Source organism: uncultured Clostridium sp. (assembly GCF_963515715.1).
Taxonomy (GTDB): Bacteria; Bacillota; Clostridia; order Clostridiales; family Clostridiaceae; genus Clostridium_AW.
Genome location: NZ_CAUPZS010000001.1, coordinates 114999 through 172669 on the forward strand (window position 1 = coordinate 114999; position 57671 = coordinate 172669).

Sequence of the window (57671 nt, forward strand, 5' to 3'; positions counted from 1 at the left end):
GTATCTCTTTTAAATTTAGTTAGAAAAGGAATTATTCCTAATAAATTATTAAGTGCTGCCGAAGAATTATTTTATGGTAAACAAGCTAGTAAAGGGAATGTAGATTTAGCACAACTAACTAATGTTATGTTTATAATGGCAGAAAATGCTTTAGTTGAGCCTTCTATTAAAGAATTAGAGAGTGTAGGATTAGAATTAACAGATGAACAGATAGTAGCTTTATTTAATTACACACAACAGGGGGTACAAGAATTAGAATCCTTTCGTAAAAAGCCAGAGGATACTAAGTGTGATAGTGATGGGGAAACAGTATAAGATAAGACCGAGTGAGGTTATAGGGCTAACAAATGATTATGAAGCATTTTGCTTTGATGAAGCATGTACTTACATACTAAATGAAATGTTGAAAGAGAATGCTAGAGAACCTAAGTTTATGGATAACGAAAAGATAAATAAAACAAATAATAGTGATGTAATAGAGTGGTTGAATACTAATAACAAAAATTAGTGTTCAACCATTTTTTATTCCCTAAAATGGGGAGGTGAGAATATATGGCAATTGCAGTAGGAACGGCTATTGCTTATTTAACATTAGATAAAAGTGGATTTAAGAACGGGATAAAGAGTGCAGGGGAAGATTTAAAGGCATTTGCTACTGGCACAGGTGGAGCAGAGGATAGAGTTAAAAGTTTAGGCAATGCACTAACAAATACGGGTAAAGCTATGACTAAACCGAGTATTGCAGCAGGTGGATTTTTAACTATGGCAACTAATACTGCCATGGGATTTGAAGAACAGATGTCTAAAGTACAAGCCATTTCTAACGCTAATGGAGAAGAGATGGTTAAACTAAGCGATTTATCTAGGAAGATGGGAGCTGCTACTAAATTTTCTGCAAAAGAAGCAGGAGAAGGCTTAGAGTATATGGCTATGCAAAAATGGTCGGTTACTAAGAAATTGGTAGCATAAAACAGAACGTGAATTCGGGGAAGGCTAAGGTTTAATTTGATTGTTTTAGATGTAAATAATATAATAAATACGTATGGAGGGGTATTGGTTATGCAAAAAACTTGTAAAATATGTGGCGAAACAACAGATATCTCTAATTTCAATAGAGATAAAAGCTATAAAGATGGTTATGAAAGTAAGTGTAAAAAATGTAGAAAGAATGCTAGAAAAAAGCATAAAAATATATGTAAATTATGTGGAAAAGAGTTTGAAAATATAAAAAAAAGCACCAAGTATTGTAGTAAAGAATGTCAAAGTATAGCACATAAAAATAGAGTAGTAACCAAATGTTCTTATTGTGATAAAAAAATTGAAATTGTTAGAAGTAAAGAAGGAAAACAAGACAAGTATTATTGTAATCAGAAATGTAGAACAGAGCATTTAAAAGAGTTAATGAAGGAAAAAAACAATCCAAATTACAATAGAATTAAACATAATTGTAATGGTTGTGGCAAACTGATATTTGTAATACCATATCGATTAAAAACTCAAAAATATATATTTTGCAGTAATGAGTGTTATAAAGAAAACATAGGCGAATATTTTACAGGTGAAAATAATTCCTTTTATAATCATAAAACTTATATATGTGAATGGTGTAGTAAATTATTTAAAAGGACTCCTGGACAAAATAGAGGGAAACATGTATTTTGTTCGCAAGAATGTTATTTGGAGTATAATAGAATAAAAGAAAGAACACAGGAAGTAGAAGTTAAATGTGCTTATTGTGATAAAAAGTTTAAAATATGGAAATCAAGACTAAATAAATCAGAAAGGATATATTGTTCTATAGAATGTAAAAACAAAGGTTGGGGGAAATATTATTCTGGAGAAAATAGTCCAGCATGGAATCCTAGTTTAACTGATAAGGACAGAATATTACAAAGACATTACCCGGAGTATTATAAATGGCGTGATTTAGTATATTCTAGAGACGAGTACATTTGTAAATGCTGTGGAGATAATAGAGGGCATAACCTTAATGCACATCATATATATAATTATATGGAACATGAAGAATTAAGACTCGAAGTAAATAATGGAATAACTCTATGTGATAAATGTCATAAAGAATTCCATGATACTTATGGATATACAAATAACAATAAAGAACAATTAGAAAAATTCTTAAATAAACATTAAGCACCTTAATTAATGGGGTGCTTTTATTATGTATAAAACAATCAAAGTAAACTATGCTAATCCCGAGCCAAGCTTAGAAGGAAACTTCTTTGAAGGTGTAGAGACTAGATAGAATAACCTAATTCATAAGAAATGGTGAAATATCCACGAGTGCGTTCTACCTTAACACATAATGGTGAAGGTAAAGAGATAGTCCGATACTCCGTTGGAAACTCGGAGAGTATAGGATAAAGAGCCTATGCATAACAATTGATGGCTGGTTGGAAAACTAACGATATGTTAGATGGGTTACCGGGGATACTTGATCTTGCGGCAGCTTCGGGAGAGGAGCTTGGAACTACAAGTGATATTGTAACAGATGCACTTACTGCTTTTGGATTAAAAGCTAAAGATAGTGCATACTTCGCAGACCTATTAGCAAGTGCTTCAAGTAACAGTAATACTAATGTTAGTATGCTTGGTGAATCATTTAAATATGTAGCACCAGTAGCAGGTGCTCTTGGTATTTCTGCTAAGGATACAAGTTTTGCTTTAGGTTTGATGGCTAATGCTGGGATTAAGGGAAGTGCCGCCGGTACTGCCTTAAGAAGTTCTTTAACAAACTTAGCTAATCCTTCTAAAAATATGAAAGATGAAATGGAAAGGTTAGGCATTTCTTTAATTGATTCCAATGGAAAGGTTAAAGAAGGAAAGGTATTGTATGATGAACTTAGAGAGAGATTTAGCAAATTAACTGATGCCGAAAAAGCACAATCAGCAGCTATAATATTTGGTAAAGAAGCTATGAGTGGAATGTTATCTGTTATAAATGCTTCTGATGCTGATTATAGTAAGCTTTATGATAACTTAAATAAGAGTGAAGGTGCAGCTAAAAAGATGGCTGATACTATGCAGAATAACTTAAAAGGACAACTAACTACTCTTAAATCAGCATTTGAAGAATTGCAAATATCTTTGGCACAATCTGTATTACCAATTTTAAATGAAGTAGTCCAGTTTGTAACTAATTTAGTAAATGCTTTTAACAATTTACCACAGCCAGTTAAGAGTGCTATAGGAATAATAATAGGTAGCATTGCATTGCTGAGTCCAGTATTTTTAGTTTTAGGTAAGTTGGTTAAAACTGTAGGAAGTGTGATAGGGGTATTTAGTAAACTTGGAAGTGCAGTTAAAATATTTGCTAAATTACCTGGATTAATAACACCACATACTTTGTTAATAGTAGGAGCTATAGCAGGAATAGGATTAATAGTATTCCAAGTTATAAAACATTGGGAAAAATTTAAGGAAAGTGCAGATAAGATTTGGGGTGGAATAAAGACTATAATAGAATACTGGGTTAAAGGAACAATAGAGTTTTTAAGAACAGTATTTATAAGTATTCCCAAAAAATTCTTTGAGTTTGGTAAAAACATAGTAGGCGGACTTATAGGTGGACTTAAATCCATGATAGGTTCTGTAACAGATACAATAGGAAATATAGCAGGTAGTGTAAAAAATGGCTTTAAAAAGTTACTTGGAATAAATTCGCCATCAAGAGTTTTTTTAGAATACGGTGCATTTATAGGAGAAGGACTTATAGAAGGTATAGATGGACAAGAAGGTGCTATAGATAACAAATTTAAAGGTTTAGCAAGTAAAATTAAAGGATTAGGCAATGTTAGACCAGAGTTACAAGGACTTAATAATTTTGCTCTAAGTGGTGCTTATGGTGGCAGTTATGGGTTAAGCAATATAAGCAATAGCAGTAATAAACAATTAAACTTCAATCCTAACATAACTATGCACGTAAGTATAGCCGATACAGGAGCAAAGGGAACAGAACAATTAACACAAGAATTAAAAGGAATGTCTGAAGTAGCATTAAAGAATAGTATGGTGGATTTATTCATGCAAGATGCAATAAGAAATTAGGGGGTGGCTTAGTTGAATTTTAATTTACAACTTAAATATGATAATAATGTTAATACAGGGGCTATGATAACTAATTATAAGCCACCTGTTCCTACTCAAAAAAGAAAAGGAAACAAAAGTTTAACAGGGTATACAGTATTCCAGAAACCTATAAAAAGCGATACCTTGATTAGATTTAGTGTAGCCTTTGAAACTCATACACCAGAACAGATTAATAAATTTAAAGAGTTTAGAAGGAAATATAATGAAAGATTTATATTTATTGATGAATTTGGAACAGAATATAGAGGATATTTTCAAAATAATTTTGATATAGACACACCTATTGAGGGAGATATTTATTATATGAGTTGCGAATTGCTATGTCCATGTGACATTACTGGTTGGAAAGCAGGTAATGATAATGGATTATAGAGTTGAAATATATAAAAAGAATACAGGAGAAAAAACAGAATTTAAAAGAACTGTATTATCTTTATCTATAGATAGAAGATTAAGTATGCAGACCGCAACTGCCAATGTGGCTATAGATAATGGTAATAATATAGATTTATTCAATTTTGGTAGTAGTGGAGGTATTATAGATAACTATAATACCGTTAAAATCTATATAGATAATAAGATACAATTTACAGGAATAATTAAAAATTACAGCATTAATGAAGATAATAAAACTATTGAAATATCTTGCAGTGATATGAATGTAAAGCTACTTAAAGCTATTGATGATGGACAACCTTATATAATTTATAAGAATATAAAGGCAAGTAATATGATAATAGATTTAGCACATAGAGCAGGAATTGATGATGTTGTAATAGATATAGATGCAACTAAAGATTATATAGTTAAAAATCTAAAAATACAGTATGATACACAAATAAGTGATGTAATAGATGAAGCATTAGCAACTTTAGAAGCTAGAGCAAGAATATTAAAAGACGGAACTTTCAAAGTTGAAAAGCTCTACCCATCATATAAGGCAAGTGATGTAGAAAATAATATAAACTATAATTGGTATTATGATAACTTTATAAAAATAAGTAGCGCAAGTGGTAAAAGAAATACAGAGACTTTGTATAATAGGGTATTAGTAAGATATGATGTGAAAAATTACACAATATTTGAAGAGCCGAAAATGATTGAATATTTAGGTGGAGAAAAGAGATTTAAAGAAGTGGATAGCCCTTTAAGTGATACTTTAGATAAAAGACAAATAGTAGCTAATAGATTTTTATTAGATAGTTGGAGAGAGAATACTAATTTAGACGTAGTAGGGACTAAAGGAAATGCAGATTTGGATTTAGGACAAATAGTAAGATTAAAATTAGATAATATTCTAGGACACTATATGGTAACAGGGATAAGAACAGAACTAACAAGTGATGGGAACTACATAGACCAAATAGTCTTAGATGGGATGAGAGAGAATACTAATATAGCACAACTTTCTACAGGGAATTACACTATAAAAGAAGGTGAATAATGTGAGGCAGAATGATTTTAGAAAACCTGTTAGGTATATTATTGACCAAGAATTAAGAAAACGTGATTTAAGAAACAAAATATATATGGATGGGGATGAAGAATATAAAGGTGAATTACCTGAATACCCTTGCCGACTTGTTAGAAATGAAAATAAAAAAGTAATTAAATGTATATATGCAGAAAACACAGAACTACAATGGGAAGAAGAATTGATAAGAAATAGAGAAGGTAAGGTATATAGAATAAAAACAACTTACCCAGATGGAAGTTTTAAGATATTAGAATTATTTAAGAATATAGATAACAAAGTAGAAACAATAGAATATGTATAAAGGTAGGTGATACTATGGGCTTGCCTAGTTATGTAGTAAATTTTGATGAGCTTTCCGATTTAATTAAGGATTACTTACAGAATGGTATAAGTGTAGATATAGGTGATATAACTTTCTCTACTAAAGATATGGAAAAGCTATTAAATGAAATAAAGGATAAGATACAAGACGTTGATTATAATGATTTAATTAATGCACTCAACGCTTTAGGTATTAAATTAGATGGGTTAGCTGGTAATTTAGGTATAAGTGGTACACAGAAAATATATGGTGAAATGTTAGAGATTCCAGCAGTATTAGGACAACATATTATAAAGTTTACAGCACCTAAAAAAGCCAGAGTTACAGGAATAACTTATTCTTTAAGCACATGGAATTTACAGGATTCATGGGATTTAGTTATTGGAGGAGAAAAGCTATTTGATAAAGTGAGGACAAAAGAATATGGAGAACATAAATATTTTAATGTGTTTTATCCTATAGATGCAGGACAGATAATTAAATTTGTATTTAATAATGACAGTGGCTCTAGCAAAGTATTATGGGTAGATTTTAATATATTGGAGGATTCCTAAAATGAGTTTGCCTAAATATATTGTAAACTTTGAAGAGCTTACAGATGAATTAAAAAAGAGATTGCTTGAATTAATAGATGATGAGTTAAGAGATAAATACCCGCAGTTAGATACAAACAATATAGAAGCACTATTAGAGGATATAAAAGAATTACTACCTAGCGTAAAATATGAAGGATTAAAAAATAAGATAGAAAATCTTGTGTTATACAAACATGAGGGGAAGCCAAAAATAGAAGGTAGATTATTAGATATTCCACCGATAACTAAAGAAAACAAGGCAGAATTTAAATTTGATAAGGATGTATTTTTAACAGGGATACATTTTAATCAGACGGGTTGGAAAAAAGAAGATAGATGGGACTTAATAATAGATAAAAATAAAATAATAAATAAAAGCACTATTAAAGAAATAGGAGAGCATAAATACTTTAGTACATTTTTAGAAGTAAATGCTAATACACCTGTTTCTTTTATTTTGCACAATAATAGTGGTAACAGTAGGCAAACTATGCTGGATTTAGAGTATATAGAAGGTACAAAGGGTACAGAGGTCATAGAGCCACCAAAGAACCCAGATATAGAAGATATCCCTAATTTATGGGATATTGCAATAAGAATGCAATGGGAAAACAATTCTCCAGCAGACATAGATTTACATGCTGTTATGGGGAAGATACATGTTTACTTTGGAAATAAAGAAAAAAACAATTTATATCTTAATTTTGACTATGTGGAGCATATAACAAACAATAATCCAGAGATTATTTCTGTAAAGGGTAATAAAAATAAAAGGCTGAAAATATATGTAAACAATTATAACGGCGTTATGTTGAATGAAACTGTAGAAATTAAAATATACCAAAAGAAAAACTATGGAAATAAACTTCTTAAAACATATAATCTTAGTGTAGGAGTAGACAGATTAAAGGCTCATGGAGTATGTGAAATAGATTTAAAAACACTAGAAATAATTGAGATAGATGATGAAGATATTAGATTACTAGGAGGTAGATAATATGGCAACAACAGAGAGTTTTTATTATGTTGAAGGTAATACAAGTGTAAAAGACATAATAAAAAGTATAAGTAAAGAAATAACACAAAATGCAGACATTTATAAATGGAACTTAATTTATCCTATAAAAATTGAGGATATTAAGAATTTTAGCTTATTAAAGGCTACAACATCTTATGGTAAAGAGTTTTATGCCAGATTTGAAAGAACTGCGGCATTGACACCTACGAGCGAAGAACAAAAGCTATTAGATAAAGAAAGGTATTCTAAACCATTTACAGAAGATGAAATAGTTTTACTAAATAGATATGTTGAGAGTATGCCTTTTACAAATGCTGAAAAAAATCTTATAAAGAAAAATCCAGATGCATTGACAGTAGATGAACAAGCACAAATGCAAGAGTTGAGAATTAAAAAGAAGATAAACGATGATAGAGAATTATTTTTACTTAGAAAGTATCACAATGGTGAAAGCTTAACTACAGGAGAACAAAATGAATTAGATACATTTAGAAATGTTCACAACCTTACAGGAGATGAATTAAAAAAGTGGAATGATTTGAAAGCTAATAGAAAGTTGTTTACAGATACTATAGTTCTAATAATGTATAAGCAATACGCTGGTTCGGAACTAAGTGCAAGTGAACAAAATAGTTTGGCGAGTTACAGAAGTAGTATGGAATTAACACAAGCTGAAAAAGAAAAATTAGCTTTACTTAAAGGGCAAATGGATAATAGAAATCATTTATACATCACTATAGGTAAAGAAGTACACGATACAAAAAGAATTGAAGAAATAGATGGAAAGCAAACTGAAATAGACGTTAAGGATTTAGCAGAAGAAACTTGTAGTGTTCCAGCTAGATTAGCATGGTATAAACAGTTACCAAAAGAAATAGGAGAATGGTTGCCTGTGCAATATTGGTTAAATGTAACAAAGGATGCAGTAAATATTGTACTACGTGGAGACCCAAGTGCAGATAATTACCCTTACTCTAACTATTTAACAAGTTATGCTTATATAGGAGCAGTAAAACCAGTAGAAGATAGTGCTTATACAGATGATGATTATAATTTTGGGATAACAACAAGTTCTGATATGAAACCATTTTTTACGAAGAAATTTGGAGAAAGAACTGCAACTGGAATAACAGATGTTTGTATGGTAGGTAATAAAATAGGTATGCCAATGCAACCACATTATCCAGGATTTTATACGACTCATTCATTTATGGATAAATGTAATACAGAGGGTTCGAGATGGAATCATAAAAAGCATCAATTCTCCGATATAACTTTAGTCCATCCAATAGATATGGAAAGAGGAAAAATGGTTAATGTACTTGCAGGAGATGGTTCAGCTATTTACGATATGGATAAATTAGTTTATAAAAAGGGTACTGATGAAGAAGAAAATTATAAGAAGTTTAAGATAACAGCACCGTATAGCTTTTTAAATAATAGTGCTAACAATCTTTATGTATTAGCTATTAAATGTTATAAAATAACTGAATAGAGGTGATTTTAATGCCCCTACATACAATTCCCCTATGTAGTTTTAGTTATGTAGGGGATGCTCTTTCTGGAGCTACTCTTAAATATGATACAAGAAATAAGGTCGAGAAGGAAAAGCTTAAACTAGCGTATAGAAAAAACCATTTTGAAATTGAAAAAAGTGATAGCCAACTACTTTATAAGAATTCGATTAATAACTTTGAAGGTTTTATAGGCGAAAAATTATTATATGAAGATAGCATAAACTTTTATAAAAATACTGAAATTAAAAATATAGAAAAAGAAGATAAGAATATTGATTTAAATACTTGTAAAGAGGTAAACAAAGAATATAAAAGTATTGAATTAGCAAAATATAAAGATTTGAATAGGGAAGAAGTTAATGTTAATAAGAACTTATCATTAGATTTAGCAAAACAAAATAGGGACTTTTATAAAACTAATGATATTCAACTCAAAACTATCTCTAAGGACAAAAATATTATAATTAGCTCTAATAAGGAATTGGATAGAAATAAAAATATGGTTGGCATAAATAAACATAGCAATCTGAGTTTTGATATAGATAATATTTTAAATCTGAATATAGCAGATGCGTCTATATATTTGAATAGGCAGATTGAACAGGGAATATATATAAATACACTATTAGAATTAGAAAGACTAAACTTAGAAAAAGAAATTATAAAAGAAAATGTAGCATATGTAGATAGATGGAATAGCAAAAACTTAGATATAATCGAAGATAAGATTTTGGATAGGTTAAAAGTTAGAAATTTACATGTAGCAAATGGTCTATTATATTTATTTAAATTCCAAGAATATAGCATTTTTAATTTAAATACTATTTATGCTGAGAGAATTGATATTAAAGGTATAGATAATTATTCTACAATATTAACGTATAAAGACAGTATTAAAGATATTCACAAAATGGAACAATTCAATTTATTATATAAACACTTATTAAAAGATATGTATAAAGCTAAAAATGGACAACTTTTATATAAGGATTATAAAAAATCAATATTTAAAGATAGTGTTGAGTTTTTACATAAAGACATAATTAAAAGATTATTAAGACCTGAAGCAGCCTACTTAAATAAAATAAATTTTATGAGCATTTTTAAAAGTGTTGCTAACTACTTAGAATATAGTAAAGAAAAGACTATATTTAAAAATATAGAGAAAGAATTAAAAGACGCAGAAGTTACAGATATATCTAAGGAAAAACTATATAGCTTATTAAAATATAAAACGGATATTTATAGACCATCTAATATAATAGGACTTGATGAAGGATTTATAGATATATCTAAGAACATCTATAGCACTACAGATTTAGAAGTTATAAAAAGATGGTGGATTTTAGGAGCTACTAAACCAACAGACCTAAAAATGCTACCGTTTGATTACGGATATAGAAACAATCCTTTACAAGTAAATAGAAGAGATAGAGAATATGGTTGGTCAATAGAGCAGGACAAGCATCCTATTTCATATATGCCTTACTTAGAGGATTTACAAGGAATAGATTTAAATTATGGTTTAGATGAAATGAACCTATCCATTGAAATAATGCTTGATATGGTAAATATTGTAGGGATGGTAGTACAACATAGTGCTAGTCAGTTTGCTAATGCTTCAGGACAAGAAGCTATAGAATTTATAATGGAAGTGTTGTTGGATTGGCTAAACGTAGACACTACAATACAAGAAATGCAATCTAAAGGTTCAAGAGGGCATTATTTAAGAACTTATAGATGGATAAGATGGGAAGCTGAAAAGGTATGGTTTATGGCGGACAAAGACCATAGCATAGATAGAATGAAGGGAATCAAGTATGCAGTTATGTTATTTAGCAATTTACTTGATTACATGAAATATCATCATTTTAATATTGTACCATTATGGAGAAATTTAAAGGCTATGGATATAGAAAGGCAGTTTAATAGACAAGCTGTGAATGGAGATATAATGAAAGATTTAGATAAAAACAAAGGCAAAAGACATTATTTATTAGAAACACAAAATTTCAAAAGAAAAAACTTTTTAGGAGGTAATTAATTATGGCAGGTTATTATAACGGGGTATCAAATGCGAATCAAGGAATATTTAATAATCCAAGACAGAAGATGTGGGCGGTATTTATATACAACAGGGCAGTTTATGGAACGTCCTCTCTAAAACTAGAGTACACAACCAATAGTTTTGATGAAGCTAAAACTTATGCCAGAGGTAAGCTTAATAACGGTGTAAAAATAGATGATATTATAGTTACAGAAATAGTTCCAATAGACACAGTTATTACACCTTAGGAGTGTGATTAGATATGAAACTTATAAAAGTAAAAGATGGATTAATAGAGGTTGAGAATTTTTTCTTAACCTCCTCTTTTAATGATTTTGCTCGTAGTACAAATATTACAAGAGATATTAAAACAGGAAAGTTAAAACTAATTTCTAACAATAAAATTGAAAGAAAATTTAATTATGATGAGTTTGTGATTGAACTAGAAAAAGAGAATTTTAAGAGCATGAATGATTATGATTACTCTATGTTGTATTTAGGAAACAATGATTATACTTTTGGTATTAAAGATAAAAAAATAGATAAACAAAATAAATATTGGAAGATATTAAAAAAAGATAATTATATTCAAGCCTATAGTAGTTCAGATGGATTTAATTATGAAAACATAGGGGGCATGAAGTTTGATGAACCCATTACAAAGCAAGGATTTATGAAGTATAGTGAAGAGGATTTTATATTAAATAAATATATTGTGTATGATAATCCTTATGTTACAATTCAGAATTTGCCTAAAAATACAGTAGCAGAATTACATGATTTAGAAGGTAATTTATTAAAAACTAGAGTCTTTAATGCAGATTTAGAATGTAGAGTATTTATAGATGGCAATGTACAGGGATATTTTATATTTAAAGACCAAGAAGGTAATGAGATTTATAAATCAGTATATTTACAACTACAATATGGTGATGTCTATGTTTTAAGTCCTTATAATTTTGAAATTATATACCATGGTAATGTTATAACTAATGTAAATCCAGCACTATTACAAGATTTAGAAGAACTTATCACTATTAAGAATATAGGAGATAAGGACTATAAAAATATTAAAATAGGTACTGAAACATCTAGTAATGACTTAATACAACTTAGTTTTGACGGTGAAAATTATGAAGATTATTTAACAATAGATAGCATAAATAAGAATGAGAGTAAAGATATATTTGTAAAAATAACTAAAAACGCAGATAATCATGGTTTTAATGTTAGAGATTTTAAACTTATAATAAATGAATAGGGGTGGAGAGTAATGAGTGATTTTTTTAATGTTACTTTAGATAAGGATATAGTTTTAGATGACAGCACAATATCAAATAAAACAGGTTGGTCTAGTGAAAAAATACATAGAGAAATTGTAGATAAAAGAATTACTAAGTTTGAAGAATTAGAAGATGTAGATGTAGTGAATAGAAAGGATAAACAATTAGTAGCCTATTCCGAGGATACAGGCAAGTTTACGACGATTGATGGAATAGATGCGGGAGAAATAGTTGGAGCAGGGATGAAACAGATAAATAAGATGGGCATAGTTGGAAGTCCTTCAAAACCACGAGTAATAAACATTCCTATTAATACCATAGATTTTAAAGTACCTAGAGTTAATTTACTTAAATATGATGTTGGTGACCAAAATATTATAGTAACTAAAAATGAATTCACTAATAGCGAAGCAAATGATTTTATTGAAGATGATATGATGGTTTTTGATGGTAAGGCACATTTAAAAAAAGAACATCTGCTTAAATTTGAAGTTAAAAGAGAATTAGGAAATAAAATAGAATATGGTGTTACATTCAATAAAAATGACTTTAAAAAAGTTGAGAGATTCGATGTAGAAGAAGATGGAGTAATAAAGAATTTAAAAGTTACTGCAATTCCGCATGATAGAATATTAATTCCTAAAGGTGATATGAATCTAAGTAATGTAGAGAATATGAATCATTTTAAACTAGTAGCAACGGGCAAAAACATGAAAATTGTTTGTAGTGTAGATAGTGGAAAGACATGGAAGACATTTAGAGGCGAAAAATGGGTAGATATCAATTTAGAATTAGAAGAAGTAAGAGAAAAAGGAATGACTATAGATATCTTTAATAAAATTAATGATGTATTTTGGAATGAATTACTTTCAACTAAGAAGATAAGATTTGCTTATTTATTTAGTGAAGATAGTTTTGCAGATAAAGAAGAACTAGATAATTTAGATTTGCAATATGACGGACAAGGAAAGTGGGTACAAGCTAAAGAAGATACATTCGATGTAGTGTATGCTAGTAATACGTTATTGCAGATATATGTAAAATTTGATGGAGATATAAAAATAAATTATTAATGCAAGAGGGAAGGTATTACGCCTTCTCTTTTATTTTTATAGAAATGATTGAGGTGAGAAAGGTGGTTTAATATGATATGGAAAATATGTTCATAGAAGTTTTAAAAATAAGTCCTGCATTAGCACTGTTTGGATTCTTTTGTTGGCAAGTAATGAAGAATTATAACTCTCTTGTTGAGTCTGTAAGAAATGAAAGCGTTCAAAGAGAAGAAAGGCTTCAAGTTGAAAGTGGGAAAAGAGAAGAAAGATATCAAAATACAATAGATAAAAACCAAGAGATAATCAAAGAGTTAGCTAATAAATTCAATGTTGTAGAGGAAGTTAAAAAAGATGTTCAAGAAATAAAGGTAATATTAAATAAATAAAAGAGGTGAGGAATTATGTTGCCTATTCAAAAGATGTTAATAAATTATAATTACTCTAAAAGAAATGAAAAGATTAGATATATTTGCATACATGATGTAGGTGAGGTTTCAACTGCTAAAAACAATAGAGATTATTTCGCAGGAGGTAATCGTGGAGCAAGTGCAGACTTCTTTATAGATTCAAATAATATAATACAGGTAATAGATTATCACAATAATTATAGTTGGGCAGTTGGAGATGGTGGAGGAAAATACGGAATTACTAACGCAAATAGTGTATCTATAGAAATGTGTTTAGAAAGTAATTATCAGCCTTCTGATGAAACAATACAAAATACGATGGAGCTAACTAGATATTTAATGAAAGAATTAAATATTCCTATTGATAGGGTTGTAAGACATCATGATGCTAGTGGAAAGAATTGTCCTCAATCTTTTAGCTCTAACAATTGGACTAAATGGAACTGGTTTAAAAGTCAATTAATAGAGAAATACCTATATAAAAAAGGTGATTCCGGAAATGGAATTAAAGAGCTTCAACAAAGTTTAATTGAAATAGGATATAAACTTAATGGTGAAGCAGATGGAATGTTTGGAGAAAGCACATATAAAGCAATATTAAATTGGCAACAACTACATACCTTATTAAGACAAGATGGAATTGCTGATGAAAATACATTAAAGTCTATAAATGCAAAAGTTGAAGAATTAAAAAATAAAAAAGAAGCACCTGATAATAAATTACATAAGGTTCAAGTGGGCGCTTTTAAGAATAAACAATATGCTGAAAATCTTTTGGAAGAACTAAAAACAAAAGGATTTGAAGGATATATAAGGGAGAAATAAAGATGTTTGACTTTACAGATTTAGCATTTATGACAGGAATAGTAATGGCTTTATCAGAAATGTTTAAAAGATTTGGCGTTAGTTCTAAATTTATACCAGTATTAAATCTCCTGCTAGGTATAGCTGCTGGAATGGTTTATGTATTTCCGCAAGATACTAAAACTGCTGTTTTATCTGGTATTATTATAGGATTAACTGCGAGTGGGTTATATAGTGGAGCGAAGAATGTTTCAGAAGGTTTACAAGAAGAGTAGCATAAAATTAATAACTACAATAGAAATTAAGCCATGAATTAGGAATTAATCTAACCCATGGCTTTTTTTACTTATTAAATTAATAATATAACTAAAAAGGTATATATTTTTTTTTCTAATATATTTAATAGCTTTCTTAAATGTTGTATGTTACTGAAATAAAAGAAAAAATATAATTAAATTAAAGTAAAAATAATAATGAGTTATTTCAAGTCTTTGCAAATTATTCTATATATTGTTATAATTAGTGTGAAGGGGGGAGGAATAATGAATGAATGGGAATCCTTTAAAGAGGGATGGAGAATTATAAAAGAACAATTTAAACCAATATTTATAGGAATAATGGTTTTTATGCTAGGTCTATTTATTAGTGTAATTTTAACAAGATCAGGCAGTGATACTGAATTTATCTTATGGGGAGTTCTTTATTTAAGTAGTGTTGTCGCTGTTTGTACATCAATAATTGTGAAAGCTATAAAAAACAAAGAAATTCAGTAAAGAGTAGATATTAAATATCTACTCTTTACTGAATTTCTTAATTTTGTGGAAGTACTACACCATCTCTAACTTCACGTTTTGCTTGTCCCATAGTATTAGTTCCAATTCCAAAAGTTATAGATGGAGCGCCTTTGATAGCTATTGAAGGAACAATGAATGCATAACTATGTCCATATTCTGTTATTACTTCAAATGTCCTTATGTCTGAATCATTATATATTTCTGTATAAGCATAGCCTTCTAAACACTTGGCATAAGGGCCTGCATTAGCTACATCTGTAAAAGGAAAATTAATTTGAAAGCCAGCACCTGCTGTGAACGTAGCATTTTCAGTTCGAATTATTTTTGTAGTTCCATTAGAGTTATCCTTATAGTATAAATTAGCATATGTTCTTGCTCCGTTGCTATTAAAACCTTTACTCCATGCTACAGCTATAGCATCGGTGAATTGTTGTATAGGAGTTGATAACCATTGCCATCTCACTTGGAGGTTAGCTGAAGTCTTTGCAGAATTGTGCACGTAACCATTTATGCTTATAGTGTATATCACTTCGCCGCTTGCTGCTCTTAATTCAGCTTCAGTACCTTTAAAGTTTTTTATTATGTTAATTTGTTTGTCATTATATCCCATTAATTTAAGTTCATCAGCTGGTAATTTTGATTTTTCCTTTACATTTTCAGCCATTAAAGAAATAGAGTTTTTAACATTTTGAATTTCCAATGTTGAAAGTCCTTTTTCTTTTAAGGAAAGTTCATCTTGAGATTCTAATTTTTTTAATGCATCGTACTCATTTATTATTACAGTTTGAGTAGAAAGAGTATCTTTTGGAATAGGTTCTTGAGCAAAAACGCTATCAGTCATGAATATAAAACTCAATATAAAGACCGATAGAATGGATAAAATATTTTTTTTGTTCTTCATTTTTTATTCCCCCTTGATTAATTGTAATTTTAATTTAAATTAATTATATAATATATTTTTTAAAAAAAATGTAGAAATGGGAAGAATATGGGAAATTTAACAATTTGTTAACATTATCCATCTTTTTAAATTTTTATTTTAATAGTATTAATAAATTATAAAAAGTGTTTTTAAGTTATTTATTGAGGGCTTCCTTTAAAATCTCTTATATGCAATATGGATAAAAGAATGGCCCTGGAATTAATCCAGAATCTATTTTATCAATAATACTAACTACGAAGACAATTTAAAAAAGCATACTAATACTTTTTAACTTGTATTAGTATGCTTTTTCAAACTTAATATTTAATCAAGTGAATTTTAAGGTGTTTTATATTAGTAATATATTCACAATTAATATATATGTTACTAAATAAGACAGTAAAAATTATAATTAAAAAGTGCAATATATAATACTACTAGCTCCGTTGCCCAATAATAAAATACATTGCACTATTGCCCCATTAGTATTGATTATGACATCTTTATAAGAAAGTATTCGTAAAATTTGACATTAAGCTAAATCTTTTATCTTATAAGTAATATCATTATCACACCTACTAGGACACATAATTCAATTCTTATAAAAGACTTTTTCATGGTTTCACCTCATTATGGACTTTGCTCATAAAGTTTTATAAAAAATTGTTATATAATATGTAGGAATTTTTTAAATTGAGGTTGATTCTTCAACTAAAATCTTTAGAGAACTCATGTTATATTAAGTCATATTTTAAATTTAAAATTAGCTTATTGTAAAAAATAAGTAATGATGGTATACTTTTAATTGGTTAAGATGTTAGTGATACATATATGATGATATACATACAATTAAGGTTTTGAAGTCAAATGTCGGTGAATATATGGAGAGAGTTTAGTCAATAATATAATTAACGTATTTTGGTAACGGCATACGATTCGTATGTCGTTATTAATTATAATAAAAGGGAGTGGAAATATGAGTTCAATTAGCTCTAAAGTATCATATCTAAACGGATTGATAGATGGACTAGGTGTAGATGAGGGAAGTAAAGAAGGAAAAATAATAAAAGAAATGGTAGGTATTCTTCAACAAATTGGTGAAGAAATGGAAGAAGTAAAAGATTCTCAAAAGGACATGCAAGAATACATAGATGTGTTAGATGAGGATTTAAATTCATTAGAAGATGAATTATACGACGATGAAGATTATGAAGATATTGATGACTTTATCGATATGACCTGTGAAAACTGTGGAGAGACAATATATGTTGATTCAAATATACTACAATCTAAAGAAAATATAGCTTGTCCAAATTGTCACAAAGATATCTTATTAAGCAAAAACTGTTGTGGCCATGAGGAAGATTGCGATTGTTAATAATTATTTTAAAAATAGCATCCATATAAAGGATGCTATTTTTTATTTTTTTAATTTTCTATGTCATATTTTTGTTAAATCTAAAATACCTTTTAATAAGAAAGAAAGGAGGATAAAAATGATAAACACTAAAGAAATAATTAATATATTACCAGAAAGCATAATAAGCTTAGTTAATTTAGAAAAGATGAAAGGTCTACAAGAAATAAGAATAAAAGCGGGAAAGAAGACAATCTTACAATTAGGAGATCAGGAAATTATTACAAATTACATAGCTACCTTAGAAGATATTAGAGCAATTTTGCAAAGAATTAGTAATTATTCTATATATGCCTATGATGAAGAGATAAGACAAGGTTATATAACCGTTAGAGGCGGCCATAGAGTTGGTATATGTGGAACTTGTGTAATTGAAAAAAACACCGTAAAGACAATAAAAGATGTGGCTTCTTTAAACATTAGAATATGTAATGAAATAATAGGTTGTTCTAATAAGGTGTTTAATTACATTATTGAAGGAGAAGAAATATTAAATACTATAATAATATCTCCTCCACGGTGTGGGAAAACCACGCTTCTAAGAGACCTTGGGAGAAATATATCCAATGGAGTAAGAAGTATAAATTTTAGTGGTAAAAAAGTATGTGTAGTAGATGAAAGAAGTGAATTAGCATCTTGTTATAATGGTATTCCTCAATTAGAGATTGGTTTGAGAACGGATGTATTAGATGGCTGTCCTAAAAGTGAAGGAATTATGATGCTAATAAGAAGTATGTCTCCGGAAGTAATAATATGTGATGAAATAGGAACAACTCCAGATATGGAGAGTATTATTAAAGCGGCGAACTCTGGAGTTTCTATAATTACTACTATACATGGCTATGGCATAGAAGACTTGTACGCAAGAGAGGTATTTAAAAACATAATGGAAAACAATATTTTTAGCAGAGCTGTTGTGTTAAGCAATAAAGAGGGCGTAGGTACTATAGATTACATTTATGATTTTAAGCAAAAAAATCATATTTATAGGGGGTAATATGTTAAAAATAATTGGTAGTTTGATGGTGATAATATCAACAACATGGAGTGGGTTTTTATATGGAGGAAACTTTAAGAAAAGAGCATATCAATTAAAGGAGCTGCAAAGATGTATTTATCAGTTGCAAAATGAAATAATTTACACCTATACTCCTTTACCGGAAGCATTCTTAAATATTAGTAAAAAGAGTGTATATCCAATGAGTAATTTTTTTGACTCTATATCAAGGTTGCTGTATTTAAATAAGGTAAATAGTGTATATGATGGATTCCAAAAAGCCTATGAAGAAGTAAAAAATATATTAAACCTTACAAAAGAAGATACAAATATATTATTTAACTTAGGTAAAAGTTTAGGGGAATCAGATATAGAGGGACAGAAAAAAGTCTTTGCTCTTTCTTTGGACAGCATTAAGAATCAAATAGAGGAAGCAGAAGTATTGATGAAAAAAAATGTGAAAATGTATAGATTTCTAGGTTTTTCCATAGGTATGATGATAGTGATTATATTCATTTAAAGGGGGATATAAATGTTAGATGTAAATTTGATTTTCAAAATAGGTGCAGTGAGTATGTTGGTAATAGTATTAGATAAAATATTAAAGACAAGCGGATATGATGATTATGCTGTTATAACAAATTTAGCTGGATTGGTAATAATACTTATGATGGTGATTAATCTAGTGAGCAAACTATTTAACGTTGTTAAGACCATGTTCCAGTTATAGGAGGATAATATGGAAATAGTAAAGATAGTGGCTTTTGCCTTCTCTGCACTGTTTATTGTTCTGGTAGTAAAGGATGCTAAGAAAGAAGAATTAGCCATACAGATAAGTATATGCGCCGGGATAATTATATTTCTATTCATGATGAATAAAATAACAGCCATTATTAATTTGCTTCAACAGTTATCTTTGAAGGCGAATATAGACTTTATTTATTTGACTACTGTATTTAAAATTCTAGGAATATCATATTTGGCTTCCTTTTGCAGCGAAATCTGTAGAGATGCAGGACAGGGAAGTATTGCTTCTAAGGTTGAATTTGGTGGGAAAATATTAATTTTAACCTTAGCTATTCCAATTTTAATGGCTGTTTTACAGTCAATTTTGAGAATAATGTAGGGGAGAGATATGGAAAAATATTTTAAAAGATACTTGATTATGATAATAGTGTTTTTAAGCATTTTTTCTTTAAAAGGCTATGTTGTACAAGCATCTCCAGTAGAAAATACTAAAAATAGTGAGGTTGAACAATTATATGACTACATAACAAACATGAAAAATGAACATGAACTTTTAAAAGATATGGATGCTAAATCCTTTGTTAGTAACTATATGAAGAAGGGAGAGGGAGGATTTTCCGTTGATAAATTTATTAAGGCAATAACTACATACATATTAAGGGAAATGATAGTATCTTTAAAGCTAATGTCTACTTTAATAGTAATTTCAATTGTTTGTGCATTGATAACGAATTTAGAGAAGGCTTTTAGTAATGAACGGTTGTCAAATATAGCTTATTTTGCTTGCTATGCATTATTAATTGTTATTATGGCTAGAAGTTTTTATGTAGGTGTTCAATTGGCAAGAGAAACAATAACGAGAATGTCGAATTTTATGCTAGCTTTAGTTCCTGTGTTAATAATGCTTCTAATGGGGATAGGCGGAATAGCTGAAGCAACAGTTATGGATCCAGTGGTAATAGGAGCGGTGAATATAAGTGCAAGAGTATTTTCAAATATATTAATACCTTTAATTTCAGCTACTTTTGTACTTCAGTTTGTAAATAATATAACAGAAGAATTTAAAATTGAAAAGTTAACAAAATTATTAAATCAAGTTGCCTTATGGGGTCAAGGAATATTGATGACCATATTTATTGGAATTATGAGTGTAAGAGGTATATCATCAAAAACCTTAGACCAAGTAGTGGCTAAAACAGCAAAATATGCAGTAGATAATTTTGTGCCAATAGTAGGGAAATGTTTGTCTGATGCTGTATCCACCGTTGCAGGTTATTCGTTACTTTTAAAGAATGCTTTGAGCAGTGTTGGGCTAATAATATTAATACTTATAGTTATTTTACCTGTAATAAAAATAGCATTGACAGCTCTACTTTATAAAATTACTGCAGCCTTAATTGAACCTATTGCTGAAAAAAGATTGGTTAATAGTATAACTTCTGCAGGGGATTCACTTATATTAATTACTTCTTGTCTTATTTGTGTATCGGTAATGTTCTTTATAATGATCTCTATAATTGCTACAGCGGGTAAGATGGCCATGGGAGGGTAGGCAAATGATAGATATTTTAAGAGAGTGGATTATAAACATAGCATCTTTAATACTACTTATAACAGCTGTAGAAATGATTTTGCCAGATAATAGTTTGAAAAAATATTCTAAATTTGTACTAGGATTAATATTAATGACAGTGTTAATAAATCCAATAATTAAAATGTTTAATAGAAATTTTGATATAAGCGTATATAGCCAAAATATATCTAGAGTAATATATGATGAGGAAAAAGTTAATTCAATTCAAGAATATAAAGAAGAAAGTTTAAAAAATACAATATCAAACTTTGAAGTGAATGTAGAGCAAATTATTGGAGACAAATTAAAAGATGAGTTCAAGCTTTCAAATATTAAAACAGAGGTTCAGGTAGAGTATATTGATGAGGATAATAGTTTTAATATAAAAGATATAAAAGTTGGTGTTAAGGATGGAAAGGTTCAAAAAGTGCAAAAGGTAGAGGTAAATGTAGGTGAGAAAAAACCAGAGGAGAAAGAAAAAAACAAGCTTTATGATGACATTAAAACTTATTTATCTAAAGAATTAAAAGTGGAGGAAAATATAATTACTGTTTATAAGTTATAAAGGGAGGTACATTATGAATTTAAAAAAAATCTTGGAAAAGATAAAAAATATGGAAAATAAACCTTTAGTAAACAAAAATGTTATGAACTTAATAATAGTATTTCTTATGGGGGTGCTTATATTACTCACTGCTAATTTATTCAAGACAACAGCTACCTCTATGAAGGGAAATTTAATTCAAAATGATAAAAATAAGGAGGAAGTGAGTACTGATGGAATGATAGAAGAACCAACTGGAGAGCAAGCAGAATCAGAACTTAAATTTGAGCTGAAAAACATACTTCAACAGACAGAAGGAGTAGGAAGAGTAGAGGTAATGATATATTTTTCTAGTGGGGAAGAATATGTGCCAGCAATTAATATGAACGACTCAACTAATACTACTGAAGAAGTAGACAATGAAGGAGGAAGAAGAAATACAACTCAAAAAAACAGCGGCACTACTGTAGTTATGACAACTCAAGGAGACAAAACTGAACCTATGATTGTTAAAAAAAATAAAGCTAAGGTAACAGGGGTGTTAATAGTTGCCGAGGGAGCAGAAGATAAAGTTACAGAATATAGGATAAGAAAAGCGGTTATAAATTTATTTAATATATCTGATAACAAGGTGAATGTTTATCCTATGAAAAAGTAGTATATATTTTAAATTTAAAGCATATAATTTTGTAGAAAGATAGATGGGGGGAATAAATTATGAATAAAAAACAAGCGGCAATAATCGTAACCTTATCAGCACTAATAGTGTGTATGGGATTATTGGCTACGAGACTTAATAATCCATTGTATGTACAAGGAACTGGAGAGAAAAGTGCAATATCGCTAAAAAATAATGAAAAAGATAAGGTAGGAGTAAACTCAAATTACTTTGTAGAAGCAAAGATGGCTAGAGATAATACAAATGCTCAAGCCTTACAAGATTTAAAGATTATAATGGAAGATAAGAACATATCACAAGAGCAAAGAGACAAGACAGCTGAAAAATATACATCACTGTCAATGGCGTCAAGTCACCAAAATAACATAGAACTTAATTTACAGGCAAAAGGATATGAAGATGTGATTTGCTTAGTAAGTGATGACAAAGCTACTGTTATAGTAAAAGCCCAAGAAAAACTTACCGACAAGCAAGCAAAGGAAATACAAAGCGTGGTTATGAGTGAGACGAAAATTAAAGATGTAGAAATTCAAGAAATGCAATAGTAATTGTAAAAGATATATCTATTTGATATAATATACCTTAAGATTAAGCTTTTGCTAAGGTAAAAGAAAAAAAGCTAGGGGGTATAGAGTGTGGAAGAATCAGTAAAAAAAGAAATGGATTTAGGAATAGTTAGAATATCAGATGAAGTAGTTGGAGTTATAGCAGGGTTAGCTACTACAGAAATAGATGGGATTGTAGGTATGAGTGCTGGTGCTGTAGGAGGTATAACTCAAATATTGACAGGAAAAAAGAACCTTTCAAAAGGAGTGAAGGTTACGGTAGGAGAAAATAGTGCTACTATAGATCTTCATGTAGTTGTAGAATATGGAGTGAAAATTCCAGATACAGCCCTAAAGGTTCAAGGAAATGTTAAAAAAGCAGTAGAGACAATGACTGGTTTAACAGTTTCAGCGGTGAACATACATGTTCAAAATGTTATTATTCCCAAAAATGAAGAACCAGATGCATTGGAAAATGCATAAGAATCGCCCTCTGATATCAGAGGGTGTTTCCATATTGATAATAAGTTAGTATAATTATGAATTGTTTGATAATAATTAATTATAAGCATTAACTAAGGATTAACTAAGCATTAACTAGGAGGATAAAGGATGAATAGAAAAAAAACAAGAGAATTAGCAATGAAATTATTATTTGAAATGATAATTAAAAAAGAAACATATTTAGAAGTAATTCAAGATTTAAAGGATGCTAACCAAAAGGAAGAAAGGGATATAGATCTTTTTGGAGAAAAAGAAGAGGTTGATCCAGAAGATTGGGATTTAGAAGATATAGACATTAAGTATCTAACTAAAGTATTAAAGGGAATAGAAGAAAATAAAGAGGAGCTAGATAAGAAAATAGAAGCCAATTTGAAGAATTGGAAAATAAGTAGATTAGCCAAGGTGGATTTAGCAATACTTAGATTATCTACTTATGAAATTTTATTTGAAGAGGACATTCCTATTAAAGTTTCAATAAATGAAGGAGTGGAATTGGCTAAAAAATATGGTGAAGACAAATCATCTGCATTTATAAATGCTGTTTTAGATAATATAGCTAAAGAAAACAATAAGGAGTGTTAAATAAATGGGAGTGCCAATAGATGGGAAAAGAATTGCAGCAGAATACAAAGAAAGATTAGGATTATTAGTGAAGGAAAGGGCAAAAAAAGAATTGAGACCACTATGTATTGCCAGTATATTGATTGGCGATGATAAAGGATCAATTTTTTATATGAATAATCAAAATAAAGTTTGTACAGAAATTGGAGTTGAATATAGAAAAATAATTATAGATAAAAGCACTCCACAAGATGAAATATTAGAAACTATCCATAGACTAAATGAGGATAAAAATATTAATGGTATAATAATTCAACTTCCTCTACCAGCTAATTTAGACGAGGAGATTATTGTTAATAAAATTAATCATTTAAAAGACGTAGATGGACTTACAGATATCAATGCAGGTAGATTTTATAAGGGAGAAAAATGCTTTGTACCTTGCACATCTCAAGGAATAATGGAACTTATTAAAAGTACGGGAATAGATATAAGTGGAAAACGAGCTGTGGTTTTAGGTAGAAGTATTATAGTTGGAAAATCTATCGCGCAATTATTGGTAAATGAAGATGCTACAGTTACTATATGCCATTCAAAAACAGTAAATGTTAAAGACATATGTAGAGAAGCAGATATACTAATATCTGCCATAGGAAGACCTAAATTTGTAAAAGAGGATTTTATAAAAGAGGGAGCAGTAGTTATAGATGTAGGCTTTAACGTGGTTAATGGGAAAATGGTGGGAGATGTTGATTATGAAAATGCAATTAATAGAGCAAGCCATATAACACCTGTACCAGGGGGTGTAGGCTCTATGACTCCTATAATGCTTATTAAAAATACATGTGTGAGGGATTAGAAAATGAATATTAAAACCCTGTCTGTTTCTGATGTAAACAATTATATTAAAAGGGTAATAGATAATGATTTTATTTTAAATAATACTTCAGTAAAAGGTGAAATTTCAAATTTTAAACTACATTCTTCAGGTCATGCATACTTTTCTTTAAAAGATTCGGGAAGTAAGATTAATTGCGTAATGTTTAGAAGCTATGCTCAAAATTTAAAATTTAAACCTGAAGATGGAATGCAAGTTGTGGTAAAAGGAAGAGTATCTCTTTATACGAAAGAAGGTACTTATCAACTTTATTGTGAAGATATGCAAAGCGAAGGACTTGGAGAACTATACATTGCATTTGAGAAGTTGAAAAGCAAGTTAGAAAAAGAGGGGTTATTTGATACAAAATATAAAAAACCAGTTCCTAAATACGCTAAAAAAATTGGAGTAGTAACCTCTCCTACAGGAGCGGCAATTAGGGATATTATTAATGTCACTAAAAGAAGAAATGATAAAATTGAGTTAATTATATATCCATCTGCAGTTCAAGGCATAGGCGCAAGTAAAGAGATAATAAGAGGCATTGACAAATTTAATAGTATGGAAGATATTGATGTAATTATACTTGCTAGAGGGGGAGGTTCCATAGAAGAATTATGGGCTTTTAATGATGAAGAATTAGGAAGGGCTATTAGTAAATCTAAGGTTCCTATAATAACCGGTGTAGGCCACGAAATAGATTTTACTATAGCTGACTTTGTAAGTGATAAAAGAGCACCAACTCCATCTGCAGCAGCTGAAATAGCTGTATTTAATATTGTAGATTTTAAGAATGCAATAGAATATAATATAAAAGATATTAATACTCATATTATCAATAATATAAAAAATAAGCACAATAAAGTAGAATTACTAAAAAGAACTCTAGAACATAATAGTCCAGAAAAAACTATTGTGAATGAATATAAAAAGATAGAGACATTAATAGAGAGATTAAATTTAAGAGCAACATTAGATTTAGAGAAAAGAAAAGAGACTCTAGGTAAGATGAATGCATTACTAAATGCACATAATCCTCTTAATGTCTTAAATAAAGGTTATGCTATAATTCAAGATGATGAGAATAAGACAATAAGTGATATAAATCTTATTAATGACGATAAGAACATAACAATAGTTATGAAAAATGGAAGGGAAAATTACAGAGTGAAAATAATATAATATAAAAATAAGAAGGATGATGACATATGGCTAAAAAGTTAGAAAGTTATGAAAGCCTATTAGAAAAATTAGAAACAATAGTAGAAATCATGGATAAGGAAGAATTATCATTAGATGAGTCCATGAAAAGGTATGAAGAAGGAATAAATATTTGTAATAAGCTCTATAAAGTTTTAAATGAAGCTGAAGGCAAAATTAAGATATTAACAGAAAATGGGGAAAAGGATTTTCAAACGGAGGATATTTAGTATGAATATTGAAATTATAAAGGAAGATATCGATAAATGGCTATTAGATTATTTTAATGATAAAGGAAAATTTAATAAGACTATTTACGAATCTATGAGATATAGTTTAGAAGTTGGAGGGAAAAGAATAAGACCTATTTTAATGATTCTTACATACTCCCTCTATAAAGATAATTATGAAGAGATACTTCCTTGCGCTTGTGCTTTAGAAATGATACATACCTATTCTTTAATTCACGATGATTTACCTTGTATGGATAATGATTCTTTGAGAAGGGGAAAGCCTACTAACCATATTGTTTTTGGAGAACCTATGGCTCTTTTAGCTGGAGATGGCTTGTTAAACGAGGCATTTAATATAATATTAAATGAAGCTTTAACTAAAGGAGAGGCTTGGCTTAAGGTAGGAAACGTAATAGGAAAATCATCAGGAATAGAAGGAATGATAGGGGGGCAGGTAGTAGATATACTATCTACTAATGAAACTGTAACTGAAGAAGAACTATACTATATGCATAATAAAAAAACAGGAGAGTTAATAAAAGGGGCAATATTATCTGGGGCAGTATTAGGTGAAGCAGAAGAAAGAGAATTAAGCATATTGAAGAAATATGGAGAAAAATTAGGCTTGGCTTTTCAAATTAAAGATGATATTTTAGATATAGTTGGAAATGCAGCTATTTTAGGAAAGAGTGTAAATAAAGATAGCGATCAAAACAAAACAACTTTTGTAAAAATCTATGGACTAGATAAATGTAAAGATATGATGAATAGCTTAACAGAAGAGTGTATAGAGTTGTTGAGTAATATAGACGCAGATACAATTAATTTGAAAAATTTAACTTTATTTTTACTTAAAAGGGATTATTAGAACATTGACTTTAGAAATTTTATAATGTAAAATGTTGAAATATCGACAATTTTTAAATTGATAGTAAGGAAATTAATATAAATAACATTAGAAAATAAGGGAGAATGTGGTGCAGTATTCTAGTCAGGTAAGTATCCTTTGAAGGCGGGGCTAAAAATCCGTCAAAGGGCATATCGATGAAGTTCCTTGTGCTGGCTTATGACGCCCAGTTATGGGCTGGTGCTGGGAGTAAGGAAGATGGGGCGGCCGCAATGGCATGCGACAACTGACCCTACTTTCGTGGAGACCATTATTTGTGTTTTAGGTTAGTCGCCTATTATACGGTAATGGATTAAACCTGCATTGTGGTGTAAAAGCTATGTGCAGTGTAGCCTGCCTTGAGTAGTGTGGGGAGAGGTAAAATCACCTTTAAACTTTGGCCGAAGTTTTTTAAGGCTTTGCTTGCTGAAACCTACGTTGCAAAAGAGGCTAGGGGGACGCCTAACTGTTGAGGAAATCTCCTAGACTGTTCCGTGGTGAAGTATCTTGAGGATTGCAGTGCGGACTAAGTGGCAATCCAGTCCTACTTTTGGTAACAAAGTAGACAGAATATTAAAGGGAAACCGTCAAAATGGCGACGTTTTGGTTATTCTGTGGGAAATCCTACTGGACCTAAGCCGCAAGTTTTACTCGATATACTACCACTTTTTCCCTAAATTATTTAGGGGGAAGGATTTTGGATATTTATCCGAAAAAAGAAAACAATAAAGAAAGTAATAAAGAAAAAAAGAAAGATGAAAAATCCTCTATTGCTAATAAAAACAATAGGTGGGTTTTGAATATTATTTTTTGGACAATATTAATATCAGGAAGTGCGAATCTTCTTTCCGATGTGCTACTAAGAAATGTTAACATATTAGTAGCTTTTATTATATTAATTATTATTATATTTATTGGTATAATATTTGATATAATAGGAGTAGCTGTAACGGCAGCTGAAGAAAAGCCTTTTCATGCAAAAGCTGCAAAAAAAATTCCAGGGGCTAAGATAGCTGTAAAGCTTATTAGAAATGCGGATAAGGTTTCTAATTTTTGTAACGATGTTGTGGGGGACGTATGTGGTATTGTCAGCGGATCTGTTGGCGTATTAATTCTAGGTAAGGTAACCGAAAGTTTTTCAAACCTTAATGTGACCATTACCTCTGCATTGATTGGTGCATTGATAGCAGCTGCTACTATTGGTGGCAAAGCATTAGGAAAAAGTTTTGCTATGAACGAATGTGAAGCTATTGTAGATAAGGTTTCAAAAATAGTTGATATAATTAAGAAGGATAGATAAACATGAGAAAAATATTAGATGATTTTAATGATATAAATAAAATTGATATAAATAAAATTAAAGAAATGTCCCTCGAGGAATTAGAACAATTTTCAAAGGAAATTAGAACTTTTCTAATACAGAATGTTTCAAAAACAGGTGGACATTTAGCTTCAAACTTAGGAGTTGTAGAATTAACCCTAAGTTTATACAATGTTTTTGATTTTAATAAAGATAAGTTAATATGGGATGTGGGACATCAAAGTTATGTACACAAAATATTAACTGGAAGAAAAAATCAATTTGAAACTTTAAAACAATATGGTGGATTAAGTGGTTTTCCTAAGAGAAGTGAGAGTCCTTATGACCACTTTGAAACTGGCCATAGCAGTACTTCAATTTCAGCAGCTCTCGGAATGGCTAGAGCTAGAGATTTAAAAAAAGAAAATTTTGAAGTGGTTGCCGTTATTGGTGATGGAGCTCTTACTGGGGGAATGGCCCTTGAAGCCTTAAATGATGCTGGAGATAGAAAAAGTAAAATGATTATAATATTGAACGATAATCAGATGTCTATAGACCCGAATGTAGGAGGATTATCTGAATATTTAGGGAGATTAAGGGTAGAACCAAGTTATAATAGACTAAAGCAAGATGTGGAAAGTGTATTAAATAAAATACCTAATGTTGGAAAAGGTATGGCCAAAACTTTGGAAAGAGTTAAAAATGGTATTAAACAAATGGTAGTGCCAGGAATGCTCTTTGAGAATATGGGAATAAAATATTTTGGGCCTATAGATGGGCATGATATAAAAGAATTAAGCAGAACACTGAAAAAAGCTAGAGAAATTAATGAACCAGTATTAATTCATGTAATCACTAAAAAAGGCAAGGGATATAGTTTTGCAGAATGCAATCCAGGAAAATTTCACGGAGTTGGTCCCTTTGATTGTAAAAACGGAGAGACAAATGGTGGTAAATCTTTAAGTTATTCAAAGGCTTTTGGTGACGCTATGGTTAAAATTGCAAAAGAAGATGAGACAGTCGTGGCTATAACCGCTGCAATGAAGGATAGTACTGGTTTACAGGAATTTGGAGATAAATTTAAAGAAAGACTATTTGATGTGGGAATAGCAGAACAGCATGCTGTAACTTTAGCTGCGGGAATGGCATCACAGGGTTTGAAACCTGTTTTTGCTGTATATTCAACTTTTTTGCAAAGAGCATATGATCAAATTCTTCACGATGTTTGTATTCAAGATTTACCCGTGATATTTGCTATAGATAGAGCAGGATTGGTAGGAGCGGATGGGGAAACTCATCAAGGTGTATTTGATTTATCTTATTTGTGTCAAATGCCTAATATGACTATTATGGCTCCTAAAAAAGTCAGTGAGATTGAATACATGCTAAGATGGGCACTAAAAGAAAAATCTCCAGTTGCTATAAGATATCCAAGAGGTGGAGATAATAATATAAACTTACCTCATTTAAAAAATTTTAAAAAAGGTAAGTGGGAAGTATTAGAAGATGATGGAGATATAGTAATAATTGCGGTAGGAAGAATGATAAATCAAGCTTTGTTAGTTAGAGAAAGATTGTTGAATTCAGGAATAAAGGTAGGGGTAATTAATGCTACCTTTGTGAAACCATTAGATGAAGAACTGTTAAGAGATTTATGCTACAAAGATAAAAAAATAATTACCTTAGAGGATAATATTTTAAATGGTGGGTTTGGTTCCACCGTATTAAGTTTTGTAAATAAATTAAATAAAAATAATAAGATTATAAATTTAGGTTTTAAGGATGTATTTGTTCCTCATGGTTCTGTAGATTTATTATTCAAAATTCATGGCCTGGATGTAGATGGTATTGTAGAAAGTGTATTGAAAATTTTATAAGAAAAGGAGCAAAACATGGCTGATAAAAAAAATAGGCTAGACGTTATACTAGTGGAAAGAGGCTTATTTTCTTCAAGGGAAAGGGCGAAGGCTAGTATTATGGCAGGAGAAATATTTGTAGACGGGATTAGAGTTGATAAATGTGGGGAAAATATAAAAGAAGATGCGAAAATCGAATTTAAAGGGGAAAAAATGCCTTATGTAAGTCGAGGAGGGTATAAACTCGAAAAGGCTATAAATTCTTTTGATATAGATTTGGGAAATAAAGTATGTATGGATATAGGTGCTTCTACTGGAGGATTTACTGACTGTATGCTGCAAAATGGAGCTAAAAAGGTGTTCTCTATAGATGTAGGATACGGTCAACTGGCTTGGAAATTAAGGGTAGATGACAGAGTTGTTTGTATGGAAAGAACAAATTTTAGGTATATGACTCCAGAAAATATAGGAGAACAAGTAGACTTTGGTAGTATAGATGTTTCTTTCATATCTTTAGAAAAAATAATTCCCCCAGCTATAAATATTTTAGGAGATAAGGGAGAAATGGTAGCCTTAATAAAGCCGCAGTTTGAAGCAGGTAAGGATAAGGTTGGGAAAAAAGGTGTGGTAAAAGAAAAAGATACTCATAAGGAGGTAATACTGAAGATAGTTAACTTTGTAAAGAGTTTAAATTTAAAAATAAAAGGCCTTCAGTATTCACCTATAAAAGGACCAGAGGGAAATATAGAGTATTTAATTTATTTTACTAAGGATAAGGATTGCATGGATAATTTTTCTTTAGAGTTTATTGATGAAGTTGTAAAAATGTCTCACAGTAATTTAGATTAGAGGTAAATTATGAGAAACATAGGTATTAACGTAAATACAAATAAAGATATTGAAGGTAATATACTAAATAAATTAATAAAAATATTAAAGGATAACTCTGAAAACTTAAATATAAAAATATTTAAAGACTCTATAGGATTAGAAGAGAAAAGTACTTCAGAATTAGACGTAGTTATAGTATTAGGTGGAGATGGGACGATTCTCAAAGCTTCTAAACATTTAGGTAAGTATGATGTACCAGTTCTGGGCATTAACATTGGACATTTAGGTTTTTTAGCAGAGGTTGAAAGTTCCTTTTTAAACTTAGCAATAGAAACCCTTTTAAAAGGGGAATATGAAATTGAAGAAAGAAAAATGATTCAATGTAGAATACCTAATAATGAAAATACTTTTATTGCATTAAATGATATCGTTATAACCAAAGATGTAACAGGTAGAATAGTGAAATATAAAATAGATATAAATGATAACTACTATACTACATTTGTTTCAGATGGAGTTATTGTATCTACTCCAACAGGTTCCACAGCATACTCTTTATCCGCAGGAGGACCTATAATATACCCTACAATGGATGTTATATGTGTAACTCCAATATGTAGCCATTCCCTAGGAATTAGAAGTATAGTATTGGAAGGAAATAGTATTATAAATATAAAAATGGATAAAAAACTTGATAGTGTTTATCTAGCTATAGATGGTCAAGAGATTATTGATTTAAAAACTATTGATAATGTTGTCATTGAACCATCACCCTATAAGTGTAAGATTATTAAATTAAACTGTTTTCAAAACGATTATTTTACCTTGTTAAGAAAAAAACTACATTTATAATTTGAAATAAGTAGGTGATATATTTTGAAAGTAACTCGTCATGCTAAAATACTGGAGTTAATAGCTACTAAGGATATTGAAACACAAGAAGAATTGGCAGATGAATTAAGAAAATCTGGAATGAATGTTACTCAAGCTACTGTATCTAGAGATATAAAAGAATTAAAGTTAATAAAAGTATTATCCTCTAATGGAAATTATAAATATGCTACAATTAGTCATACAGAAAACTATTTATCGGATAAATTAGTTAGTATATTTACTCATTCTGTAGTTAGCGTAGAGAATGTATCAAATTTTGTAGTTATAAAAACATTATCAGGATCTGCTTCAGCAGCGGCAGAAGCTATAGATTCTTTAAGATTCGAAGGAATTGCGGGCACAATAGCAGGGGATAATAATATATTTGTTATGGCTAGGACTCCAGAGCAGGCCATAACAATAACTCAAAGGATGAAAAAAATGATTAAAGAATAGGAGGTAAAAATGTGCTTCTTCAGTTAAATATTAAGAACTTTGCCTTAATTGAAGATTTAAGTATTTCTTTTGATAAGGGATTTAATGTATTAACGGGTGAAACTGGGGCAGGTAAATCTATTTTAATTGATGCTATAAATTATGTATTAGGGGGAAAGTTTAATAAGGATTTAATAAGAACTGGAAAAGATAAAACTTTCGTTGAAGCTATATTTACTTTAAGCAATGAAAAGACTAAAAGTGAGCTTGTAAAGCAAGGTATCGATTATGAAGATTGGATAATCATAAGTAGAGAAACATTTCAAACAGGTAAAAGTATTACAAAAGTAAATGGAAGATCCATATTGCTTACTAATGTAAAGCTTATAACTCAAACTCTATTAGATATTCATGGCCAACATGAAAATCAAAATTTATTAGATTCTATAAATCATATTAATTATTTAGATGCTTTTGCAGGAGAAGATTTAAATAATTCAATGTATAAATATAGAAGTATTTATGATGAATTGAAAGTAATAGAAGATAAAATAAAAGAGCTTTCAGGAAAAGACGGAGACAGAGAGAAGTTAATAGATTTTTTAAAATACCAAATAGAAGAAATAGAGAATGCTAAATTAAAAGTTGATGAAGAGAGAGAGTTAGAAGAAAGATTTAAAATTCTTTCAAATGCTGAAAAAATAAATAAAATATTAAATTATACATATGAAATTTTATACAATGGAATGGGAGAAAATAGTTCTATTTTAGATACTATTAACTATATAACAAGAGATTTAAAAAGTGTAGAAATGCACATGGAAAAAATAAAAGAAATATCTCAAGGACTGGAAGAAGTTTATTATAATATTGAAGAAAAAGTACATAATATAAGAGACATTAAAGATTCAATTTATTATGATGAGGAAGAACTCAATAATATAAATAGCAGATTATATCAAATTGGAATATTGAAGAAGAAATATGGAAATGATATTAAAGAGATATTAAGCTATAAAGATAAGATAAAATTAGAATATGATGAGCTAGTAAATAGTGGACAAATAATAGAAGAATTAAATGAAAAAAAAGAAAAAATTATTGAAAAACTAAAAATATATGGTAATGAAATCCACAATATAAGGAAAGAAAAGGCTAGATTGCTAGAAAAGGATGTAAAAAATCAGTTAATTTATATAGGTCTTGAAAAAAGTAATTTTAAAGTAGGGATAGAATTAAGGGATTATTTTAGCGAAAATGGAATGGACAAAGTTCAATTTTTAATTTCCACGAATCCTGGAGAACCGGAAAAACCTTTGGAAAAGATTGTTTCAGGAGGAGAATTAGCTAGAATTATGTTAGCCTTAAAAAGTATATTTGTGGGAAAAGATGAAATTCCATCAGTAATTTTTGATGAAATAGATACGGGAATAAGTGGAAGAGTTGCTCAAAGTGTTGGAGAAAAAATGTACTCAATCTCAACAAAGCATCAAGTGTTTTGTGTGACGCATTTACCTCAAATTGCTTGTATATCAGATCATCATTATTTGGTTAGTAAAAAAATTATAGAAAATAAAACATATACTCTAATCGAAAAATTATCTATAGAAGAAAAAAGAGAAGAGATAGCTAGAATGATTGGAGGTAGCCAAGTAACTGAACTGACATTGAAGAATGCAGAAGAAATGGTGAAATTAGCGGACAGTAAAAAAAATCAGATATAATTTAAAATAAAAAGGTTACAATACTAAATGTTATTGTAATCTTTTTTATTTTTTGATTTATAAAATGAGAGTATTAAGGTAACTAATGCCATTTATGCATTGAAATTATAGCATAATAAGAACTCTAAAAGGGCAACTTAATTATGAACATTTAATAGAAACAGGAGGTGCAATAATGAAAAAAAAGGTAAAATATAAATTTATTAATAGTTTAATAATATCCGTCCTGTTAATATCTTTATGTGCTTATTATAAAGCTTTTAGAATACCAACTACTATGTTTATTAGAGAGGGTGAAATGCTAAAATCTAATAATATAATAAGACTAGTAGAAGATAAAAGCATAAAAGCCTCGCAAGGATTTGAAACAAAGGATAGAAATATAGATGTAAGTATTTTAGGATTACTAAAGATTAAATCAGTTTCATTAAAATCTGTACCTAAAGAATTATCTGTATATCCTGGAGGGCAGCCAGTAGGAGTTAAACTAAATACAAAGGGAGTTTTAGTTGTGGCATTATCCGATTTGGAAACATCTACTGGCAAGGTAAATAGCCCTGCAGCTGTGGGTGGTATTGAAATTGGAGATAGTATAATTAAAATTAATAATGAGGAAATAACAAACTCTGAAAAAGCAAGTTCATTAATCAATGGTTGTGAAGGAAAAACTATGGTAGTTACATTGGAGAGAAGAGGAAATACTTTAACTAAAAATATTGCTCCTGTAAAAACAAAAGATGGAAATTATAAAATAGGTTTATGGATAAGAGATTCTACAGCGGGAGTAGGAACTTTAACTTTCTATGATGATAAGACAGATATATTTGCAGCCTTAGGACACCCAATAACGGATGCGGATACAGGAACTATGTTAAATATAAATTCAGGAGAAATAGTTAATTCTTCAATAATTTCTGTAAGAAAAGGAGTAAAAGGTACTCCTGGTGAATTAAAAGGTATATTTATTGATGAAGATGTAGTTTTAGGTGAAATAAAAAAGAACACAGAATGTGGTATATTCGGAGTTAGCAATATGTCTTTAAAAAATAAATATAGTAAAAAGATGAAGATTGCTCTAAGAGATGAAATCAAAGAAGGGCCAGCCCAAATATTAACAACGATTGACGGTAAGCAACCTAAATTGTATAATATAGTCATAGAAAAACTATTACCTCAAAGTACTATGGGGCCCAAAAGCATGATAATTAAAGTAACTGATAAGGAATTGTTAGAAAAAACAGGTGGCATAGTTCAAGGTATGAGCGGAAGTCCTATAATACAAAATGATAAACTAGTAGGCGCTGTAACGCATGTATTGATAAATAAACCAGATACAGGATATGGAATATATATAGAGTGGATGATAAAGGATTCTGATATATTGAAATAAAAATAAATAGATAGCCATAATGCTATCTATTATTTTTTATTTTTATAAATTTTTTCCATGTTTTAGAAGGATTTTCTATAATCTTTGTCGAACTCTATAATTGCTAAGATATGGGAATTTATTTAGAAAAGGGGAGTATAATTATGGAACATTCAAAGATTACTGTAGTAATAGCTGATGATAACAAAGAGTTTTGTAATATTTTAAATGATTACTTACTCAATCAAAGAGATATAATTGTTGTAGGAGTCGCAAAAGACGGAATAGAAGCTTTAAAACTAATAGAGGAGAAAAAACCAGATTTAGTAGTATTAGATATAATCATGCCACATTTAGATGGTTTGGGCGTTTTAGAAAGACTAAATGGTATGAATATAAATCCAATGCCTAGGATAATAGTTTTATCTGCTGTTGGTCAAGACAAAATAACTCAAAGAGCAATAACATTAGGCGCAGATTATTATGTAGTGAAACCTTTTGATATGGATGTATTTACAAAAAGAATAAGACAGATGTTTAACAATACCATATCTAGTGATGAAATAAAGAGAACTGTTCCTGTTTCTGAACCAGCTAATATAAGAGTAAATAGAAATGAACCAATAGACTTAGAAGCGGAAATAACTAATATAATACATGAAATAGGGGTTCCAGCACATATTAAAGGGTACATGTATCTTAGAGAAGCTATAACTATGGTTGTAAATGATATGGAACTATTATCAGCAGTTACTAAAGAACTGTATCCATCCATTGCTAAAAAGTATAACACTACAGCAAGCCGTGTAGAAAGAGCCATTAGACATGCTATAGAAGTAGCTTGGTCAAGAGGTCAATTGGATACTATAAATAGAATTTTTGGTTACACCATACATAATGGAAAAGGAAAACCAACTAATTCTGAATTTATAGCAATGGTTGCTGATAAATTAAGATTAAAAAATAGAGTTGTATAAGCGAGGGATATCAAGGGTTTAGGTTGTGTATACAGTATACGAGTAAACCAACTAACAACTTTTTAGAGCAACTTATATATTAAATTTAAAAAGGACACTTTTGTATCAGAAATAACTAATTTTGATATGGAGGTGTCTTTTGTTTTGCCTAGAATTAAAAAAAATTTAATGACTTTAGATGATGCTTTAGAAGAATTTATGATTAATTGCACAAATAAAGATCTAACTAAAAAAACCTTAATGAGTTATGAAAGCACATTAAAATTATTCTTTAAGTACCTAGAAGAAGAATTTAACATTAGTGAGGTAGAAAAAGTAGAAGAAAAACATATAAAGGAGTATTTAGATTTTACTAAAGAAAGAGGTAAATATTCTTTTGTTACAGATGTAAAAACAACTGATATTAATAGACCTCATAACCGTACGGATTTTGGAAAAGAAGTAAGTATTGGGACAATAAACAACTATCTTAGAAACATAAAAGTATTTTTTAACTTCTGCTTGGAGAGTAAGTACATTAAAATAAGCCCTACAGCAAGAATAAGGCAGTTTAAAGCTACTAGAAGACCAAAGGAAGATATTACAGATGAAGACTTTAGAAAGCTTATTAAAGCTATAGATACAACGACGTTTCATGGACATAGAGATTATTGTATCTTTCATCTATTAATGGATACCGGAATGAGAATAGGAGAAACATTATTTCTTAATGAAGAAGACGTATTGTTAGATAAAAGAGCAATTTTTATAAGTGCAGATATCGCTAAAGGTAGAAGGGATAGATATGTTTTTTATTCTGTTACTATGCAAAAAATTTTAACAAGATGGATTGATTATAAAGATAGGTATTTAAGCACGAATTTATTATTTCCATCTTCCAGGAATAACAAATTAGAAGTACCTAATATAGATGTTATTGACTATGAGCTTTTAGAGGATGGTGATAGTGTAACTAAAGGTGGACTTGGAAGAGCTATTGTTGGTGGTGCCCTATTAGGCCGAGTTGGAGCTATTGTCGGAGGAACCACAGGCAAGAGAAAAACTAAAACAGTAATTAAGAGTTTAAGAATTAAAGTAACTGTTAATCAAACAAGCAATCCTAGTGTTTATATAAATCTAATAAACACAGAAACTAAATCTAGTTCATTTATATATAAAGCAGCATACACATCAGCTCAAGAGATACTATCAATGTTCTCAGTAGTTACTAATGAAGTAGAAGATCAGCAAGAGAGTAGGACTACTACAGTATCTACAGCAGATGAATTGATTAAATTAAAAGGTTTATTAGATGATGGCATATTAACACAAGAGGAATTTATGGCAGAGAAAAATAAAATATTAAGCAGATAATATAAAATCAGCACTTACTTATGTAGGTGCTTTTATTATGTCTAAAGATGATATAACTAATATTGAATAATACACCAGAGGTATAACATAATCGAGTTAAATTGCGACGCGAAAGTTCATCGTAATGTATGGTGTTTTCAAGTTAAAAAAGTTCAACCAGCTGGTGCATTTTTTATTTTAGATTGACAAATTTTCATATATCGTCTATACTGTAAAAATAATGCAAATATTAATAAAGAAGGGTTTAAGAGGTTAGAACAGATATTAATTTTGAAGAATATGAAAATTTAATTGGAAAACTAAGTAATCTAAAAGTAAGAGAATGGTATATTTACCATGATAAAAACATTGTCAATAAAATAGATAAATCATTAGCAATAAAAGAGCAAGCTATAGAGGCTTATTTATTAAGAAATAAATATAGAATGCAAGCTAGAAAATTAATGAAAGATAGAAAGTTAGCGGCATATTTGGATATTAATAATTCTAATTTACCATTTGAGTATTATGAAAATAAATATTTAAAACAAGGATACACTGGTAATTTACTTTATAGAAAAATATTAGAAGCTTCAAATAGAACAAATAAAGAAGTAAATAAACAATTAGGAATAATATAATAAGAACTAAAAGATATTTAATAAGGTGTCTTTTTTAGTTTGCAATAGTGAGCATTTATAGATATGAGTATTTACAAATGGCTATAAATAAGAGTCTATCAGTATAAATTGATAAAATTGTAAATAAGATAATTTTTACGACATAAAACTAAATAAATATTTTAAAGGCAAGATAATGGACCATATAGGTCTTTTTATTTTGCCTATTTTTAAGGAGGATTGAAATGGATAAGAAAGAAATATTTAATAGTATATTTGTTGGAGCAGGGACATTCTTTACCTATGCGTTTGGGCTTTGGGACACTGTTCTTATAGCTCTTGTATCATTCATGGCAGTGGATTACATAACGGGGACTATAGCAGGTGCTATTAATAAAGAGCTTAATAGTAACAAAGGTTTTAATGGATTGTTAAGGAAGTTTACAATATTACTTGTGATAATACTTGCTGTACTTTTAGATAGATTGTTAAGTAACGGAACATGGGTATTCCGTACCGCGGTAGCTTATTTTTATATAGCAAATGAAGGATTAAGTATTGTTGAAAATGTAGCTAAATGTGGAGTGCCTTTCCCAGAAAAAATATTGAACATCTTAGAACAATTGAAAAATAAAGAGATTAAAAAAGAAGGTGAATCTATTGAAAATAAACGAATCTAATCTAAAATTTAAAAGCTTAACCTATGGAAATAATCCAAAATCAATTGTACTACATCATGCAGAAGCTTCAAAGTGTAGTATAGAAGATATTCATAGGTGGCATTTAAATAATGGATGGAGCGGTTGTGGATATCATTATCTAGTCAGAAAAGATGGAAGCATATGGACAGGCAGACCAGAAACATCAGTCGGTGCTCATGTGGCTGGATTTAATACTAATAGCATAGGAATATGTGCCGAAGGGTCTTACATGACTGAAACCATGCCTATAATGCAAAGAAATTCTGTAATAGATTTATGTAAACATTTATGTAATAAATATGGGATTGATAAAATATATGGTCATAGGGAAGTAGGAGCTTCTAATTGTCCAGGAGCAAATCACCCTCTAGAAGAGATTAAAAAAGCTGTGTTATCTAATAAGGAGATAAAGTCTTATATCAGATTAGATGGCGGGGGATATTCCTCTTATAAGAATGGGGCGCCAGGTATTAATCTTATAATAAGAGATTATTCCCAAGACATTGTAAGAGCATTTGCTTGGGTAGATTCTGACCAAAGAGCTAGTTGGGCCTTTGACATCAAGCCTCCTAATGATAATTATACAAAGTTATTTAAAAATACTAGCAAAGTAGTAACAAAGAGAAATGAAGGATATTCTTTCTCAAAAAATTCCACGTATAAGCTTAAAATTAAAGCATATAATAAATTCGGACAGGTTGTAACGGAAAGTTACATAGTTCTTAAAGTCCCAAAAGCATAAGTAAAAAGAGCCATGGATTAGGTTAATTCCTAGTCCATGGCTTTTTTTATTTTATCAATATTAATATTATTATTTCATATAGCGTTAGCAGCTTAAGAATAATCATACAATATTTGTATATAAGTATAAAGTGTGGAAAGAAATTATAAATATAAAGCTGTAAGGAGTGATTATTATAAAGCGTATAGTAAGATTAGGTACTGTCTTTGCTATAATTGTAACTCTTTCATCTTGTTCGTTTAGCTCAGATAGTAGGGAATCTTCTAAAAATAATAGGCAATCAGTAGAATCAGCACAAATTCAATCTATTGAAATGGTTCCATCGACCAAAGAAATAGTAAATACCTTATGCGCAGATGAATTTCAAGGGAGACTAATTGGTTCAGAAGGAAATGAAAAAGCTGGAGAATATATTGAGAAAATTTTTAAAAATATAGGGCTAGATCCTTATTTTGATGGTAGTTATTATCAAAAATATTATCAGAAAGTTAACAGCACTTATAGAGGGGAACGAAATAATGATAAACTAAAAATGGTTAATAATGTTGTAGGATTTATAAAAGGTAAAGACAGTGGTAGTGCAGTAGTAATATCGGCTCATTTTGATCATATAGGATATGTAGATAGTAACATTATTAGAGGAGCATTAGATAATTCTTCTGGAGTATCGGCCTTGATAAAAATAGCACATGAATTAAAAGAAAAATCTAAGGAAAAACCATTTGATATGGACATAATTTTCTGTGCTTTTAATGGAGAAGAAACTGGACTTAGTGGAAGCAGGGCATTTGTTGATCAAGTTAATAACATGTATTATAGTATGTATAATGTTAATATAGATTCTATAGGTGCAAAAGAGGGAGGTAAACTTGCATTAAAGAATAAAAGCAAAGTGTCTAATAAATTATATGATGCGGTAAAGACTACTTTTAAAAAGAATAACATAATTTTCGCAGATAATGGGGTACTCGGAACAAGTGATCATGCAAGTTTTGAAAATAGAGGAATACCAAATATTTATATAGTACAAGAAAATATAAATGAATTAATTCATAAGCCTACAGATATTCCAGACATTTTAGATTATGAACAAATAGACAAAGTTGCAAATGCTTTATGTGATTTTATAGAAACAAATAATGGAGTAATATTTTTAGATTAGTAATTAATAAGAAAAATAATGAAAGACTTTGCCAACAAACATAATTTATTCTGGTTCATGTTTAAAGTTAATAACTTTAGTCCCCATTGAATTTGTTAATATAGTTACAGTTTCTCTACCTCTTGGGGGATTATGTGGTCCAGTAAAGGTTATAACTTGTATGGTTATTTCATACTCAAATTTATCAGGTGTTTTTTTGATGTTTAGTATTTCCATATCCTCAAACTGTTTAGGTTGACCATAATATTTAGTTATTTCATCTAAGATATATGGATATAAAAGAGACTTTAAACTTCCTTCATATAGTTCTTGTTGATTGATATCCATAGGCTGATTGAGATAAAAATTATTATGTGAATAAACATTTTTTGAACTAAAACTTAATAATAGTATTAATACAGATGGAATAATTATTTTTTTCATATAAACAACTCCTTGTATTATAGCTTGTGTAGAAAAGATTAATTTATTAAAGGAATCTAAAGAAGGTAGCTTAGAAAACTAGGCTACCTTCTTTTATTTTGTAAATAATGCAAATTAAAGATTTAATATTTTGATAAAAGTAGAAAAAATTAATTTAAGAGTAACTAGTAAAGGAAAAATATTAGTATAAACTAATAATGAAATAATTATGGAGGTGATTTTCTTGAAAAAGTCTATATTTGTTATAGTTATTTCAATAATGATAGCTATAAGTATATTTTCTTTTAATGCTGTATATGCGTTAGATAATAAACCAATATTATTTATGGTCAACACTTACAGACCACCTGAAGGTTCAAGAGAAGAATTATATCAAGATATTTTTTTTGCATTTCTTGAGCCATATATCAGTAAAGCAATAAAAGATTACTATGGTAAATCATATAATTTTGATAATTGGAACACCGATATTTTAAGTGTTGAACGACCTAATGGTAATCGTACAGAGCTTTTCATCATTAAACTGCAAGTAAATCCATACATTGGTGCACATAACACTGTAGGTACTGACAATATTACTTTTAGAGTAAGCTCGGGAGGTAAAGTTAAAATTGAAAAATTTGAACATATTAAAAGTTACATTTCCCATGATTGAGATAGTATTTATACTATCTCAATTTTTTAGTTCGTCATTTAACTCTTTCCTTCAAGAATATGGTAACCACTTTCTTACATGTGAATATTATAGTATTATGCATATTAATTTATATGAATTGTTTAAATTTATCTTAGAAACAATTGTAAGATTCTATTGAAATCTACCATTGATATCTCTTCATCATAGAGATTAAAAATTCTACTAAGATAAACAGTTATCTCTTATCAATACTCCGTTTTATCCACAACACTAATAAGAACAAATGAAGTATGGTGACATTCTCCTCATGAAATATGCAAATGTAACTGCAGAATAAGCTGCAGTTACTGCTTTTTATAAGAAAAAGACATCCATTTTTGGATGCCTTCTTTTATCAATTTTGTGATTTCTATTATAGAGACCTATAATGATATATTAAAACTTAATCTTGTAGTGTCTATCTCGCTTTGTAGTATCTTTCAAAGTTTTAAGGCTTTACTATAAGCACTAAATATAAAAAATAAACTCTCACCATTTCATCATCTGTCTATATTATTATATTTTGTAATATATATTTTGCTACAACATAACTCGATTGCAAATTAAACATACTAATCACAAATAATTGTAATTCGTTGTGGAGATATTAATAACGAGGTGATTAATATGTTTAAAAAATTATTAATTGTATTATTCTTTTCCTTTATATTCATAAATCCAATACATGTTAATGCTGAAGATTTTAAATATGTTCAAATTTTTGACCCAGAGCAAGATAAAGTTGTGAAAGTAGTCCAATCAAATCCAGAAATTCAAAATATGATTACAAGCTGGATTACTAATATAAAAGGATTATATAAAAACGACCCCATTACTGACGATGGATATGTGGTTAAAATTCCTTTAGATCCCATTGTTAAAGTGAACTGTGAATACTTGAATGCATCTGTAAGTGAAGTCTATATTTTAATTCCTGAAAACGAACCACCCTGTTATCTGATTTTTGAAAACGAAAATAGATTATTAAGCCTTGTATTCAATGGTGATATAGACATGTTGTCAAAAATTTTAGATTTTGAACTTAAGAAATAAAGAGAATAAATAAAATGGATATCTGGTTAAATCAATATTTTATTACTTTTAAAGGAACCCATAATTATTCCTTTAGTTCTCTTAATAAGGATAAAGTCTAGCTATTGTAATTTATGATAGTTAGACTTTATAACTCAAAAACGATGTAAGTTCAACCTTACATCGCTTAATAAGAAGAATGTTCATTAAACACTATTGATTTTGCTTTATACATTTCCTCGTCCCAAAAGTATTCAATATTAAAATGACCAAAGAGGCCTCCGTAAACGCTATCATCTCTCATCACATAAGCTCCAATAGTCGCAAATAATTTTCCATCTTTTATAGAGTATTCTATGGACTCAATACTAGCGTGCGGTTCACGAGGATTATCGTAATTATACTTGGAAATGTTGATGTTATATTTCTTTTTCCCTGTAAGTATAGTCACGTTGTTATCATGCTTCTCTATTTTCACATGGAACTTAATAGTGAATTCGATAGGTTCAACTGGAGCCTCTTCATATCTTCGATATGGGTCGTGTATTTGATTTAGAATATGAATATCTTTAATAGGCTTTCCAGGACCAGCAACATCATTATTTAGCACGATAATAATATCCTCTAGCGTGTCATTGTTTATATCTTCTTTATATAATCCAGGTTTATATTTTCCATGATACCAACTAGGGAAATTATAAACGTATTCACCCATATCGCCAATTTGAACGGTAAAATTCCTATAATCTATCCAACTTAATTTATCCGCTATTAAGTAAATTCTTTGGTACCACACATCTGATGGTATGCTTAAAAGTACAACTCGGTCAGTTGCATAGACATTTTGAAAATTATATGTTAATAATGATAGAAACATAAAAAAACACACATTAAATTTTTTGAACATATTTACACCCCTTTTGTACTTAATATATCCAATAGGAATATAAAAAACACAAAGAGTAAAATATGTATACTTCCTCAATCCAATAATTCTTAATCCATGACTTAACTGGATTGCTCTAGTTGTTATTACATTAAAACTATTTAATCTTTTAAAAAGAAGAGAAAAAAATATAATAGCTATAAAAAATATAATAGCTTAAATAAAAGTAGTACTGACAATGAGATAATAATTAAGTTTTCAGCACCATTGGATAAGAGTACAGTTAATGATGACAGCTTTGAGTTAGTTAACAAAGATACATTAGAGAAGATAAATCTGTCATATGAGTTCTTGGATGATAAGACAGTTAAATTAAAGCCTAAAACTACTATAAAATGTGGTGAAACATACTTATTAATTGTTAATAATAATATAAAAGACATACATGGAAAATCACTGAGACAAGGCGTGTTAACTGAAATATATGCCAAAAATTAGATTTATTTTAATAGGCTAGCTAAATACAGCTAACCTATTTTATTTCAACATAAATTACCAATTAGATTATCATGAAGATAAAAGGAATTTTTAAACAATTCCGGAATGTTTACGCATAATGGTGTTATGAGGTGGTTATGCAAGCTTTATATCTAAACTTCCGCTACCAATAAAATAAACCTTGAAATTACCCCAGGGTTTATCTTTATCTATTTGATAACTAAATTATATTTATCTAAACTTTTACATACATCAACTCTTATAAATGACTTTTTCAATTGGATCATTTCATTATGATCCTTTCTTAATTTTAAGATATTAATCAATACTTTCAAACCTTTACGAAACATTTTATATATTGCTATATAATAATGTAAGAATTTTTAATTGGTGCTGAAAAATATTTATAAAATTGGTTGATTCTTCTAAATCATATTGATATACTTTTTATATACCTACAGGCAACTGATTAGGTGATATTTAAACCGACTGATACAAGGGTATATTTAATATATTAAAAAGTTGAAATCATTGATATTACTAGTCTTACGCCATACACAATGGGAAAGGAAAACCAACTAATTCAGAATTTATAGCGATGGTTGCTGATAAATTAAGATTAAAAAATAGAGTTGTATAGATGTTTGTAATTAATATTGACACTGATAAACTTTTATGAGATAATCTGAAAAGAATTGAATAGCTAGTACTTTTAATGCAGTCCAGTGAGGCTGACAAAGGTATCAAGTGGAAAAAGTATATACTTTTTACTGGGTATTTATGGACTTTTGTCGGTTACAAGACAAAAGTCTTTTTTGTTGTGCTAGTTGTTCCACATTATATGAATGGAGGAATAATAAATGAGTACAAATTCAAAAAAAGATCACGATTTTTCTCTTACTGCAGTTTCAGAAAGTGATAAAAGAGGTTTTTTATCAATGCTTGTGGTTATGCTAGGATTTACATTTTTCTCTGCAAGCATGTTAACAGGAGGTGCACTGGGAACCGGTCTTACATTGAAAAAATTTTTATTAGCTGTATTATGTGGTAATTTAATTTTAGGAGCTTACACAGGGGCTTTAGCGTATATATCTTGCGAAACAGGTCTTTCAACTCATCTTCTTTCTAAGTATTCTTTTGGAGAGAAAGGTTCATATTTAGTATCTTTTCTTTTAGGTGCTACACAAATAGGATGGTTCGGTGTAGGAGTTGCAATGTTTGCGCTTCCAGTAGAAAAAGTAACTGGTATAAATCCTTATCTTTTAGTTATAATATCTGGTGTTTTAATGACTTCTAGCGCATATTTTGGAATGAAAACTTTAACTATACTAAGTGCAGTAGCAGTTCCTGCTATTGTAATCTTAGGAAGTTATTCAGCTATAACAGCTACAAATGCTATAGGTGGCTTTTCAGCATTTATAAGTTATCAGCCAAAGGAAACATTAGCATTTACTACAGCTTTAACTATGTGTGTTGGATCTTTCATAAGTGGTGGAAGTTTAACTCCTGATTTTACTAGATTTGCAAAAACTAAAAAAATTGGAGTGTCTACTACTGTATTAGCATTTTTTTTAGGTAATTCTTTGATGTTTATCTTTGGTGCAGTGGGAGCTGCTGCTACAGGTAAATCAGATATATCTGAAGTTATGTTTTTACAAGGGCTTATAATACCAGCAATTATAGTATTAGGATTAAATATTTGGACGACAAATGATAATGCAATATACTCTTCAGGATTGGGATTTTCTAATATAACTAAGTTACCAAAAAATAAACTAGTTATATTTAATGGTTTAGTTGGAACTGTGTTTTCATTGTGGTTATATAATAACTTTGTAGGGTGGCTAACATTTTTAAGTTCAGCTATTCCAGCTATAGGTGGAATAATAATTGCAGACTTTTTTATAATAAACAAAAAAAGATATTCTCATATAGAAAACACTGAATTTAAAAATGTCAATTGGGTAGCAATAGTAAGCTGGGCAATAGGAACCTTAGCGGCAAAATATATACCAGGAATAGCACCATTATATGGAGTTATAGGAGGAGCATCATCCTTTGTACTTATTAACAAAGTAACTAATACTAAAAATGAGGAAAAAGAAGAAAAGATTGCTGCATAGTTATAGAGGAGGTAAATATGTTAATTAAAAATGTAAGGATTAGAAATAAAGAAGGATTGTATAATATATTAATAAAAGAGGATAAAATTAAATCCATTTCTCAAAATATAATAGGGGAAGAGGAAGAGGGAGAGATAATTGATGGAAAGGGAGGGCTTGTCCTTCCACCTTTCATAGAACCACACGTGCATTTGGATGCTACATTAACTGCGGGAGAGCCACGTTGGAACATAAGTGGAACTCTTTTCGAAGGAATACAATGTTGGGCTGAAAGAAAAGAACTTTTAACTAAAGAGGATGTAAAAAATAGAGCTAAAAAGGCTTTAAAATGGCAAATTTCTAATGGAATACAGTTTGTTAGAACTCATGTAGATGTTACTGATCCAGAGCTGACTGCACTAAAAGCAATGCTAGAAGTAAAAGAGGATATGAAAGAATGGGTTGACCTTCAGATTGTAGCATTTCCTCAAGAGGGTATACTATCTTATCCAAATGGAGTGGAGTTATTAGAAGAAGCCATAAAAATGGGAGCGGATGTTATAGGAGCGATACCTCATTTTGAATTTACAAGGGAATATGGGGTGCAGTCTATTGACGAAATATTTAAGTTGGCTATAAAGTATGGAAAATTGATTGATGTTCATTGTGATGAAATTGATGATGAGCAGTCAAGATTTATTGAAGTATTAGCAACTAGAGCATATGAATATGGTATAGGTGAAAAAGTTACAGCCAGTCATACCACTGCAATGCATTCCTATAACAATGCTTATACCTATAAACTATTTAGATTGCTTAAGATGTCAAACATAAATTTTGTAGCTAATCCATTAGTAAATACCCATCTTCAGGGAAGATTTGATACCTACCCAAAAAGAAGAGGAATTACTAGAGTGAAGGAATTCTTAGAAAATGGAATCAATGTATGTTTTGGTCATGATGATATAATGGATCCTTGGTATCCATTGGGAAATGGGAACATGCTTCAAGTTTTATTTTTAGGGCTTCATGTATGCCAACTTATGGGATATGATGAAATTAAAAATTCAATGGATTTAATCACCATGAATAGTGCAAAGACCTTGAATATTGAAGATAAATATGGAATAGAAGAAGGTAAAGAAGCCAACCTAATTATTTTTTCACAAGAAGATGAATTCAATACCATAAGACTTCAAGAACCAGTATTATATTCAATAAGGAGAGGGAAAATAATTTCTACGAACTCAAAAATTAGTAGAAAAATATATACTTCAAAAGAAGAAATTATAGATTTTAAATAGTGAATAAACCTAAAGGTAATTAATTTACTTTTAGGTTTATTAATTATATAATGTTAAAATATGCCACCATATTTTAAAAGAGGAGGTAATATTATGAAACCTATGGTATATATAGCAGTGCCAGTTCCAAGAAAAGTAGAAGATTACATTGGTGAGTATTGTAATTATAGAAAATGGGAGGGTGAAAATCCAATTAGTCGAGAAGAGCTTCTAAAAGAGATAAAGGATGCAGAAGGAATATTATTAGACAGTGGTACAGGAGGAAAAAGCGATGAAGAATTTTTAGCCCATGGGCCAAAAGTAAAAGTAATCAGCAATGTTTCTGTTGGATACAATAACTTTGATATGGATATTATGAAAAAACATAATATAATAGGTACTCATACTCCATATGTTTTAGATGATTCTGTAGCTGATTTAGCTGTTGGACTAATGATTAGTGCAGGTAGAAGGATAGCTGAACTAAATAATTATGTAAAAGAAGGAAACTGGAATAATGCTATAGGAAAAGAACTATTTGGAGAGGATATTCATCATAAAACTGTGGGGATTATTGGAATGGGGAGAATAGGTAGAGTTATAGCTAAAAGATGCAAATTAGGATTTGATATGGACATTGTATACACTTCTAGAAGTAGAAAAGTAGATATTGAAGAGGTATATAATGCAAAATTTTATTCATTGGAAGAATTATTAAAGGTTTCCGATTATGTAATAATAATAACACCATTAACAGATAAAACATATCATCTACTTGATTACGAAGAGTTTAAAATGATGAAGAAAAGCGCTATTTTTATTAATATATCAAGAGGGCAAACTGTTAACGAAGAAGGATTGATAAGGGCGTTAAAAGAAAAGCTAATTAAAGGAGCAGCTCTAGATGTTTTTGAAAAAGAACCTGTTGATAAAAATAATCCATTATTGAGTATGGATAATGTGGTGGTTGTTCCTCATATAGGCTCTGCTACACAGACTACAAGATATAATATGGCAATGACAGCAGCAGAAGATTTAGTAAAAGCCGTTACCGGAAAAATTCCAAAGTTTATTGTTAAATAGGAAAAGAAAACTAAAAAGTTTTCTTTTCCTTATTTAATGTTGCTTTTATTTAGTAGTAGGAAGAATTCTTCTGAAAATTTCCTCTACCTCAGTACCAAACTCAGAGAAAGGTCTACCTTCACCTATTCCTTTCCCTATGTTTTGAATTCTTTGAACGATATCCACATCTGCTGAAACTGCAACGGTTTTAATTCTAGAGTCAGTACTTTTAACTTTGTTTTCAACTTCTGTTTTTAATTTATCAGTAAGACTTCCCTCTACATTTTTGTCCATATTAACTCCAACTAAAGCTCTTTCATTAGAAATAAGAACATTAGCGCTGCTGATCCCTTTTATAGTTGTCAATTCTTTTGCAATCTTATCAGCTCTTTGAGTTAATTCGGCTGTGTTTCCTGTAGATGGTGTTGTAGTACCAGGTGGCGTTGTAGTACCAGGTGGTGTTGTGGTACCATCCTGTGGTGTTGTGGTACCATCCTTAGGCATAACTTGATTGCTTGGTGCTGGTGTAACTGGTTTTTTGGCAGTGTTTCTATTACCCATAGTACCACAAGCTATCATACCTGAAGTTAAAACTGTTGTTAGTAATAAAGCTAATATTTTTTTGTTTTTAATATTATTCATTAAAATCACCTCGTATATATTATTGGCAAATAGAATAATTTTTATTTAACAAAAAAATATTTAATCATATACTAATAGAATTAATCATAATTATAAAAAGATGGATAACAAAGGGGGAAAAAATATGGTAACCAGAAAAATTACTGATGGAATCAATAATCATATGGGCAAGAACTATGTACTTTATATAATAAGTTTAGCTTGTATTTTTTTGGGAATTTTATCTGGCATGTATAGTGTTAAGCATATGGGAGATGTTTATAAAAGTGAACTTGCAAATTATTTAAGTAGTTTTACTGATTTTTTAATAAATAAAAATGTAGATTATAAGGCAGTATTATTTCAAACAATGAGCAATAATATACCTTTCATGGTATGTATTTGGTTTTTTGGTATGACCATAATTGGAGTACCGCTAATACTAATAATGAATATAGTGAAGGGATATACTTTGGGATTTACTATTAGTTTTATAGTAAATAGTATAGGTAGTAAAGGGATTGCTATATCTTTGTTGGGCATTTTACCACAAAATTTATTTTACTTGCCATGTATAGTGATTTCATCAGTAATTTCTATGGAATTTTCACTTCATTTTTTAAAGGAAAGAACGAACAGACGATATAGAGATGCACTTGCTAGTAGAATAGTATCATATTCCTTATGTTACATAGTTTTAATTTTTATTATGGTTATAGGATTTTTCTTTGAAGCTTATATTACTCCAAATATATTAAAATTTTTTATAGTATAAGAATTGGGGGGTAATATATGGAAAAGGATAATTATTATATTATAGAGTTTTTAATACTTTTATTAAAATCCTTCACAATACTTTTGTTCTTTGGAGATTTTTTACCAACAGTTTTAGATAATATATTTTATAATTATTTTAGTAAAAATATAGTATATGATAATAGTATTTTAGTTAACAATATAATAATTAAGAACAAAATGATCATATACAATTATTTGATTATCTTTGACGGATTTTTAAAAATGTGAAGGTATTTTTTATTTTTTGTTGAATAGTTTAATTTATAGAATAATTGTTACAAGTGGGAGAAATGCTTATGGATAAATTAATAGATAAATATACTAATAATCTTTTGAGTAAAAATTTAAGTAAAAATACATTAGATGCTTATATAAGAGATGTAAATAGATTCGAGGAATTTGTTAATAATAGAAATGAAGAATTATCAGCAGTGGATGAAATTACAATAATGGCTTACGTGCAAGAACTTAAAAAAAATAAGAGGGCTAATTCTTCTATTGTAAGAAATATAGTATCCATAAGGAGTTTTTATAAATTTTTAAAAAGAGAAGGTATAATTGATGAAAATCCAGTAACTAATTATGAAATTCCTAAAGTTACAAGAAATATTCCCAAAGTCTTAACAATAGAAGAAGTAGACAAGTTGTTAAGCTCTCCAGATACTAGCACTGAAAAGGGTTTGCGAGATAAGGCAATGTTAGAGGTTATGTATGCAACAGGTGTAAAGGTTAGTGAACTTCTGAACATAACCATATTTGATATTAATTTGAAATTAAGTTATATTAAGTGTAAAGGAAGTAAAAATAAGGAGAGGGTAATTCCTATAGGTTCTTATGCTGTTAATTGCTTAAATGACTACTTGAATATAAGAGCTTCGATAAATTCAAATAATTTAGATTACTTGTTTTTAAACTTACAGAGTAGTAAAATGACGAGACAAGGCTTTTGGAAAATAGTAAAAGAATATGCAAAGTTATCTGGAATAAAAAAAGAAATAAATTCTTATACATTAAGACATTCTTTTGCAGTTCATTTATTACAAAATGGAGCAGATATAAAATCCGTTCAAGAACTTTTAGGTCACAGTGATATGACAACTACTCAAATATATTCAACAATATCTAAAAAAAGTAAAATTGCAGAGGTATATAAAAACACTCATCCAAGAGCATAATAAATAACAAAAGGGAGGATAAAAACATGAACTTAGAAAAGATAATGGAAAGTGTAGAATTTGTAAAAAATAAAGTTAAGAATACGCCAAAAATTGGTATTATATTAGGGTCAGGATTAGGAGACTTAGCAGAAGAGATAGAAGAAAAAGTTTGCGTAAAATATGAAGATATACCAAATATGCCTAAATCAACAGTAGCAGGTCATGCTGGACAGTTTGTCTTCGGAAAACTTGAAGGTAAAGATGTTGTAATGATGCAAGGTAGAATACATTTTTATGAAGGACACCCAATGGAAATATTAGCTTTACCAATTCACATTATGAAGTATATGGGAGTTGAAAAATTAATTGTAACAAATGCGGCAGGAGGAGTAAATAAGGAGTTCAATCCTGGAGATTTAATGGTAATTACAGATCATATAAATTTTGCTTTTACTAATCCTCTTATAGGAAAAAATGATGAAAAAATTGGGCCTAGATTTCCTGATGTAAGTAATGCCTATGATAAAGATTTAGTAGAATTAACTGAAAGCATTGGAAATAAATTAAATATAAATCTTAAAAAAGGTGTATATGTTATGATGACGGGACCTACTTACGAAACACCTGCTGAGGTTAGAATGGTAAGAATTTTAGGTGGAGATGCTGTAGGAATGTCTACTGTACCAGATATTCTTGTGGCTAAACATTGTGGACTTAAAACATTAGGAATATCTTGCATAACAAATATGGCAGCAGGGATTTTAGATCAACCTCTTTGTCATTCGGAAGTTATTGAAACTTCAAACAGAGTGAAAAGTACCTTTACATCGCTAGTAAGAGAAATTATAAAGAGCATATAGTGAAAGGAAGGTAGCTATGAACTTATTGGATAAGATAAATAAAGCAAAGAAATACATAAAATCAATTGAGGATTCTCCCATAGATATTGGTATTATTTTAGGTACTGGACTTGGAAGCTTAGCTGAAGAAATTGAAAATAAAAAAACTATGAAATATGAAGATGTACCTGGATTTCCCGCATCTACAGTAGTTGGGCATGCTGGAGAACTCATAATAGGAGATTTAATGGGGAAGAAGGTATTAGCTTTAAATGGAAGGTTTCATTATTATGAAGGCTATTGTATGGAAGATGTAACCTTTCCAGTAAGGGTGATGAATGCGTTAGGTATAAAGAATATGATAGTATCCAACGCGGCAGGAGGAATGAATCCTAGCTTTGAGCCAGGGGACTTAATGATTATAACAGATCATATTAATCTCATAGGAGATAATCCTCTTATAGGCAGAAATTACGAAGAATTAGGAGCGAGATTTCCTGATATGTCAAATGCCTACTGCAAAGATTATATAAATTTAGTTAAAGAGTGTGCAAGAGATTTACATATAAAAGTGCAACAGGGAGTTTACGTAGCAATATCAGGACCTAATTATGAAACATCAGCGGAACTTAGAATGTTAAGACTTTTAGGTGGGGATGCGGTAGGAATGTCAACTATTCCAGAAGTTATAGTTGCAAATCACATGGGAATAAAGGTTTTAGGCATATCCTGTATTACAGATATGGCCCTAGCTGATAATTTAGAACCATTAGACCATTCAAAAGTTGTAGAAACGGCGAATAAAGCTAAGGTTAAATTTGTTGCATTAGTGAAAGAGACTATAGAGAAAATGTAACTAAGAGGTGATTAATATGAGAATGTATGATCTAATTTTAAAGAAAAGAAATGGTGAAGAACTTAGCAGCGAGGAAATTAAATATTTTATAGAAAACTATACTAATGGTAATATACCAGATTACCAAGCCTCCGCTTTACTTATGGCTATTTATTTTCAAAAAATGAATAAAAGAGAGACCGCTGATTTAACTATGGCCATGGCTCACTCAGGGGATGTATTAGATTTATCTCCTATAAATGGAGTTAAAGTGGATAAGCATAGTACAGGTGGTGTAGGTGATACTACTACTTTAATTTTAGGCCCTATGGTAGCAGCATTAGGTATTCCTGTAGCTAAGATGTCTGGTAGGGGTCTTGGGCATACTGGAGGAACCATAGATAAACTAGAAGCCTTTAAGGGTTTTTCTGTAGAAATGTCAGAAAAAGACTTTATAGAGAATGTAAACAAAATAAAACTAGTAGTAGGAGGGCAAACGGGAAATTTAGCACCTGCTGATAAAAAGATTTATGCATTGAGAGATGTAACAGCTACCGTTGACAACATAAGTTTAATAGCTTCAAGTATAATGAGTAAAAAAATAGCTTCAGGAGCAGATTCCATAGTATTAGATGTTAAAGTGGGAGAAGGGGCTTTTATGAAAAACAAGGAGGCCGCTTTTGAATTAGCAGAGGAAATGGTGGCTATAGGAAAGAGTGTAGGAAGAAATACTGTAGCTGTAATTTCAGATATGGATCAACCACTAGGACTTGCGATAGGAAATGCCCTTGAGGTAAAGGAAGCTATAGATACTTTAAAAGGAGAAGGACCGGAGGATTTATATGAACTTTCTTTAACCTTAGGATCTCATATGGTAGTGCTAGCAGGAAAGGCTAAAGACGATAAAGAGGCTAGAACTATGTTAATAGAGACTGTAAAGAGTGGCAGAGCTCTAGAAAAACTTAAAGAATTTGTAAAGGCTCAAGGTGGAGATGAAAGTGTTATAGATGATACTGAAAAACTAGCTAAAGCTGAGTTCATCATTCCTGTTAAAGCAGATAAAGATGGATTTATAAGAAAAATACATGCTGAAAAAATGGGAATAGTTGCAGCTGAATTAGGAGCAGGTAGGGCTACCAAGGAAGATGTAATTGACTTATCTGTTGGCATAGTTTTAAATAAAAAAAGAGGAGAAAAAGTTCGTAAAGGTGATGTATTAGCATACGTTCATTCTAATAATAAAGAAAAAGGTGAAGAAGCTGTAAGACATATATTAGATAATTATGAAATAAATCCTGAATTTTCGAGCAATATTCCTCTTGTGTATGGAATTGTAAGATAGTTTTAAATAAAAATCGGTAATACTATTAGTATTGCTGATTTTTTATTTCAAGAATTAAGTAAATCATTATAGAGAATTATATAAATAAATTAATTCCGTATCGTAAGTTACCGAATTATAGATTAAGATGTATTATACTCTAGTTATAGGAAATGTTGGAGGGTGATTTTATGAATAATAATTTAATTAAAAATATAGAGTTCTCTAAAGCTTTTAATATGGAGGATTTAGTTGAATACGGAGAAGGTAAGGTAATAAGTAGAACTTTATCTCAAGGAAAAGCCTCTAGTGTTACTTTATTTGCCTTTGACAAAAATGAGGAAATAAGTTCTCATTCTTCTTCTGGAGATGCTATGGTGTACATTCTAGATGGAGAAGCTCAAATAACTATTGGAGATGAAATATTCAATGTGAAAAAGGGAGAAGTTATTGTAATGCCTTCACAAGTGCCTCATGCTCTTTTAGCAACTGAAAGGTTTAAAATGCTTCTGACTGTAATATTTAAACAAGATTAATATAAAAACATTTTACCGCTGGCTATTAAATAGCTAAGCGGTTTTTTATTGACCTATTTTCTACGGATAAAATTTAATGTGCTGGGAAAAATATTTTTGAAAGGAGGAGAAATAACTATGAAGATAAAATTTAAAAAGATACTTAGCCTTTTGTCTTTATTTACATTTTTAACTGTGCAAGGCGCATATTTACCATCAGAGGTAAAAGCTGAAGGTGAGGGAATAAATGTAGAAGCATCTTCTGCAATACTTATAGAGCCTACTTCTGGGAAAATAATATATGAAAAAAATCCTCATGAAAAATTAGCACCAGCATCTGTTACTAAAATTATGACTATGCTCATTGCTATGGAGGCTGTAGATTCAGGTAAAATAAAACTTACGGATAAAATAACAGTAAGCGAAGAGGCTAAGAATAAAGGTAAAAATGGTAATAGCAGCATGTTACTAGATACAGGAGAAATTAGAACAGTTGAAGAAATATTAAAAGGAATAGCAATAGCTTCTGGTAATGATGCTGCTACAGCTATGGCGGAATACATAGCAGGTAGTGAAGAGGCATTTGTAAAGATGATGAATGATAGAGCACAAGAATTAGGGATGAAAAATACCACATTTAAAAATCCTAGTGGGCTATCCGCTCCAGGACATTTAACTACAGCTCACGATATAGCTCTGATGTCAGTAGAACTTATTAAACATCCTAAAATATTAAAATATACAGGAACCTATATGGAGACAATTTCAGAGGGAAGAAAAAGCCCAATAGGATTAGTAAATCATAATAAATTAGTCAGATTCTTTAAAGGATGTGATGGTCTTAAAACTGGGTTTACAAATGAAGCTATGTATTGTATATCTGCCACAGCAGTAAGGGATGAAGTAAGAATGCTTACTGTTATAATGGGAGCTCCTACTTATAAAGTAAGAAATAGAGATGCTAGCATGCTAATGAACTATGGTTTTTCTAAGTTTGAAAGTATAAAAGTATTGACTAAAGATGATAATGTAGAAAAAGTACAATTGGGCAAAAATGAAGAAAATTATTTTATAGCAAAGGCGTCAGAAAATTTTAACTATATAGTAGAAAAAGGAAGCAAAGATAAAGTTACTAAAAAGTGTGTAGTAAATTTAGATAAGAAGCATTATAATAAAGGAGAAGTAGTAGGGGTTTGCGAAATATATTCAAATGAAAAGTTGATTGGAAAAGTTAAAATATATTGTGATAGAGATATTAAAAAAGCAGGTTTTTTAGATAATTTAAAATTTAATTTTAAAAACCTTTTTAATAATGCAGTATAATTATAAAATATATGATAGTCTACTATGGACTATCATATATTTTTTGAAAGGGAGCTTAAATTGAAAGAAAAGTTAATTGATAAGTTAAATAAGAATAAATCTTATATTATTAATTTATTGATCCTAATATTTAAAAACAATAACATAAATGCTTACCTAGTGGGAGGAGCAGTTAGGGATTTGCTTTTAGATAAAGAAGTAAGGGATATAGATATAGCAATTGAAGGAGACCCTCAGATAGTGATTAAATTAACGAAGGAATATTTAAGTTCATATTCATATCATTCCCAATTCTATACAGCTACATTGCATTTTAAAAATGGGGAAAGTATTGATATTATAAGGTGTAGAAAAGAGATATATCCATTTTATGGTTCTCTCCCGATAGTTACACCAAGTAGCATACATGATGATCTTTACAGGAGAGATTTTACATTAAATGCTATAGCATATAATCTGTTAAATAATGAAATAATAGATAATCATTTCGGCATTAAAGATTTATTTAAAGGAGAATTAAAAAAAGTACATAAAGATAGCTATTTAGAAGATGCTACAAGAATATTGAGAGGAATTAGATATAGTCAAAGGTATGATTTTACTCTAGTGGACGAAAATGAAATAGTAGGATGCGTAAAAGATGGAATTTTAAAAACTATTAGCACAGATAGGATGATAAAAGAATTATGTTTAATATGTAATGAAGATAAATGGAAAGAATGTGTAATGCATCTAAATGCACTAGATATTTTTAATATAAACTATGACTTATTGGGTAAAGTAAATCCCATTGAAAATTCATACAATAATCATATAAAAATGCTAAATATTTTTTATGCCATGAATAAAAAAGAAGATAAAGAGATTTTTACAAAGAGCTCAATTGTGGATAAAGAGTTGAAAATAGCAATGAATAAATATTTGTATGAAGAGGATGTTGAATGCAGTCTGCATCTTCACAAAAATAACTATAATATATATAATTTATTAAAGAAAACATCTTACTATTACAGGATAATTTTAGCATGGAATAATAAATTACAATATAAAATAATAAATTTTGAAGAGCGTTTAAAAGATATTCAATTATCTTTTGATGGAAATTACATAAGAGGATTAAGTGACATAAAAGGAAAAGAAATTGGGGATATAATAGAGTGGATTAAAAAAGTTAAATTGTGTATTGGTATAAAAGAGGACAAAGATTACTTGAAAAAACATTTAGGAGAGATAAGAGATGGCGTTAAATATAAAGATAGAAAACTTTGAAGGTCCTTTTGACTTACTGTT

66 protein-coding genes and 2 pseudogenes (2 of these 68 cut by a window edge) are annotated in these 57671 nt (G+C 29.6%); 64 read left to right on the forward strand and 4 right to left on the reverse strand.

Going from position 1 to position 57671, the window contains the following annotated elements; genetic code table 11:
* The 19 genes from RYO54_RS00700 to RYO54_RS00790 form a co-directional block, all read left to right on the forward strand.
* On the forward strand, nt 1–315 hold the 3' portion of the coding sequence (locus tag RYO54_RS00700) for an esterase (protein WP_315114552.1). 105 nt of this gene lie to the left of the window's left edge; 315 of the gene's 420 nt are visible here — the last part of the coding sequence; the start codon falls outside the window, past its left edge; its stop codon occupies nt 313–315.
* On the forward strand, nt 299–508 hold the full coding sequence (locus tag RYO54_RS00705) for a hypothetical protein (RefSeq protein ID WP_315114554.1): 210 nt from the start codon (nt 299–301) through the stop codon (nt 506–508). The genes RYO54_RS00700 and RYO54_RS00705 overlap by 17 nt, the downstream gene beginning before the upstream one ends.
* A 44-nt stretch (nt 509–552) precedes the next feature.
* A complete protein-coding gene (locus RYO54_RS00710) occupies nt 553–969 on the forward strand; it encodes a phage tail tape measure protein (protein WP_315114556.1) in 417 nt (138 codons plus the stop codon).
* 90 nt (nt 970–1059) lie between these two features.
* The gene (locus RYO54_RS00715; protein WP_315114558.1) at nt 1060–2151 is read left to right on the forward strand and encodes a hypothetical protein; all 1092 of its coding nucleotides are present in this window, start codon (nt 1060–1062) and stop codon (nt 2149–2151) included.
* A gap of 252 nt (nt 2152–2403) precedes the next feature.
* Nucleotides 2404–4065 (forward strand): phage tail tape measure protein, encoded by a 1662-nt coding sequence (locus RYO54_RS00720; protein ID WP_315114559.1) that lies wholly within the window; start codon nt 2404–2406, stop codon nt 4063–4065.
* A gap of 12 nt (nt 4066–4077) precedes the next feature.
* Nucleotides 4078–4479, forward strand: a complete 402-nt coding sequence (locus RYO54_RS00725; RefSeq protein WP_315114560.1) for a hypothetical protein — start codon at nt 4078–4080, stop codon at nt 4477–4479.
* Nucleotides 4469–5551 carry a hypothetical protein gene (locus RYO54_RS00730; RefSeq protein ID WP_315114562.1) on the forward strand — a complete coding sequence of 361 codons (1083 nt, stop codon included), beginning with the start codon at nt 4469–4471 and terminating at the stop codon, nt 5549–5551. Before RYO54_RS00725 ends, RYO54_RS00730 begins: the two co-directional genes overlap by 11 nt.
* 1 nt (nt 5552) lies before the next feature.
* Nucleotides 5553–5885 carry a hypothetical protein gene (locus RYO54_RS00735; protein WP_315114564.1) on the forward strand — a complete coding sequence of 111 codons (333 nt, stop codon included), beginning with the start codon at nt 5553–5555 and terminating at the stop codon, nt 5883–5885.
* Nucleotides 5886–5899: 14 nt separating this feature from the next.
* Nucleotides 5900–6460: a hypothetical protein gene (locus RYO54_RS00740; RefSeq protein ID WP_315114566.1), complete on the forward strand. Its 561-nt coding sequence runs from the start codon at nt 5900–5902 to the stop codon at nt 6458–6460.
* Between the two features lies 1 nt (nt 6461).
* Nucleotides 6462–7478: a hypothetical protein gene (locus tag RYO54_RS00745; RefSeq protein ID WP_315114568.1), complete on the forward strand. Its 1017-nt coding sequence runs from the start codon at nt 6462–6464 to the stop codon at nt 7476–7478.
* A gap of 1 nt (nt 7479) precedes the next feature.
* Nucleotides 7480–8994 (forward strand): hypothetical protein, encoded by a 1515-nt coding sequence (locus RYO54_RS00750; protein WP_315114570.1) that lies wholly within the window; start codon nt 7480–7482, stop codon nt 8992–8994.
* 11 nt (nt 8995–9005) lie between these two features.
* Complete coding sequence (locus RYO54_RS00755; protein ID WP_315114572.1) at nt 9006–11060, forward strand: hypothetical protein; 2055 nt, start codon at nt 9006–9008, stop codon at nt 11058–11060.
* Between the two features lie 2 nt (nt 11061–11062).
* Nucleotides 11063–11311 (forward strand): hypothetical protein, encoded by a 249-nt coding sequence (locus RYO54_RS00760; protein WP_315114574.1) that lies wholly within the window; start codon nt 11063–11065, stop codon nt 11309–11311.
* Nucleotides 11312–11325: 14 nt separating this feature from the next.
* Nucleotides 11326–12324: a hypothetical protein gene (locus tag RYO54_RS00765; protein WP_315114576.1), complete on the forward strand. Its 999-nt coding sequence runs from the start codon at nt 11326–11328 to the stop codon at nt 12322–12324.
* A gap of 12 nt (nt 12325–12336) precedes the next feature.
* Complete coding sequence (locus RYO54_RS00770; protein ID WP_315114577.1) at nt 12337–13419, forward strand: signal peptidase II; 1083 nt, start codon at nt 12337–12339, stop codon at nt 13417–13419.
* 77 nt (nt 13420–13496) lie between these two features.
* A complete protein-coding gene (locus tag RYO54_RS00775; protein WP_315114578.1) occupies nt 13497–13784 on the forward strand; it encodes a BhlA/UviB family holin-like peptide in 288 nt (95 codons plus the stop codon).
* A 15-nt stretch (nt 13785–13799) separates the two neighbouring features.
* Nucleotides 13800–14630: an N-acetylmuramoyl-L-alanine amidase gene (locus RYO54_RS00780; RefSeq protein WP_315114580.1), complete on the forward strand. Its 831-nt coding sequence runs from the start codon at nt 13800–13802 to the stop codon at nt 14628–14630.
* Between the two features lie 2 nt (nt 14631–14632).
* Nucleotides 14633–14884, forward strand: coding sequence for a holin (locus tag RYO54_RS00785; protein ID WP_315114582.1), 252 nt, complete (start codon nt 14633–14635; stop codon nt 14882–14884).
* Nucleotides 14885–15151: 267 nt separating this feature from the next.
* Complete coding sequence (locus RYO54_RS00790; protein ID WP_315114585.1) at nt 15152–15382, forward strand: hypothetical protein; 231 nt, start codon at nt 15152–15154, stop codon at nt 15380–15382.
* 37 nt (nt 15383–15419) lie between these two features.
* On the opposite strand, the gene RYO54_RS00795 is transcribed toward RYO54_RS00790, so the two are convergent.
* Nucleotides 15420–16304 (reverse strand): hypothetical protein, encoded by an 885-nt coding sequence (locus tag RYO54_RS00795; protein ID WP_315114587.1) that lies wholly within the window; start codon nt 16302–16304, stop codon nt 15420–15422.
* 997 nt (nt 16305–17301) lie between these two features.
* Here RYO54_RS00795 and RYO54_RS00800 point away from each other — a divergent pair.
* From RYO54_RS00800 to RYO54_RS00935, 28 genes are all read left to right on the forward strand, one after another.
* A complete protein-coding gene (locus tag RYO54_RS00800) occupies nt 17302–17703 on the forward strand; it encodes a CD1247 N-terminal domain-containing protein (RefSeq protein WP_315114588.1) in 402 nt (133 codons plus the stop codon).
* A gap of 118 nt (nt 17704–17821) precedes the next feature.
* The gene (gene spoIIIAA, locus RYO54_RS00805; RefSeq protein ID WP_315114590.1) at nt 17822–18739 is read left to right on the forward strand and encodes a stage III sporulation protein AA; all 918 of its coding nucleotides are present in this window, start codon (nt 17822–17824) and stop codon (nt 18737–18739) included.
* A 1-nt stretch (nt 18740) separates the two neighbouring features.
* A complete protein-coding gene (gene spoIIIAB / locus RYO54_RS00810; RefSeq protein ID WP_315114592.1) occupies nt 18741–19259 on the forward strand; it encodes a stage III sporulation protein SpoIIIAB in 519 nt (172 codons plus the stop codon).
* Nucleotides 19260–19271: 12 nt separating this feature from the next.
* A complete protein-coding gene (spoIIIAC, locus tag RYO54_RS00815) occupies nt 19272–19469 on the forward strand; it encodes a stage III sporulation protein AC (protein WP_315114594.1) in 198 nt (65 codons plus the stop codon).
* Nucleotides 19470–19478: 9 nt separating this feature from the next.
* Entirely contained in the window at nt 19479–19865 is a 387-nt protein-coding gene (gene spoIIIAD / locus RYO54_RS00820) for a stage III sporulation protein AD (RefSeq protein ID WP_315114596.1), read from the forward strand.
* A 9-nt stretch (nt 19866–19874) separates the two neighbouring features.
* Nucleotides 19875–21038 (forward strand): stage III sporulation protein AE, encoded by a 1164-nt coding sequence (spoIIIAE, locus tag RYO54_RS00825; RefSeq protein WP_315114598.1) that lies wholly within the window; start codon nt 19875–19877, stop codon nt 21036–21038.
* Between the two features lie 4 nt (nt 21039–21042).
* Nucleotides 21043–21624 (forward strand): stage III sporulation protein AF, encoded by a 582-nt coding sequence (spoIIIAF, locus tag RYO54_RS00830; RefSeq protein ID WP_315114600.1) that lies wholly within the window; start codon nt 21043–21045, stop codon nt 21622–21624.
* A gap of 13 nt (nt 21625–21637) precedes the next feature.
* On the forward strand, nt 21638–22261 hold the full coding sequence (gene spoIIIAG, locus RYO54_RS00835; RefSeq protein WP_315114602.1) for a stage III sporulation protein AG: 624 nt from the start codon (nt 21638–21640) through the stop codon (nt 22259–22261).
* Between the two features lie 59 nt (nt 22262–22320).
* A complete protein-coding gene (locus tag RYO54_RS00840) occupies nt 22321–22827 on the forward strand; it encodes a SpoIIIAH-like family protein (protein ID WP_315114604.1) in 507 nt (168 codons plus the stop codon).
* 90 nt (nt 22828–22917) lie between these two features.
* Nucleotides 22918–23310 carry an Asp23/Gls24 family envelope stress response protein gene (locus RYO54_RS00845; protein ID WP_315114606.1) on the forward strand — a complete coding sequence of 131 codons (393 nt, stop codon included), beginning with the start codon at nt 22918–22920 and terminating at the stop codon, nt 23308–23310.
* Nucleotides 23311–23439: 129 nt separating this feature from the next.
* The gene (gene nusB / locus RYO54_RS00850; RefSeq protein WP_315114608.1) at nt 23440–23913 is read left to right on the forward strand and encodes a transcription antitermination factor NusB; all 474 of its coding nucleotides are present in this window, start codon (nt 23440–23442) and stop codon (nt 23911–23913) included.
* A gap of 4 nt (nt 23914–23917) precedes the next feature.
* Complete coding sequence (locus tag RYO54_RS00855; RefSeq protein WP_315114610.1) at nt 23918–24751, forward strand: tetrahydrofolate dehydrogenase/cyclohydrolase catalytic domain-containing protein; 834 nt, start codon at nt 23918–23920, stop codon at nt 24749–24751.
* A gap of 3 nt (nt 24752–24754) precedes the next feature.
* On the forward strand, nt 24755–25951 hold the full coding sequence (gene xseA, locus RYO54_RS00860) for an exodeoxyribonuclease VII large subunit (protein WP_315114612.1): 1197 nt from the start codon (nt 24755–24757) through the stop codon (nt 25949–25951).
* A gap of 26 nt (nt 25952–25977) precedes the next feature.
* Nucleotides 25978–26199 (forward strand): exodeoxyribonuclease VII small subunit, encoded by a 222-nt coding sequence (locus RYO54_RS00865; protein ID WP_315114614.1) that lies wholly within the window; start codon nt 25978–25980, stop codon nt 26197–26199.
* Between the two features lies 1 nt (nt 26200).
* Nucleotides 26201–27070 (forward strand): farnesyl diphosphate synthase, encoded by an 870-nt coding sequence (locus RYO54_RS00870; RefSeq protein WP_315114615.1) that lies wholly within the window; start codon nt 26201–26203, stop codon nt 27068–27070.
* A 721-nt stretch (nt 27071–27791) separates the two neighbouring features.
* Nucleotides 27792–28388 (forward strand): hypothetical protein, encoded by a 597-nt coding sequence (locus tag RYO54_RS00875; protein WP_399548902.1) that lies wholly within the window; start codon nt 27792–27794, stop codon nt 28386–28388.
* Between the two features lie 2 nt (nt 28389–28390).
* Complete coding sequence (gene dxs / locus RYO54_RS00880) at nt 28391–30265, forward strand: 1-deoxy-D-xylulose-5-phosphate synthase (RefSeq protein WP_315114619.1); 1875 nt, start codon at nt 28391–28393, stop codon at nt 30263–30265.
* Nucleotides 30266–30280: 15 nt separating this feature from the next.
* A complete protein-coding gene (locus RYO54_RS00885; protein ID WP_315114621.1) occupies nt 30281–31093 on the forward strand; it encodes a TlyA family RNA methyltransferase in 813 nt (270 codons plus the stop codon).
* A 9-nt stretch (nt 31094–31102) separates the two neighbouring features.
* The gene (locus RYO54_RS00890; RefSeq protein ID WP_315114622.1) at nt 31103–31927 is read left to right on the forward strand and encodes an NAD(+)/NADH kinase; all 825 of its coding nucleotides are present in this window, start codon (nt 31103–31105) and stop codon (nt 31925–31927) included.
* A 24-nt stretch (nt 31928–31951) separates the two neighbouring features.
* Complete coding sequence (locus tag RYO54_RS00895; RefSeq protein ID WP_315114624.1) at nt 31952–32404, forward strand: arginine repressor; 453 nt, start codon at nt 31952–31954, stop codon at nt 32402–32404.
* 11 nt (nt 32405–32415) lie between these two features.
* Entirely contained in the window at nt 32416–34107 is a 1692-nt protein-coding gene (gene recN, locus RYO54_RS00900) for a DNA repair protein RecN (RefSeq protein WP_315114625.1), read from the forward strand.
* 175 nt (nt 34108–34282) lie between these two features.
* Nucleotides 34283–35497 carry a SpoIVB peptidase gene (gene spoIVB / locus RYO54_RS00905; RefSeq protein WP_315114626.1) on the forward strand — a complete coding sequence of 405 codons (1215 nt, stop codon included), beginning with the start codon at nt 34283–34285 and terminating at the stop codon, nt 35495–35497.
* Between the two features lie 143 nt (nt 35498–35640).
* Nucleotides 35641–36453 carry a sporulation transcription factor Spo0A gene (gene spo0A / locus RYO54_RS00910; protein ID WP_315114627.1) on the forward strand — a complete coding sequence of 271 codons (813 nt, stop codon included), beginning with the start codon at nt 35641–35643 and terminating at the stop codon, nt 36451–36453.
* Between the two features lie 144 nt (nt 36454–36597).
* A complete protein-coding gene (locus RYO54_RS00915) occupies nt 36598–37806 on the forward strand; it encodes a tyrosine-type recombinase/integrase (protein ID WP_315114628.1) in 1209 nt (402 codons plus the stop codon).
* Between the two features lie 425 nt (nt 37807–38231).
* On the forward strand, nt 38232–38426 hold the full coding sequence (locus RYO54_RS00920) for a hypothetical protein (protein WP_315114629.1): 195 nt from the start codon (nt 38232–38234) through the stop codon (nt 38424–38426).
* Between the two features lie 224 nt (nt 38427–38650).
* A complete protein-coding gene (locus RYO54_RS00925) occupies nt 38651–39085 on the forward strand; it encodes a phage holin family protein (protein ID WP_315114630.1) in 435 nt (144 codons plus the stop codon).
* Nucleotides 39066–39848 (forward strand): peptidoglycan recognition family protein, encoded by a 783-nt coding sequence (locus RYO54_RS00930; RefSeq protein ID WP_315114631.1) that lies wholly within the window; start codon nt 39066–39068, stop codon nt 39846–39848. Before RYO54_RS00925 ends, RYO54_RS00930 begins: the two co-directional genes overlap by 20 nt.
* Nucleotides 39849–40014: 166 nt before the next feature.
* Nucleotides 40015–41010 (forward strand): M20/M25/M40 family metallo-hydrolase, encoded by a 996-nt coding sequence (locus RYO54_RS00935; RefSeq protein ID WP_315114633.1) that lies wholly within the window; start codon nt 40015–40017, stop codon nt 41008–41010.
* Between the two features lie 45 nt (nt 41011–41055).
* On the opposite strand, the gene RYO54_RS00940 is transcribed toward RYO54_RS00935, so the two are convergent.
* A complete protein-coding gene (locus RYO54_RS00940; protein WP_315114635.1) occupies nt 41056–41433 on the reverse strand; it encodes a DUF3888 domain-containing protein in 378 nt (125 codons plus the stop codon).
* A gap of 223 nt (nt 41434–41656) precedes the next feature.
* Here RYO54_RS00940 and RYO54_RS00945 point away from each other — a divergent pair, with 223 nt between their 5' ends.
* The gene (locus tag RYO54_RS00945) at nt 41657–42088 is read left to right on the forward strand and encodes a DUF3888 domain-containing protein (protein WP_315114637.1); all 432 of its coding nucleotides are present in this window, start codon (nt 41657–41659) and stop codon (nt 42086–42088) included.
* Nucleotides 42089–42736: 648 nt separating this feature from the next.
* Nucleotides 42737–43162, forward strand: a complete 426-nt coding sequence (locus tag RYO54_RS00950) for a hypothetical protein (protein ID WP_315114638.1) — start codon at nt 42737–42739, stop codon at nt 43160–43162.
* Between the two features lie 166 nt (nt 43163–43328).
* On the opposite strand, the gene RYO54_RS00955 is transcribed toward RYO54_RS00950, so the two are convergent.
* The gene (locus tag RYO54_RS00955) at nt 43329–44048 is read right to left on the reverse strand and encodes a hypothetical protein (RefSeq protein WP_315114639.1); all 720 of its coding nucleotides are present in this window, start codon (nt 44046–44048) and stop codon (nt 43329–43331) included.
* 216 nt (nt 44049–44264) lie between these two features.
* On the opposite strand from RYO54_RS00955, the pseudogene RYO54_RS00960 reads away from it, so the two are divergent.
* From RYO54_RS00960 to RYO54_RS00980, 5 genes and pseudogenes are all read left to right on the forward strand, one after another.
* Nucleotides 44265–44525, forward strand: a pseudogene (locus RYO54_RS00960) (Ig-like domain-containing protein); the annotation flags it as partial.
* 547 nt (nt 44526–45072) lie between these two features.
* Nucleotides 45073–45165, forward strand: a pseudogene (locus RYO54_RS00965) (sporulation initiation factor Spo0A C-terminal domain-containing protein); the annotation flags it as partial.
* Nucleotides 45166–45385: 220 nt separating this feature from the next.
* Nucleotides 45386–46648 carry a cytosine permease gene (gene codB / locus RYO54_RS00970; RefSeq protein ID WP_315114641.1) on the forward strand — a complete coding sequence of 421 codons (1263 nt, stop codon included), beginning with the start codon at nt 45386–45388 and terminating at the stop codon, nt 46646–46648.
* A gap of 17 nt (nt 46649–46665) precedes the next feature.
* Nucleotides 46666–47931, forward strand: coding sequence for a cytosine deaminase (gene codA, locus RYO54_RS00975; protein WP_315114643.1), 1266 nt, complete (start codon nt 46666–46668; stop codon nt 47929–47931).
* Nucleotides 47932–48024: 93 nt separating this feature from the next.
* Nucleotides 48025–48993 (forward strand): D-glycerate dehydrogenase, encoded by a 969-nt coding sequence (locus RYO54_RS00980; protein WP_315114645.1) that lies wholly within the window; start codon nt 48025–48027, stop codon nt 48991–48993.
* A gap of 45 nt (nt 48994–49038) precedes the next feature.
* Here the strand turns inward: RYO54_RS00980 and RYO54_RS00985 are convergent, their stop codons facing one another.
* Nucleotides 49039–49614 carry a YhcN/YlaJ family sporulation lipoprotein gene (locus RYO54_RS00985; RefSeq protein ID WP_315114647.1) on the reverse strand — a complete coding sequence of 192 codons (576 nt, stop codon included), beginning with the start codon at nt 49612–49614 and terminating at the stop codon, nt 49039–49041.
* A gap of 124 nt (nt 49615–49738) precedes the next feature.
* Here RYO54_RS00985 and spoIIM point away from each other — a divergent pair, with 124 nt between their 5' ends.
* From spoIIM to RYO54_RS01035, 10 genes are all read left to right on the forward strand, one after another.
* Entirely contained in the window at nt 49739–50368 is a 630-nt protein-coding gene (gene spoIIM, locus RYO54_RS00990) for a stage II sporulation protein M (RefSeq protein ID WP_315114649.1), read from the forward strand.
* Between the two features lie 17 nt (nt 50369–50385).
* Nucleotides 50386–50619 carry an endonuclease III gene (locus RYO54_RS00995; protein WP_315114650.1) on the forward strand — a complete coding sequence of 78 codons (234 nt, stop codon included), beginning with the start codon at nt 50386–50388 and terminating at the stop codon, nt 50617–50619.
* 68 nt (nt 50620–50687) lie between these two features.
* Nucleotides 50688–51566 carry a site-specific tyrosine recombinase XerD gene (gene xerD, locus RYO54_RS01000; protein ID WP_315114652.1) on the forward strand — a complete coding sequence of 293 codons (879 nt, stop codon included), beginning with the start codon at nt 50688–50690 and terminating at the stop codon, nt 51564–51566.
* A 26-nt stretch (nt 51567–51592) separates the two neighbouring features.
* On the forward strand, nt 51593–52408 hold the full coding sequence (locus tag RYO54_RS01005) for a purine-nucleoside phosphorylase (RefSeq protein WP_315114653.1): 816 nt from the start codon (nt 51593–51595) through the stop codon (nt 52406–52408).
* 16 nt (nt 52409–52424) lie between these two features.
* Nucleotides 52425–53243 (forward strand): purine-nucleoside phosphorylase, encoded by an 819-nt coding sequence (locus RYO54_RS01010; RefSeq protein WP_315114654.1) that lies wholly within the window; start codon nt 52425–52427, stop codon nt 53241–53243.
* A gap of 16 nt (nt 53244–53259) precedes the next feature.
* The gene (locus RYO54_RS01015; RefSeq protein ID WP_315114655.1) at nt 53260–54564 is read left to right on the forward strand and encodes a pyrimidine-nucleoside phosphorylase; all 1305 of its coding nucleotides are present in this window, start codon (nt 53260–53262) and stop codon (nt 54562–54564) included.
* Nucleotides 54565–54734: 170 nt separating this feature from the next.
* Entirely contained in the window at nt 54735–55079 is a 345-nt protein-coding gene (locus RYO54_RS01020; protein ID WP_315114657.1) for a cupin domain-containing protein, read from the forward strand.
* A 117-nt stretch (nt 55080–55196) separates the two neighbouring features.
* Complete coding sequence (locus tag RYO54_RS01025; protein WP_315114659.1) at nt 55197–56381, forward strand: D-alanyl-D-alanine carboxypeptidase family protein; 1185 nt, start codon at nt 55197–55199, stop codon at nt 56379–56381.
* A 60-nt stretch (nt 56382–56441) separates the two neighbouring features.
* On the forward strand, nt 56442–57650 hold the full coding sequence (locus RYO54_RS01030) for a CCA tRNA nucleotidyltransferase (RefSeq protein ID WP_315114661.1): 1209 nt from the start codon (nt 56442–56444) through the stop codon (nt 57648–57650).
* Nucleotides 57619–57671, forward strand: partial view of a segregation/condensation protein A gene (locus RYO54_RS01035; protein WP_315114663.1) — the start only. 697 nt of this gene lie beyond the right edge of the window; the window shows 53 of its 750 coding nt (coding positions 1–53); the start codon lies at nt 57619–57621; its stop codon lies beyond the right edge, outside the window. The genes RYO54_RS01030 and RYO54_RS01035 overlap by 32 nt, the downstream gene beginning before the upstream one ends.

Coding starts and splice junctions, on each gene's coding strand:
- RYO54_RS00705 (WP_315114554.1), top strand. CDS start 299: ATGGGGAAACAGTATAAGATAAGACCGAGTGAGGTTATAGGGCTAACA.
- RYO54_RS00710 (WP_315114556.1), top strand. CDS start 553: ATGGCAATTGCAGTAGGAACGGCTATTGCTTATTTAACATTAGATAAA.
- RYO54_RS00715 (WP_315114558.1), top strand. CDS start 1,060: ATGCAAAAAACTTGTAAAATATGTGGCGAAACAACAGATATCTCTAAT.
- RYO54_RS00720 (WP_315114559.1), top strand. CDS start 2,404: ATGGCTGGTTGGAAAACTAACGATATGTTAGATGGGTTACCGGGGATA.
- RYO54_RS00730 (WP_315114562.1), top strand. CDS start 4,469: ATGGATTATAGAGTTGAAATATATAAAAAGAATACAGGAGAAAAAACA.
- RYO54_RS00740 (WP_315114566.1), top strand. CDS start 5,900: ATGGGCTTGCCTAGTTATGTAGTAAATTTTGATGAGCTTTCCGATTTA.
- RYO54_RS00745 (WP_315114568.1), top strand. CDS start 6,462: ATGAGTTTGCCTAAATATATTGTAAACTTTGAAGAGCTTACAGATGAA.
- RYO54_RS00750 (WP_315114570.1), top strand. CDS start 7,480: ATGGCAACAACAGAGAGTTTTTATTATGTTGAAGGTAATACAAGTGTA.
- RYO54_RS00755 (WP_315114572.1), top strand. CDS start 9,006: ATGCCCCTACATACAATTCCCCTATGTAGTTTTAGTTATGTAGGGGAT.
- RYO54_RS00760 (WP_315114574.1), top strand. CDS start 11,063: ATGGCAGGTTATTATAACGGGGTATCAAATGCGAATCAAGGAATATTT.
- RYO54_RS00765 (WP_315114576.1), top strand. CDS start 11,326: ATGAAACTTATAAAAGTAAAAGATGGATTAATAGAGGTTGAGAATTTT.
- RYO54_RS00770 (WP_315114577.1), top strand. CDS start 12,337: ATGAGTGATTTTTTTAATGTTACTTTAGATAAGGATATAGTTTTAGAT.
- RYO54_RS00775 (WP_315114578.1), top strand. CDS start 13,497: ATGGAAAATATGTTCATAGAAGTTTTAAAAATAAGTCCTGCATTAGCA.
- RYO54_RS00780 (WP_315114580.1), top strand. CDS start 13,800: ATGTTGCCTATTCAAAAGATGTTAATAAATTATAATTACTCTAAAAGA.
- RYO54_RS00785 (WP_315114582.1), top strand. CDS start 14,633: ATGTTTGACTTTACAGATTTAGCATTTATGACAGGAATAGTAATGGCT.
- RYO54_RS00790 (WP_315114585.1), top strand. CDS start 15,152: ATGAATGAATGGGAATCCTTTAAAGAGGGATGGAGAATTATAAAAGAA.
- RYO54_RS00795 (WP_315114587.1), bottom strand. CDS start 16,304: ATGAAGAACAAAAAAAATATTTTATCCATTCTATCGGTCTTTATATTG.
- RYO54_RS00800 (WP_315114588.1), top strand. CDS start 17,302: ATGAGTTCAATTAGCTCTAAAGTATCATATCTAAACGGATTGATAGAT.
- spoIIIAA (WP_315114590.1), top strand. CDS start 17,822: ATGATAAACACTAAAGAAATAATTAATATATTACCAGAAAGCATAATA.
- spoIIIAB (WP_315114592.1), top strand. CDS start 18,741: ATGTTAAAAATAATTGGTAGTTTGATGGTGATAATATCAACAACATGG.
- spoIIIAC (WP_315114594.1), top strand. CDS start 19,272: ATGTTAGATGTAAATTTGATTTTCAAAATAGGTGCAGTGAGTATGTTG.
- spoIIIAD (WP_315114596.1), top strand. CDS start 19,479: ATGGAAATAGTAAAGATAGTGGCTTTTGCCTTCTCTGCACTGTTTATT.
- spoIIIAE (WP_315114598.1), top strand. CDS start 19,875: ATGGAAAAATATTTTAAAAGATACTTGATTATGATAATAGTGTTTTTA.
- spoIIIAF (WP_315114600.1), top strand. CDS start 21,043: ATGATAGATATTTTAAGAGAGTGGATTATAAACATAGCATCTTTAATA.
- spoIIIAG (WP_315114602.1), top strand. CDS start 21,638: ATGAATTTAAAAAAAATCTTGGAAAAGATAAAAAATATGGAAAATAAA.
- RYO54_RS00840 (WP_315114604.1), top strand. CDS start 22,321: ATGAATAAAAAACAAGCGGCAATAATCGTAACCTTATCAGCACTAATA.
- nusB (WP_315114608.1), top strand. CDS start 23,440: ATGAATAGAAAAAAAACAAGAGAATTAGCAATGAAATTATTATTTGAA.
- RYO54_RS00855 (WP_315114610.1), top strand. CDS start 23,918: ATGGGAGTGCCAATAGATGGGAAAAGAATTGCAGCAGAATACAAAGAA.
- xseA (WP_315114612.1), top strand. CDS start 24,755: ATGAATATTAAAACCCTGTCTGTTTCTGATGTAAACAATTATATTAAA.
- RYO54_RS00865 (WP_315114614.1), top strand. CDS start 25,978: ATGGCTAAAAAGTTAGAAAGTTATGAAAGCCTATTAGAAAAATTAGAA.
- RYO54_RS00870 (WP_315114615.1), top strand. CDS start 26,201: ATGAATATTGAAATTATAAAGGAAGATATCGATAAATGGCTATTAGAT.
- dxs (WP_315114619.1), top strand. CDS start 28,391: ATGAGAAAAATATTAGATGATTTTAATGATATAAATAAAATTGATATA.
- RYO54_RS00885 (WP_315114621.1), top strand. CDS start 30,281: ATGGCTGATAAAAAAAATAGGCTAGACGTTATACTAGTGGAAAGAGGC.
- RYO54_RS00890 (WP_315114622.1), top strand. CDS start 31,103: ATGAGAAACATAGGTATTAACGTAAATACAAATAAAGATATTGAAGGT.
- spoIVB (WP_315114626.1), top strand. CDS start 34,283: ATGAAAAAAAAGGTAAAATATAAATTTATTAATAGTTTAATAATATCC.
- spo0A (WP_315114627.1), top strand. CDS start 35,641: ATGGAACATTCAAAGATTACTGTAGTAATAGCTGATGATAACAAAGAG.
- RYO54_RS00920 (WP_315114629.1), top strand. CDS start 38,232: ATGCAAGCTAGAAAATTAATGAAAGATAGAAAGTTAGCGGCATATTTG.
- RYO54_RS00925 (WP_315114630.1), top strand. CDS start 38,651: ATGGATAAGAAAGAAATATTTAATAGTATATTTGTTGGAGCAGGGACA.
- RYO54_RS00940 (WP_315114635.1), bottom strand. CDS start 41,433: ATGAAAAAAATAATTATTCCATCTGTATTAATACTATTATTAAGTTTT.
- RYO54_RS00950 (WP_315114638.1), top strand. CDS start 42,737: ATGTTTAAAAAATTATTAATTGTATTATTCTTTTCCTTTATATTCATA.
- RYO54_RS00955 (WP_315114639.1), bottom strand. CDS start 44,048: ATGTTCAAAAAATTTAATGTGTGTTTTTTTATGTTTCTATCATTATTA.
- codB (WP_315114641.1), top strand. CDS start 45,386: ATGAGTACAAATTCAAAAAAAGATCACGATTTTTCTCTTACTGCAGTT.
- codA (WP_315114643.1), top strand. CDS start 46,666: ATGTTAATTAAAAATGTAAGGATTAGAAATAAAGAAGGATTGTATAAT.
- RYO54_RS00980 (WP_315114645.1), top strand. CDS start 48,025: ATGAAACCTATGGTATATATAGCAGTGCCAGTTCCAAGAAAAGTAGAA.
- RYO54_RS00985 (WP_315114647.1), bottom strand. CDS start 49,614: ATGAATAATATTAAAAACAAAAAAATATTAGCTTTATTACTAACAACA.
- spoIIM (WP_315114649.1), top strand. CDS start 49,739: ATGGTAACCAGAAAAATTACTGATGGAATCAATAATCATATGGGCAAG.
- RYO54_RS00995 (WP_315114650.1), top strand. CDS start 50,386: ATGGAAAAGGATAATTATTATATTATAGAGTTTTTAATACTTTTATTA.
- xerD (WP_315114652.1), top strand. CDS start 50,688: ATGGATAAATTAATAGATAAATATACTAATAATCTTTTGAGTAAAAAT.
- RYO54_RS01005 (WP_315114653.1), top strand. CDS start 51,593: ATGAACTTAGAAAAGATAATGGAAAGTGTAGAATTTGTAAAAAATAAA.
- RYO54_RS01010 (WP_315114654.1), top strand. CDS start 52,425: ATGAACTTATTGGATAAGATAAATAAAGCAAAGAAATACATAAAATCA.
- RYO54_RS01015 (WP_315114655.1), top strand. CDS start 53,260: ATGAGAATGTATGATCTAATTTTAAAGAAAAGAAATGGTGAAGAACTT.
- RYO54_RS01020 (WP_315114657.1), top strand. CDS start 54,735: ATGAATAATAATTTAATTAAAAATATAGAGTTCTCTAAAGCTTTTAAT.
- RYO54_RS01025 (WP_315114659.1), top strand. CDS start 55,197: ATGAAGATAAAATTTAAAAAGATACTTAGCCTTTTGTCTTTATTTACA.